We start from the raw sequence: 57671 nt of genomic DNA on the forward strand, positions 1-57671 counted from the left end.
TGTCCGAGATCAGGTGGAAGTGGAGAATGGTTCTCTGGAAGGACGGATCCACATCCCCCTCAACAGTTTAAGACAACGTATGGGCGAACTGCCAAAGGACAAGACTATTTATCTCTACTGCCAGGTGGGTCTAAGAGGATATATCGGTGCAAGAATTCTTCAGCAGAACGGATATAAGGTGAAGAACATCACCGGAGGGTTCAAGCTTTATAAAGCCATGCAGCCTGTAGAAAAAAATCCAGAGCATACGCTTTCTGATGAGCCCGCTGCCTCATTCGCAGCTTCTGAAACAGTAGAACTGGATGCCACAGGACTCTGCTGTCCAGGACCGCTCATGCGAGTGAAAAGCACTGTGGATCAGGTGAATCCAGGGGACACCATCAACATCACAGCATCTGATATGGGCTTTTATGAAGACATCAAAGCCTGGACCAGAAGAACCGGCAATGAGCTTCTTGATGTAAAGAAAGACAAAGGACTCATCAAGGCTTCCATCCGGAAAGGTCTTTCCGCAAAAGAAGACAACCTGACCGTTTCCTGCAACAGCAATAAAACCGGAAACGCCGAGAATATGACCATGGTGGTTTTCTCCGGAGACCTGGACAAAGCCATCGCTTCATTCATCATCGCCAATGGAGCAGCAGCCATGAACAAGAAAGTCACCCTGTTCTTCACTTTCTGGGGGATCAACATTCTTAGAAAGTCTGCCCATGCCCCAGTAGAAAAGAATTTCATCGAAAAGATGTTCGGCTTTATGATGCCCAAAGGATCCAAAAAGCTGGGACTTTCCAAAATGAACATGGGTGGAATCGGACCTAAAATGATCCGCTCCATCATGGAAAAGAAAAATGTGCAGTCCCTGGAAGAGCTGATCAAAGCGGCCATGGACAGTGGTGTGGAGATTGTCGCCTGCCAGATGAGCATGGACCTTCTCGGCATCAAAGAAGAGGAACTTCTGGATGGCGTAAAATTTGGTGGTGTAGGTTATATGCTCGCTGAATCCGACGAATCCAACGCAACACTCTTTATTTAATCTCATGAAAAAGGTTCAGCAGTTTTGCTGAACCTTTTGTTATATTGAAATATTCTTGAATGTTTTGGATCCTTTCCATCAGAAATACTACTTCTTCTGAACTGTCAGCCTTGCTCTAAGAGCAATAGTTACTTATTCTTCTTCCTTCTCTTCTTTTTCTGTATCGAAAGTATCATCATTCATCTTGTTCTTCGACTTCCCATTTTTAGAGCCAAAGATCTCTTTTTTCAGTTTCTTTCCGGTCTTTGTTCCCGCAAGGCCTCCGATTCCTGTCTCTCTTAAAGCTTCCGGCATGACTTTCCCAATGGAGTACATGGCTGCCACGGTGTCATCAAATGGAATTCTGGAGACTACTCCCGCGAGTGTCATATCCGCCGCTGTAATCGCACTGACCGCTCCAGCAGCATTTCTTTTGGCACAGGGCACTTCTACGAGGCCCGCAATGGGATCACAAACCAGGCCTAAGGTGTTTTTGAATACAATGGCACCGGCATTGAGGCACATTTCAGGTGTTCCCCCCATCATTTCCACCACCGCCGCTGCTGCCATGGCCGCCGCAGAACCGCACTCCGCCTGGCATCCGCCTTCTGCTCCTGAAATGGTGGCATTCTGGGCAATGATGGCTCCAACTCCTGCGGAAGCGAAGAGACCCATAATCAGGTCCTTTTCTTCGATCTCATGTTCTTCTTTCATGGTCATGATGACTGCAGGCAGAATCCCGCAGGCACCTGCAGTAGGACAAGCGACAATTTTGCCCATGGATGCATTGACTTCGGAACAGGAAAGCGCATAACTCATGGCTTTCACCATGACTCTTCCCGAAACGCTCTGACCTTTATCCAGATACTTTCCCATGCGGTACGCATCTCCGCCAATGAGTCCAGAGACAGAAATCACTTTCTCTCCTACTCCTTTTGTGGTGGAGAACTCCATGACACGAAGGTTTTCCACCATACGGCCATAAACTTCTTCATAGCTTAAGCCGCTTTCCTCCATTTCCTGCTTCAGGGTGAACTCTCCTATGGTGAGATTCTCCTCGCTGCATCTTTTCAGCAGCTCTTTTCCGTTCTTTATATTCATAACTCTTGCTTCTCTCCTCTTTAGACTACAGGGTAATTGATCACATTGCTCGTCAGCGGAACAAAACGCACATGTTCCACAGACTCCACTTCTGTGAGCTTCTCAAGAACCGTGGGATCGATGTTCTGGTCCAGTTCGAAAATCATCATGGCTTCGCGCCCCTTCTGATCTCTGAACAAAGACATATATGCAATATTCACGCCGCAGTCATAAAGAAGCTTCGAAACATTGGCTACGACACCAGGCACATCTTTTTGTGTGATGAGAAGTGTTGGATAGTTTCCTGAAAACTGAATCTCTTCCCCATCAATATTTGTAATCTCCACAGCACCACCCCCAATGGAGGATCCTGTAACCGACACGGTTTTTCCATTTTTCAGCACCATATCCACGCGTACAGAGTTTGGATGCACATCCCCCAGATCCTTTTCGTTGAAGGAGATTTCCATGCCTTTCGCTTTTGCCAGCTTCAGAGAATCTCTGAGATTATCATCCGCAGGGTCCATGCCAAGCACTCCTGCAACAAGGGCTCTGTCTGTGCCATGTCCTTTATATGTTTTGGAGAAGGAGCCATGAAGATAAAAATGCACTTCCACAGGTTCTTCTCCTGCAATCCCCCGGGCGATCTTCGCCAGTTTTGCCGCTCCTGCCGTGTGAGAACTGGAGGGCCCGATCATAATGGGTCCTATGATATCAAAAACACCATATTTTTTCTTCATATCTATGCTGTCTGCCGAAAAATTCAGCAAAACAGATTTCACCTGCCTTTTATATTTTGTCTTCTGTTAATAATCATAAAACTGGCTTCCGCCAATGAACTCTCTCAGTAAAGAATTGGTAGGCACCAGCTGGTCATCGATATCCTCAAAAAGTCTCAAGATGGTGATAAGTCTCTTGGCCTCCTCATAGGTGCTGCTCTCTTTCGGAATCTTCTCCAGTTCTTTCAGTGTATGCTTTTTCAGCACTGAAAGTTCATAAAAGAGCGTGGAGTTGAACATGGCATCCGCTTCCTCCTGATAAGGGAAGATGTTCTCTTTTTCCCCCGCAGAAACCGAAGGGAAAATGAGCAGTGTTTCCTCAGGACTATATCCTCTGGAAAGAAAATCTCTTGCCATACGTCTCAACTTTCTCACATCCGTTGTCGCAATTCGGCTGTGGTTGTCTAAGTTAAGAACCGTCAGAGCGCTGATGTAGACTTTAAATTTCAATGCATTATCTATCCCTGCAAGAAGTCTCGGGTTCAGTCCATGGATCCCCTCAATGAGGAGTACACCATTCTCCGGCAGTTTCACCTTTGTGGTTGAAAGCCCTCTGGTGCCTGTTTTGAAATCAAACTTCGGCAGAAGGACTTCCTCCCCTTGCAGTATTTTTTTCATATCCGATTCAAAAAGATCCAGTTCTATGGCTTCTAAAGATTCAAAGTCGTAGGTTCCGTCTGCTTTCTTTGGTGTAAGACGCCGTGGCACAAAATAATCATCCATGCTGACAGGAATCGGCATAAGACCATTTACCCGAAGCTGAATGGCCAGCCGGTTCGCAAAAGAAGTTTTTCCCGAAGAGCTTGGACCTGCAATAAGCACAATCTTCACTCCACTTCTCTCCTTGATGTCATCCGCGATATAGGCAATTTTCTTTTCATGAAGAGCTTCTGTGATATTCACTAAAGTTCTGGCTTCTCCGTTGCGGATCTTTTCGTTCAGATTACCCACATAATGGATGCCAAGGAGCCTGTCCCATTTGGCTGTTTCCTTAAAGATCTCAAAGAGCTTATCCTGTGGTGTAAACGGCTGGACCAGTTCTGGCTCTCTCACCGTTGGATAGCTCATGACAAAACCGTCTTTGTAGCAAACCAATGAGAATAATGGCGTATATCCAGTAGATGGCGCCATCTTTCCATAGAAATAGGCATAACGGTCCAAAAGATGATACATCTTCACCTCATGGAATTTCGCGTGGGCAAGCAGCATATATTTATCCATTTCTCCATTCTCTTCGAAGAATTTCAGTGCATCTTCCAGCAGAAAACACTCTTTTTTTATAGGGTGATTCTCTTCAACGATGGTTCTCATTTCTTTTTCCAGACGGTGCAGCATCTCTTCTGTTAGAATTTCATCCCGAACCCAGCAGTAAAGGCCTCTACTGATGGAATGGTCAATGATGAGTTCTTTGCTGGGCCACAGCTTATAGAAAGCAGTGACCAGAATGAATGAAAGGGTTCTTTCATAGGTTTTATGGCCGACATAATCCTCACGGAACACGGGGTACAGATTATTTCTTCCTTTCAGCTCCTCTGTCAGCTCAAAATACTCTCCGTTGATCCTTGCAAGAATTGGCTGCTGGGTGCCCTTTCTCAAACTTTTCAGTTCATCATAGGTATAGCCTTTACTTTTATCCATAAGCTTCTCCTTTTTGCTTCATGAGGTCCTTTGGCACATTCATGTTCTATCCTCTTCATTATAGGGGAAAACACCAAAAATGGCATCATATTCTTCCTTTTCAGATACAGCACCGTAAACCATTTCACTTGAAAATCAATTGTAACCATTCCTTGAATCTGTTTAATGATATGGTTTCATACGTGAAAATGCTATATAATAGAAGGAGAGTTTAGAATGATTTTACCTCAATGAGATGAAAGAATCCCTAAACACAGTATCCAAAAGATAAACTGAAAGGTGGTTGTATTAATGGCATTAGTCACAACAACAGAAATGTTCAAAAAAGCCTATGAGGGCAAATATGCGATTGGCGCATTCAACATCAACAATATGGAGATCATTCAGGGAATCGTTGATGCCTGCAAAGTGAAGAACTCTGCAGTAATTCTTCAGGTTTCCAAGGGTGCAATGAAATATGCCGGACCAAGATATCTGAAGGCCATGGTAGATGCTGCTGTAGCTGAAACCGGTCTTGATATCGCACTTCATCTGGACCACGGCCCAGATCTTGCCACAGTAAAGGAAGCCATCGATGCTGGATTCACTTCTGTGATGATCGACGGATCCCATCTGGAGTTCGAAGAAAACGTAAGAATCACGAAGGAAGTTGTAGAGTACGCACACTCCAAGGGTGTTGTTGTTGAAGCTGAACTCGGTATCCTTGCTGGTGTGGAAGATGATGTACATGCAGAAGAGCATGTGTATACCGATCCTGACCAGGCTGTTGAATTTGTGGAAAGAACAGGTGTGGATTCCCTGGCCATTGCCATCGGTACTTCCCATGGTGCATTCAAGTTTGCTGGAAAGCCTGATCTGAAGTTCCATATTCTGGAAGAAATCCAGAATAGACTTCCAGGATTCCCAATTGTTCTTCACGGTGCATCCGCTGTCAGCCAGGAACACATTGCTATGTGCAATGAGTTTGGTGGAAACATCAAGGGCGCACAGGGTATTCCAGTAGATATGCTGAGAAAGGCATCTGCTATGGCAGTTTGCAAGATCAACATGGACACCGACATCCGTCTTGCCATGACCGCGTCCATCCGTAAGGCATTCGCTGAAAAGCCAGATGGTTTTGATCCAAGAGGATATCTTGGTGCTGCAAGAAAAGAGATTCAAGCTCTTGTTGAAAAGAAAATTGATGAAGTTCTTGGTTCCGCAAACTCCATGAACTAATCACCAACCCGTTTCAGTATGAGAGACAGGACTCCCACAAGAAGGAGTCCTGTTTTTTAGTGGCTTCAACCCATTTTCCATATAACATAATAGAAAATATACCTTCATTCAATTAAGACGAAGAAAATAGAGCTGCAGTTCACCAATCTCTCGATGAACTGCAGCTCCATTTTTTTCCCAGGTACCTTACAACCGTTCGTACAGGGACATCTTCAGTTTCTTCTCCTTCTTACTTAAAAAGAAGGCTTTATCTTTTGTCTGTTTCCACAGATGCTGTGGGCTTTTGTACTTCACCATATGTTTATGGCTTGTCTTTTGTTTGAGGATTCAATCTTTTGTTCCTCTTTTAAAGTCCTATAAACTTCCTGCAGTCAGCTGGATCTTTTCGAGCTTGTGCTTTATATTAAAAAACTCATTTTCTAGAATATTGATTTTTTGTTCAATCAGATTCCTGTTGGTTTCCTTAACTGCAGCACCAAGTTCTTTGGACAGAATGCTCAGCTCATCACTGATGGCATAAATCCTTTTTGTAGCTTCATATGCGTTCATATTCTACACCTCACTTAATGACATTTTCTCTAAGGCCCGTGGGAGATTCTTTTAAAACCCGGTACATACTGTACCTCTTAAAGGAATAAATGTATAATAGCTTCAACAAGGTTTTTTCCTTGTTACAACTGCATTTTAGACTGACTTATGTAAACAGTCAAGGCCGTTTACATAAGTTTATGACAATGGTTTATGAAACTGTTTCAATACTTTGGATTTGCTATGGTAAAGGATATCATTTTACGGCTTTTTTTCAGTTTTTCAAATGAAAAAGCCTTCTGCAGATGTATCCTTATGCATTAGAAAACCCTTGGTAACTAAGATATGTAATGATTTCACAAATATTCATAAAGGAGCCGATTATGGAACTGGAAGTAAAAATACTGGACATCAACATTGAGAAGATCCGCCGCATCATGAAAGAAGCAGGTGCTGTTCTCGTAAAAAATGAGCTGCAGGAGAACTATATTCATGACTTCCCAGACCGAAGACTTTTAAAGCATAACGGATATGCAAGAATTCGCTTCGTAAAGGACCAGGAGTCCGGCGAAGAGAAAGTCTTCATGACCACCAAAAAACTCATTTCAAGAGATGTATACAAGAAGATGGACGAGCATGAAACACTCATCGAAAACAAAGAGGTTGGACTCGGCATCTTCCGTGCACTGGGACTGGAGCTTCTGGAAAACGTGAAAAAAACCAGGGAAAGCTATCAGTATAAAAATACTCTGGTTGAGATTGATGTCAATGAGAAGACCTATGTGCCCTTTCCTTATCTGGAAGTGGAAAGCCCCTCTGAAGCAGAACTGGAGGAAGTGGTTTCGCTTCTTGGCTACACCATGGATGACACCTCCGCTCTGAGCATCCATGAAATTCTAAGGGCAAGGGGAATTACACCTAACTCCCCAGAAGGACTTTGATGGATTCCTACAAAGTGCTCTACACAATCGTTGATTCATTCTGAAAGGTGGGATACCAATGAACCACGAAAAAGTACTGGAGCTTTTTATTGATAAGATCAAAAGAGACTATGCTGAAGATGTGGCTTTTCTTGCCATTATGGGCTCTTACGCTCGTGGAACCCATCACGAGCGTTCAGATCTTGATCTTTTCTTTCTTCCCTCGACGCCAAGAGGAGAATCTTTAGGATTTACCTTTATCCTTGATGGGATAGGTTATGACCTCTGGCCCATTTCTCTCAGCCGTCTTCAGAACATCGCAAATCATAAAGAGCCTTTGGCCAGCATCCTTGCTGAAGCAAAAATCAAATACTGGCATTCAGAAGAAGATCTTGAGATCTTTCAGGCGTTGAAGGAAAAAGCGAAGACATCTGCATCAAAGGAATTTCTTCTGGAAATACTTCCTTTACTGAAATCTAAGCTTCAGGAAACAGGATTTTCTCTTTTTCTCATGAAAGATCTCGCAGCATTTCGGACAAGCGCCATGAAACAGGTAAAATCCATTTTATACGTACTTTCACTGCTCCTTCAGGAAACTATCTGAAAAACAAAGAAAACCTCATTACCATGCCTGGTGTTCCAAAGGACTTCTATGTCCATTTGGATGGACTCTTTGAAGAGGACACCCTAGAAGGTTTGAAGTCCCATATGATCTATGTCACTGAAACTGCAGTGCATCTCATAGAAGACTTTCTGGGCAGCAACAAGGAGAGACGTTCCCCGGCAAAAGAAGTTTTTGACGGATTCTATGAGGAACTGGTCAATCACTACCATAAGATCAGACACGCTGCTGAAAGAAATGATCCTAAAGAATGCCTCCTGGCTGCTGCATCTTTGGAGAATGAAATTTCTGAAACACTCGCTCATGTATCGGGTGATCTTCCTGTTCTGCCGCCTTTGGTGGGGGCTTTTCATCCAAATGATCTCCGGAGCATGGTCGATGCAGCCAAAATCCATGAGGATGCTTTCCTTATGTACCTGAAGAAAGAACAGGTTCCGCTGAGAATATTTAATTCTTTGGAGGAGTTCAGCATATACCTGGATAACCGCTTCTGATCTTTTGGCGTTGACAATTCACCGCTGATTCTTTATAATCTCGTTATATATGCAATGAAAAGGAAGTAGTAGCATAGCAACCATCTTAGAGAGTCCCTGTCCGGTGAAAAGGGATATGGCCAGTATGTGAACTCGTCTTTGGAGCATGGGCAATGGCCCCGGTTGGACGCGTTATAGTTCCTGAAAGTGAAGCTTAGGCTTAATTAGAGTGGTACCACGGATGTTTACTTCGTCTCTTATCGGAAGAGACGGAGTTTTTTTATTTTGGAGGAGGATACAAATGGCAAATTACGGCAAACACACAGATCTGAAATGGCAGAAAAAATGGGAAGACTCTGGAGTCTTCAAGTTTGTGGAAAACCCAGAGAAAGAGAAACTTTACGTACTGGAGATGTTTTCCTACCCATCAGGAAGCAAGCTACATGCAGGGCATTGGTTCAACTATGGTCCTACAGATTCCTGGGCACGAATGAAAAAAATGCAAGGATACAATGTGTTCCAGCCTATGGGATTTGACGCTTTTGGTCTTCCAGCAGAAAATTTTGCCATCAAGACCGGAATCCATCCTATGGATTCCACGCTGAAGAACATCGAAACCATGGAAAAACAGCTGAAGGAAATGGGCGCTATGTTCAACTGGGACCATGAGGTGGTTACCTGCGCTCCAGACTACTACAAATGGACCCAATGGCTGTTCACAGAGCTCTATAAAAATGGTCTGGCCTACAGAAAGAAAGCACCCGTAAACTGGTGTCCCAGCTGCAACACGGTCCTAGCCAATGAACAGGTGGTGGATGGTGCTTGTGAGAGATGTCAGACATTGGTGATAAAGAAAGATCTGACCCAGTGGTTCTTCAAAATCACAAAATATGCGGATGAACTTCTCGAAGATCTGGACAAGCTGGACTGGCCTGAAAAAACAAAATCCATGCAGAAGCACTGGATCGGACGCTCCTATGGCTCCCAGGTAAACTTTAAAGTTCAAGATAAGGATCTGGATTTTTCTGTCTTCACAACCCGTGTGGACACCCTCTTTGGTGTTTCCTATGTAGTCTTCGCACCTGAAAATGACATGGTGAAAGAACTGACTACTCCTGAACATCAGGCTGAAGTGGAAGCATACATCGAGCAGGCTAAAATGCAAAATGAGATTGACAGACAGTCTCTCTCGAGAGAAAAGACTGGTGTCTTCACCGGATCCTATGCCATCAATCCAGTGAACGGAAGAGTCATCCCCATCTGGGTAGGCGACTACGTGCTGAACACCTATGGTACAGGAATCGTCATGGCAGTACCTGCCCATGATGAGAGAGATTATGAGTTCGCAAAGAAGTATGAGCTTCCCATTGAACGTGTTATCGAAGGTGGAGATGCTCTTCCTTATACTGAAATAGGCCCCATGGTGAACTCCGGAGAGTTTGATGGTCTTCAGGGTGACGAAGCCAAAGAGCAGGTGACCAAATGGCTTCAGGACCGTGGTCAGGGCGAACTGAAGGTCAACTACAGATTGCGTGACTGGCTGGTATCAAGACAAAGATACTGGGGCGCTCCCATCCCTGTGGTTTACTGTGACCACTGCGGTGAAGTGGTTGTAGAAGAAAAAGATCTGCCGGTGGAACTTCCATATGATGTGGAGTTTGCACCAGACGGAAAGAGCCCTCTAGCAAAAAGCGAGGCTTTCCTCCATACCACTTGTCCAAAATGCGGTGGACCTGCTACTCGGGAAGCGGACACACTGGATACCTTTGTCTGTTCCTCCTGGTACTATCTGCGCTATGTGGACAACAAGAATGCTGATGCTCCCTTTAATAAGGAGAAAATCAACACCATGCTGCCTGTAGACAAATACGTTGGTGGCCCAGAGCATGCAGTGATGCATCTGCTTTATGCCAGATTCATCACAAAAGCTCTGAGAGATATGGGCTACCTGTCCTTTGACGAACCCTTCAAATCTCTGACCCATCAGGGACTCATTCTTGGGCCAGACGGTCAGAAAATGAGCAAGTCCAAGGGAAATACCATCTCTCCAGATGAATACATCACCCAGTACGGCTCCGATGTATTCCGTATGTATCTGATGTTTGGATTCTCCTATGCAGAAGGAGGCGCCTGGTCCGATGAAGGCATCCGTTCTGTTTCCAGATTTGTGGACAGAGTGGAAAGAAATTTCCACAACATCAAGGATATTCTCCACAGCTCCAGCAACACAGAGGATCTGAGAACTGAGGATAAAGACCTTCTTTACTGGAATGCCAACGCCATCAAGGGAGTGACTGAGGATTCTGAGAAGATGCAGTTCAACACTGCCATCGCCCGTATGATGGAACTGACCAATGCGCTGACCAAGTACATTCCGATGGAAAAACATAATCATGAAGTGCTAAAGAAAGTCACCTTAGACTTTATTAGAATTCTGGCGCCATTTGCTCCACACTTCTCTGAAGAAATCTGGGAAATGTTTGGAAATGAAGGCTCTGTATTTGATGAGTCCTGGCCAGTTTTTGATGAGAAAGCTCTCGTAAAGGATGAGGTGGAAATCGCCATCCAGATCAACGGAAAGATCAAAGAACGTATCATGATTCCATCAGACGCCAACGATGAAGAAATCAAAGCATTGTCTTTGGCAACTGCTGCCATCCAGAAGGAAACCGATGGAAAGACCGTCGTTAAAGTCATTGTCATCAAGGGAAGACTGGTCAATATCGTTGTAAAATAGACTGCGAAAGAAATATTACCCATGTAAAAACAGATGCTGCAGATTTTTTGTCTGCAGCATCTGTTTTTTATATCACCTTTTCATTTGAATTCTCCATCAAAAACCGGATGGCATCTTCTTCCGCCAGAGGCTTGGAAATATAGTACCCTTGAAGCACATCACAGTGGTGTCTCTCCAGATACTCTTTCTGCTCCTGAAGCTCCACCCCTTCTGCGATGACTGTAAGTTTGATCTTATGGGCCATACTGATCACATCTGCAGTAATGATCTCTTCTTCTGCAGATTCTGTGATTCTGTTGATAAAATAACGGTCTACTTTCACGGTATCAATGTTCAGGGATCGAAGCCTCGCAAAGGAGGAGAAACCTGTACCGAAATCATCCAAAGCCACAGAAATACCTAAACGTTTCACTTCTGCAAGCTTCTCGTTGATGAGTTCAAAATTGTCCATCAGAATGGACTCTGTGATTTCAAACTCCAGATTCTTGCCTGAGACCCCTTTCTTCAGGAGCATCCTGTGAACGTCTTTGGTGAAGTCTTCTCTCAACAGCTGAATGAGAGAAATATTGATGGCAATGAGCTGATTATCATATCCTTCCTCTTTCAGCAGATTGACAAAATCACAAGCCTTTGCAAGAATAATTTTTCCCAGGTCATAAATCAGGAGATTTTTCTCTGCAAGATCAATAAACTCCATGGGCGAAACAGCTCCTATCCCTTCCACATGCAGTCTTGCTAATGCTTCAAATCCCATGGTTTCATGAAGTTTCACATTCCACAGCGGTTGAAAATGGAGGGTAAAAGATGTAGTATCGGTGCCTGTAATCACCTGGCGCAGTGTTTCTTCAATGGCTTCTTTCCGGAGAATGTCATCCTGCATGGTATCACTGTATAGAATGATCTGGCGGTTATCGTAGTGTTTCAAATGTGATAAAGCTAAGGAAACATCCTTCAGCACTTTATCTGAAGAGATATGCATCCCAGTTAGCTCAAGCACTGCCACCTGTACATCCAGATACTCATCTTTCGAGCCTCCATCCACTGGTTGCCTGAACACGGCAAGAAGTTTATTCGCCAAGGAAAGGAGCTCATTTCTTGATTTGAAGTCCTCTACTACAATGACAAAACGGTCCGCATTGAACCGGAAGAACATTTTCTCCTCCCGAAGCACAGTTTTCATTTTTTCAGAAATTTGCTGCAGGATCCGGTCCCCATATTTATAACCAAAGGTCATATTGAGTGTTTTGAAATTAGAACAGTTTAACAGAAGGACTGCTCTTCTTCCTTTACTGGGTGTTACCACCAGTTCTTCCAGATATTCTTCCAAGTAGGTTCCATTAGGCAGTCCTGTAAGTTCATCATAATAAGCAATCCTAATGTTGGACTTGTCTTTCCTATATGCATAATAAAGTATTGCACCACCAACACACATCAGAATCAGAAATTCGATAAACCCTTCCATAATAATGCTTCGAATCTCTTCATCCACAAGATCTCCAGGCCAAATGAGAAGGAGTGTGCCTAGATAGTCCTCTTTGCTGAAAACTGGAGCAGATACATGAATGATTTTCTCTCCTTCATAATCACTATGATTCAACACAAGCTTCCGTTCATCGATATATCTCCGTACCGTATCATCCTTTATTTCATTACCTCTGGAATCTGACATACTGGAGGCAAGAACTTTGTACTCATTGCTGATAAAGAGTGCGTGATCCACATCCTGCTTCTCAACAATATCTTCAATGAGATTCTGGAGTTCAAACTGCTGAGTAAACGCATTGAGATTTTCATCTAAAACGCCAATCTGAACAAAGGTGGTATCATCTTTACGTACATATCCGAACTTATAGTACTCTCCACTGACTGAATCTGGTCTGGACTCTTCTATGAAAGACTCCAATCCGCTTTTCAAAAAACGATATACAGGATGGCCTTCATACGTTTGCCAGCCAACGTACTCCTCAATGTTGCTGGAGATAATCTGTCCATTCTCGTTATACAAATTGATCTGATCCACCTGAAGCTCTTGTGCCAGCTTCTGTAAAGATTCTGTCGTACTGTCATTGTCATCAATAAGAAGTACTGCTCTGCTGGCTACAAGAATTTTATCCTCCAGAAGGTTCACCGCAATCCTGTAGGCATCCTGATAATTGAGAAGTGCTGCCGTATAACTGTCCGCTATGTTCAGGGATGATTTCTCCATCATGTTATGTACGTCCTGCACACGTTCCTGAGCTGTATAATAAGTTAAGGTACCTACCCCGAGGGTAAGCACTAAAAACGGTATGATAAAAAAGCTGAGATCTTTTCTGGTCAGTTTGTCTTTTTTCATTTTTTTCTCACAATACCTTTTATTTTATTCAGTCGGTCATATCAGTCCATCGATGTATTGCAGTTCTTAGTGTTGATCTCATGGAAAAAAATCTAAAAAAGCCTCATAAATACCTGACTGCTTTCCACAAGTCACTACTTCAATGTACCATGTTCAGTTATATATCGTCAATATAGATAAATCTCACTTCAGGAGTTTTACATGATTCTTGTAGTGATGATCCCATGAAAAAAACAGGATCTGACTCCTGTCGAAATCGGATCCTGTTTCTTTCATGTTATCTAGACTATTTTCCTTCTTTATACTTCTTCACTTCATCGATGAATGCCGTGGTGTACACATGAAGATCCTTGGGGGATCTGGATGAAATGATATTTTCTGATACTACCACTTCCTTATCCACCCAAGTCATTCCTGCACCCTCCAGATCTGCTTTGATTTTCTTGGTGCTTGTTCCTGTTTTTCCTCTAAGAATGTCTGCCGTCACAGGAACCCAGCCTGCATGACAGATCATGCCTATGGGTTTCCCCTGTTCATTGAACTCTTTTGTAAGCCTGATGCAGTCTTCCTCAACTCTCAAAATATCAGGAGCGTACCCGCCTGGAATGAGAAGACCATCATAGTCTTCTGATTTCACTTCATCATACGTTTTATTGGCTTCTGCTTTTAAACCATATTTCCCGGTGTAAATTTTCTTCTTGTCAAGGGCTACCACATCCACTTCCCATCCTTCTTCTTTGAGACGGATTAAAGGATACCACAGTTCCAGATCTTCAAAGATATCAGCAACAAACGATAAAATTCTCATGGTTTTTCCTCCTAGTACTTATCATTGTTTACATTGTACCGTAAATCTAAGCTTCCGCCGTACACTTTCAAAAGAATTAATGAAGTTTTTACACCTTTGTGTTCTGTTCTCTTCTGTTTACATCAAAATTTCTGCTGTTGCGCTTTAAAGATAAACTCCATGACTCTCAGTTCATACCAGATTTCTTTACCATAGGAAGCCAAAAGCAGCGCCTTGCAGTTGTTCTCAAGGTATTCTGATAAGTGATTTGTTTCAGCACTCTTTCGTATGGTCAGGACCTGGATTTCATTTCTTCTTAAGAAAAATGAAATCCGAAGCAGGATCTCCTGGATCTCCTGGTCCAGCAGTTCCACCTCCCATAGAGTCACCGCCATTCTTTTTGCTGTACACTTGAGCTCAATTTTCCCACCAGGCGTAAGAAATATCACGAAAAGAAAACCTTCTTTCTCTTTGACTTCCACCATGGTGGAGCCAACACAAATCGACAGTCTGTCCCGAATGGGCATAAACAGGACCTTCAGCAATGCATCCTTCTCATAGAATTTTTCATTTCCCATTGCAGTCCTCCTTATTCACAAAATGTTTTCAACAATTAATTGAGAATCACTTTCAATTTTGTGCAATCTATGTTACTATAAGTACATAACACACACACAACATATTTCGAAATACGAAAGACCGTAATAGTATTTCATATTTCCCCCTTTTATACGAATATGTATACTGAATGAAAGCCTCTGAGTTTCCCCGACTCGGAGGTTTTTCATTGATACTCCTTCTTCTTTCATTGTACCTGAAAAAAAGAAGAGGAGTACCTAGAAGAAAAAATTCTCCTGAGATCTTTCTAGCGAACCAGAAAAAAGAAATAATTCAGGACTTTTTAATGCTTTTTTGTTAGAATAAGTTCATGTTCTGAAGAATCCTTATTCATCAGTGCTTTCTCTGGATTTGCTTCAGACCAAATTGATTTGAAGAATCTTTCAGATTGTTATATAATGGAGTGGTAAATCAGAGTAAATTTATAAGAATTAAAAGGGAGTTGTTTTAATTGATTAACACAATGACAAATATGATAGAGATTTCTGATGCTGGATATCAGGAATTCAACGACTTACTGGAAGCCAATGATATCGAACCTAAGGTTGTAAGACTCGCACTGGCTGGTTTCGGCTGCAGCGGTCCAAGATTTGGACTCATGGTGGATGAAGCTTCTGACAGTGATGTGGTTGAAGTCATCAAAGACATCACATTCATCGTAGCTAAGGATCTTTATGAGGAGTATCAGGGATTCGTGATTCTTTCTGATGAAGAGAACTATGGTGGCGGAATGTCACTAAGACCAAAGAAAATTGATGAAAACATCGGCTGCTCCACCTGCGCAACAGGTTGTGCTGTATAATTAAATCAAAAAGGGGAGATTTTAGAATGGAAACTCTAAAAAAGGAACTTCTTGTGATGAGCGATGCTGCTTATGAGGAGTTTGTCCAGTTCCTGAGAAGCAATCAGGTGGAAAAAAACAATATCCGTATCACCTTGGCAGGCTATGCCTGCAGTGGTCCTAGATTTGGACTCATGGTGGATGATAAGAAAGATGGAGATATGGAGACTGTCATTAAGGATCTGACCTTCTATATCGAGTCCAATCTCTATGACGAATTTGAAGGTTTCCAGATTCTCTCCACAGATGAAAACCTGGGACAGGGTATGGTCCTAAGACCCAATAAGGTCGTTGAATCTGACTGTGGAACCTGCAGCAGCTGCGGCTAAAATCTATTTGATATGTACTGAAGAGCCCCATGAAGGATGATGTCCATCATGGGGCTCTTTTTCATTGCTTAATTTTCATATATTTTATTCTTCTGCTTTATCTTGCCCAGTCATGAAGAAGCGCACGCATCACCTGGAGTCCATAGACAGCATCGCCTTCTTCTTTATGGCTTTTAATTTTCACCACTTCACCATAAGGCTCCGTTAAAGACAGTTTGTCTCCTTTGACCACCCAAATGGTTTTATGGTGGTAAGGTCTCAGTTCAAGCTTTGATTCACCTAATCCATCGGTGAAATAAATAAGAAGTGTATTTCTCAGATTTTCTTCTTTCAGATAGGAAAACACCGGCGAGAACTTCGTTCCGCCTCTTCTTTTCAGTAGTGGTTTCATATCCTTGAGATTTCTTATGACATAGTCTCTTCTCACTTCATTGTCACACTCAATGATTCTGATGGTCTCACTGTATGCTCTGGAAAGTGCCAGGATTTCTTTTAAGAAATCTGTCATGGACTTATCATCAATGCTTCCAGAGATGTCAATGGCCACGGTAATATCCGGCACATGGTTTCGAAGTTCACCACGAAGATCCATCCGTTCCGGTTGTCTCCGATTGACCCTTGTCACTGTTTTTTTCTTTCCTTTCGGTAGCGTCCTGATGGCTTTTCTGATGATCTGGGTCCAGGGAACTTCTCCTTTCAGCTGGTCTTTTACAATCCTTAAAATTTCATCCGGGACACCATTTCTGCTGGCTAAAAGCAGCGTTGATTTCAGCTTGTCTTTTACTTCATCACTGTCCTCATCCTCTGATTCTACCCATCGGTCATGGACTTCCTCATAGTTCACCTGGTCTTTTTCAAGAAGTTCTTTCACTGCTTTTGGATGCTCCGCGATGGCTTTGTGAATCTCCTCAGTATAATACTCCAATGTTTCATTGGTCTTCAGATTCAGGTCAAATCTCATATTCACAGAATTGATGCGTTCCACAAACGCCGGCAGATGATTGATGTACTGATTCACGGAAATGTCCATGGCCAGGTTGATGGCAAGTTTTCTGAACTTATTCTTCAGTGCTTTCTCTCTGCCGTGATGCTTGAGAAGAATATGAAGAATCTCATGTTTGATCATCGCCACGGCTTCCCGCTCCTCCAGCTGCAGAAAAATCTGCGGATTGAAAAGGAACTGTATTTTACTGCCTCTCAGCACACTGGCGGTGGGAAAGGGCAGATTAAAATCAATTTCTCTATAGGTGTCCCCCATGAAAAGAGCATAGTAGTCTTCTCCGCCATTGAGCATCCGAAAGGACAGCTCATTGAGATAAGAAAAAAAGTCTTTGCTGAAGCCCTTTCTTAAAGTTCCCTCTTCCATATAGACTTTCAAGTCCAAAAGAAGCACTCTTCTCTTTTCCATGAGCTCATCTTTCTCTTGGAACTCTTTGTTGAAATTAAGATCTACCATAGCAATCAAAGAACCCTTCAATAAATAAATCTGAGTTTAGGAGAATAGGGTACACATCCGGATAATCGCTCTTCAGCTCTTTCATCACAGAGATGCGAAGATCCTTGGGCATGAGATTCAGCACTTCAGAGAATCTGTCTGCATGCTTTGGGGTCATATGATCCCGAAGCTTTAGAATCATGTTCTTGGATAGAATATACAGCCTGGAGTGACTTGCCTGACCGATCTCATCCCGGACAAACTGGGACAGCACTTCCATCTCATAGAGATCCTCCGTGGAAATGAGAGGGTTCTTATTGTCTTCCAGGAAGGCCATAAACTCCTGAGCGAGTTTTGTGCCCACATTTCCCTTCACCAGATGGTATAAGGTCTTATTGTCGTAATTTCTTTTTTCAAACACCTTCAACGCATTGGAAACTCTCTCCCAGCTTCTCGGTGTCGCCTTGATATATTCTTCTTCACTGCTGTAGCTGAGATATTCCCGGAAATTGGAAATAAACTGCAGCACTTGCTCGTGTATATCTCCATCTTCCATTCCCCATCGGATCCACTCTTTCGGGTCTGAGTCCATATGGAACCAGATGAAGCGGTCTTCCTGGGCAGGGTCCATATCCACCACCTGATAGTCGGTGTCCCGGTAGTCGTCCATTTTGTTTGTAGGGTTCATGGCTGCTGCAACCAGCACCCTGTCTGAGAGTTTATATCCGTTGATCTCACGGTTCAGGATGAGGTTCATAAGCTCCTGCTGGACACTATGGTCACAGCGGTTGATTTCATCTATGAAAAGCATGACTTTCCCAGGATTGTTCTGCAGCCAGGTATCAATCTCCATGAGTTTATGGTGGGTGGCATAATAAGTCTTCCCTGCCACCACCATGGGCAGTCCGCCGATTTCTCCTTCTTTCAAGAGATTCGCATCGATATTCACAAGATACAGGTCATGCTTCTTGGAAAAATCCTTGAGAAGAGAGGTCTTTCCGATTCCGCTTTCTCCAATGATCAGAGGAACGGACCTGCTCAGCAGAGCCAGTTCCACTGCTTCTAATGTTTCTTTATAATTCATTCTTACTACTCTCCTATCTGCTCAGCACATAATCCATGAGTTTTTGTTTTGTCACTCGGGATCCGTGATCTCTGATGAAGTTGACCTTATTGATGTCCAGGATCTGAAGCTCCATGAAGTCTCTGATATAAGACTCAGACACATCCTCTGACATGAACTTCTCCTCAAGAACCTCATAAAGCATCGCAACATCCAGAGAATCATAAATGTACTTCACGATTTTCACATTGGCAGACAAGTAAAGACGAAGCTCTTCCTCTGTATAGTCACTGACATAGGTGATGGCCTGCTCACTCTTTCCTACGGCCAGAACCTTAGCATCCAGACACGGCTTTTTCACATATTTGATGGCGCTCCAAAAGCTCTTCACCGCTTCTACCTGAACATCGCAGGATGGCTCTTTTATGTACTGTATGGCATCAAAGTCCCTTCTTACGGCTTCCAGCTGAAGCTCAAGATTCTGATCCTTCACATACTGGATGGCCCAGCCTTTATTCCTCACCGCAGCAAGCTGCACTTCATAAGGCGCATCCTTTATAAACCTCAGGCTGTTCCATCCGCCAAGAACGGCCGTGACCATAACCGCCACAGGAGGATTTTTGATATGCTGTATGGCTGAAGGCGTTTTCTTGACAGCTTCCATCATCACATCAAAGGAAGGATTCACCATGTGTCTGATTTCATTTCCATTTTTCTTAACTAGTTCTAAATCTTTATCCAGTTCCATTCATCTCACATCATTTCTTTATTTTTTCTCTACCGTCCATTATACTATTAAATTTTGTGAAATCAAAGAAGAAGTAGCAATCTATCTCAGAATGTGTGCTTTAGTCTAAAATCATCTGATTCATCGAATCATTCATTACAGCGCTACCGCAAATGAAGATCCTCAGTTCATCTCTATATAGTGACAAACATGAAAAAAAGAGCCTCTCAGCTCTTCTTCCCTCTATGCGTGATTAGTTACTTGAAAAATGTAAGTTTCTCCAGATTTTCGAATCCCATTCCACCACCATGAAAATTTACGTGGGGTGAAAAAGCATCATAGATCTCCTTAGAGGATGCAACAAAGGTACCGTCTTGTCCAACGAATGAGAACTCTTCCATCGTCTCATCTGCCAAGACAAAGATCCATTCAGTCCTCATTTCTGGATTGAAACTCGTGCTTTGCACCGTATATATGTTTTTATGAAAAACAGAGGAATAGATTCGCGATTCACTTTCCATGGTAATCCCTAAAGCAGGGATTTCTAATTCCCCTTCGAATCTGTCCTCTTTCTGAAACAGATATCGACTTTTCCTTCCTTCTATTTTCACATAAGTCTCTTTGATATTTACGTTTTCTTTATAGACCTGTGCAGGAACTTCTATGGTGACATTTTTCCAGAAAGGCAACTGGTTCAGTACCCAGAAAGCTACTGCAGCAAAAATCATCAAATAGATTCCGATTTTTACCTGCTTACCCATTCGCTGCCTCCTTTTGTATGTTAATAGTAAATACATTGTATATTTAAATTATTTAAAAGTCAATACTTAATTATATGATATTTAATCTATTGTTTTTTCGGTTTATTTCTCTCATTTGTCTTTGTATCTTATGTTTTCGGTAATAATATCCTCCAACAAAGATGAGGATCATGACGAGCAGCGCAGCACCTTGCATCACCATTGCAGTCACTGAGGTCACCTGATGAGAAGTTGCTTCAAACAAAAAACCCACTCTACCAGTAAAAAAGCTAAACGGTGCACTAATGAGTGGTGAAAACATGAACCTCATGGCGAGCTTTCTGCCCATTCCAAAGGGCATATGCTGTGAGCAGAACAGTGCAAGTGAAAGCACTCCAAGGAGATTCGCACCAACAATGCTTTTGACTTCATCCAAATTTTCCTCTGCAAAAACTCCTCCTGCATAAAACCAGAATGCCATCAGAATCAGGGGCGCTGGATAGCCAAGAGATGGTATGTATTGCACCAGTATATTAAACAGAAACCCGATCATGACCGGTGATAGAATCAGTATACTCAGTTTTACTTTTCTCATCTCTTACTTCCTTCCTTAGATCCTTTTCCTTAGATCCTTTTCCTTTGTATCCTTTTTGGACACATCAGGGTAACTCCTTTTCAGACATCCGCTTACTCCTCTTTTTTTCGGAAAACCAGACTTTTTGCCATCTTCATGATCTCTTCTTCACTGATAAAGCCTCTGATTAAAAATTCCATTTCATTGTTGTGCCATAGAAGCATGCTTCTTCTCCCTTTTAGAACAAGAAACCCTTTGTTTTCTCCAATGTCCACTTCCTTCACTATGGCATTCTCAGTATCAAGATTGTAATCCCCAGCAGTACTTGCTTGAAGCATTGAGATCTCTTCTTCTCCATTGGTGTATTTGAAGAGCGCCATATCTGTGTACTGCGTGAACTTCTGAAATACGTATCCTTCCGGCAGCTCCTTTGGAAAGTAATATCCTGAGGGAGCTTTTAAGTCCTCCCTCTTGCCTCCGCTGATGTCCACTCTCTGAAATCTTGTATATCTTTCCTGAACCTCTGTGACAAATTCATAGACCTTATTCCTTACTCCATCTACACTCAAAGTCATCATAGACATGGAGCCTAATATAAGTACAAAGAACATGGCTGCTTTTCTTGTTCGAAACATATAGGGTCTCATTCTTTGCTTCTTCTTGCGGCTCCTCTTCTTCTGATCAAACCAAAGATGGAAATCAGTGGGATGTTCCATCTTTAGAATCCGGTCCTGAGACTGCTCCAGAAGTTCCAGGAGATTAGAAAGATGAGCTTCTCCAAGCAGTCTGAAGATTTCTTCAGGCTCTCTCTTTTCAAAAGATTTCATCCTCATCCTCTCCCCATTTTATTTGTACAACCTTAGTAGCTGATCGGATTGCTTGCTTTTTCATCCTGTTCTAGCAGTAAGCCATTTCTATATAGATACACTGATGATTTATACCGATACGTCCCTGGCCCCACCATCAATGTGTTCGTAATCTTTGCTTCTGTGCCATTCACTTTCCTGCTCCAGCTCCCTATGGAGATCCATTGTCCACTGATCTCCTTTTGAAGAGAACCGTAGACATGAACAGCATCCACATTGTCTCCTGAAGCAATGGTCGTGCAGGATGCTGCACCGGTGCTTGAAATTTCAAAATGATTCCGGTATGTTTCAATATAGAGATACTGAACGCCGATGACATTCTCATCCAAGACCATGTCTATCTCCGTTCCAACAACAGTTAGACTTTTGCTTTGTACGCTCCAAAGAATGATCATAAAAACCATCATCCACCTAAGGATTCTCTTCATAAAAACACCCCCTTCACTATATAAACGGTGAAGGGGGGTGTTTTGTTACACTTTTTTGTATTATTTTTAGAATTATTTTATAAACATTGATCTTTTGTCAGTTTCGTTTCTCTGTTCTTTTCAAGCTCTCTGCAAATCTCATAATCTCTTTCTCAGTAATGGTGCCTCTGACTGTATATTCTTTCTCATCATTCTGCCAGTAAAGTTGGTTCTTCTTGCCGTTGGTGATAAGAAAACCAGAGTATTCTCCCACCATCACCTCTTTCACCACAGCGCCTTCTGTATTGAAGGTGAAGTCCCCTGCGGTGTCAAACTGATAGAAAATGATTCTTTCCTCGCCCTTTGTAAAAATCATATTCACGATATCGTAGTCTTTAGAGTACTCCTTCAGCGTGTATCCTTTGGGCAGAAGCGTTGGATAATCATAGTTGTCAAACTCAAATAGAGGATCTTGGAACTGAGTCATCTCATCGGTCCTGTAGACTCTCATAGCCGTCTCTTTCATTTCCACCACATACTCAAAGAGTTTATATCTCTGTGCTTCCACTGACAAGGTGGTGATGGCAAATCCTCCTAAAAGGACCAGGAGAAAGATGGCTGCTTTACTGGAAGTGAATCTGTTCCTTTTCTTTTTTCTTTTAGAACTGGTCTCAAGCTTCACAGCCCAGTCCTTCATGGCCTGACTGATTTCAATGGCTTCAATCTGATCTTTCTTTCTGTCCAAGTCTTCTGTGAGGTTCATAAGATGCGCTTCCGCTATGGCTTTAAAAGTAGCATCCTGCAAAGTGTCCAGCGCTTTGGGTCCTTGATTCTTTTTACTCTTCACTGTCATCACCTCCAATGATTTTCTGACAGGCTTTTCTTGCACGAGAGAGCTTTGTCCTAACATTTCCCTCTGTCATATTGAGAAGCTCTCCAATCTCTTTATCTGAGTATTCATAGATATATTTCAGCGTCAGAATGTCCATGTAGCTTTCATTGATTTTCGCCATGAGATCTGCCACATACCTTCTGTCTTCCATTTTCAGGATGTTCAGTTCTGGACTTGCCGTATGCACATCACCAAGGGTATCCCTGAAATCATCCACATTGCTTTCATTTCTCCGTCTTCTCTGATTATACACATCATAAGAAAGCCTTCTGACGATGATCACAAGAAGACCTCTGATGCTTTTAGATTCAGCATCTGTTGTTTCGTCGATATAGTCCGATACTTTAATCATAGCCGTCTGCACAATATCTTCCGCCTCATGATAATCCTGAAGGATTCCGTGTGAAACAAAGATCAGTTCTTTGGCATACCGTATATAGATACTTTCCAACTGATTGCGTACCGCTTGATTTTCGATGACAGATAAAAATAGCAAAATATAAACACCTCATTGCCGCTTCTCGTGTTTGTCAGAAGTTCATAAGAAAATATAGGAATATCACCTTCTCATTATATGCCAATGTGGTGTTTACATCAATGAATCTATAATTTTCCATCTGTTTCATCTTGGATTTTTGTACTCACTCTATTGAAACTTATTACATACACCTATAGAAGTCCTCTCTTAGACTATTCACTTGGAATTTCATTTTTCTTGTACGGTTCTGGTTTCGTATCGCCTTTTTCATTTTGCCTGAAGTATTTCTTCTGAATCAAATTGCCAGCCGTGGCAAACAGTGCAACAACAATGAACAAGAACAGATTCGGATTTTCAATGGAAAACACCCAGATCTCTGTTTCCCAGTATCCATCTTTCCCAGCAAGAGCCATGCCTTCCATCCAATAGAGAATGGCCCAGATCTGATAGACTTTTACAAGTAAAAAGCCTGCCACACTCCCCAAAAACAATCCCAGCACTTCAAATTTGTCATACATCGAAATCACCCCTATACTATATAAACGGAAACAGGGGTCCTTTTGTTACACTAATTTCGAAGAAATCTCTTCAAATCCAGATTATTACTGATTCATATAAAACATACAGAAAAACCAGCAATTTCATATTTTACATCTCTAGTCCATCTATAACAAAAAAGTGCAGGCTGAGATTTCCTGCACTTTTCTTACATCTTATTTAAACCGGTTGATCTCTTTCTTCACCATCTGATGGAGCTGATTGAGGTCTGACACATCTCCATACTCAATGAGCTTATTCAGCTGACTCTGGAATCTGGACGCTTCCTGAATCTTACCCATGGACATGAGAAAGAGAATATCATTCATGATTCTGGATACTAAAGCGGACTTCACTTCAAAGAGCTTCTGAGCATCCTTGATTTCGTCTTTAATGTCCAGCATGGTCTCATCCAGCTGATAGGCAGATTCTGCTGCCGCTTTCAGTTTGATCTTGATATGCTCCGGAATGCTCTGCTTATACTTATAGTTCAGGCTATGTTCTGTCACCGCCCAGAAATTCATGGCAAGGGTTCTGATCTGGATTTCTCCGATGACATTCACCACTCCCGAAGCCATGTTGACGGGATACTCGATGATCATATGATAACTCCGGTATCCACTGGGCTTTACATTGGTAATGTAGTCCTTCTCATAAAGAATCCGCATATCGCTTCTGCCCCGAAGCAGCTGCACAACCGTTTCAATGTCATCCACAAACTGCACCATGATACGGATTCCTGCGATGTCTTCCAGCTCCTCCGCAAGGCGGTCATGGGGAATCCCAAACTTGTTGGCTTTTTCCAGCATGGAGGAAACTTCCTTCACACGGCCTGTAATAAACTCAATGGGAGAATAATCATTTTTTCTGCGGTATTCTGTACGAATGGCTCGAAGCTTCACTTTAAGCTCCTCCACTGCCTGTTCATAGGGAATCAAAAATGTTTTCCAATCTTTACTGGCCATGAAACACACCTCTCACATATCTCCAAAATCCAGAATCCTGGGTTTTTTCAGTATCTCTTTCCATTATAGCAAATTAACGGCAAAGAATTACTCTTTTTGTGAAAGAAAGGACGCTTTGCGGATGAGAGACCTTGGCAAGAGCTTCACAAGAACCGGAACTGCTTTTTCAAAGGTGCCAGGCACCACCACAGCTTTTCCTCTCCACATGCCCAGATACCCCACATCCGCCACCTTTTTGGCTTCCATCAGAAATGCCATGGCCGCATCGGTCTTTTTCATTTGAGCTCTTTCCTGAAAGCCTGTCTTTACAGGTCCTGGGCAGAGGGCACTGACTTTCACGCCGTAAGGCTTCAGCTCTTCATGCATGGCTTCAGAGAGGCTGAGCACATAGGCCTTGGATGCATAGTAATTGGCCATGACCGGGCCTGGCATGAAGGCTGCAAGAGATGCCACATTCATCACATAGCCAAATCCTCTTTCTGCCATGGCAGGCACAAAGCGCTTGTTCATCTCCAGAAGAGAAAGCACATTCAGCTTCACCAGATCCTTCTCTGTCTCAAGGTCTGTGTCTTTCAGCCGACCAAAGGTGCCAAAGCCAGCGTTGTTCACCAGATAATCCACCTGGATTCCTTCTTTCTCCAGCTCTTCATAAATTTCCAGCGGAGCTTTTTCATGGGTGAGATCTTTTGACAGTATCATAACTTTTACGTCATACTCCCTTTCGATGCGTGTCTTGATTTCCTCCAGCTTTTCCTTGGTCCTTGCCACCAGCACCAGATGAATGCCGTCTCTTGCAAAGTTCAGCGCAAGCTCCAGCCCAATCCCCGATGTGGCTCCTGTGATCAGTGCATATCCTTCCATAATAAACTCCTCCTATGACATTTTCCTTCATTATACTTCTCAAACCTTACAAAATACACAAAAATACTGCCTGGAAAATAATCTTCCAGGCAGCTGTTGTTTTTCTTATTTCAGGAGGTCCTTTACCATGGATACCACATTTGGCACATTGAATCCAAACTTCTCCATGACCAGTTCTCCAGGTGCGGAAGCACCAAAGGTGTCAATACCAAGTATCTTTCCTTCGTCTCCCACATATCTTTCCCATCCTAATGGATTGGAAAGTTCCATGGCCAGTCTCTTCTTCACAGAAGGATTCAGCACCTTTTCTTTGTAGGCCTTGTCCTGCTTCTCAAAGAGATCCCAAGATGGCATGGAAACTACAGCAGCATCAATACCTTCTTTCTTCAGTTCCTGCTGTGCTTCGTAAGCCAGGGGCACTTCAGATCCTGTGGCAATAAGAAGTACGTCGCTGATTTCCTTCTCGGATGGAGACGCGATATACGCACCTCTCTTCACGCCTTCCACCACTTCTTCCATAGGAAGTGGCATGGTGGTGAGGTTCTGTCTGGACAGTGCCAGGATTGTTGGTGTACTTTCTGATTCCAGCGCTACTTTCCAGGCTGCATAGGTTTCATTTCCATCTGCAGGTCTTAGTACGGTAAGGTTCGGCATAGCTCTGAAAGATGGCAGATGCTCGATAGGCTCGTGGGTAGGTCCGTCTTCTCCAACAGCAACACTGTCGTGAGTGAACACATAGACTACTGGCAGTCCCATCAGCGCAGAAAGTCTTACTGCAGGTCTCACATAATCTGAGAACACGAAGAAGGTTCCACCGAAGACGCGAAGTCCTCCATGCAGATGCATACCGTTCATCATGGTTCCCATGGCAAACTCTCTGACACCAAACCAGATGTTTCTTCCGCTTCTGTTCTCAGCAGAGAAATCTCCTGCTCCACTGATGGTGGTCTTATTGGATCCAGCAAGGTCCGCTGATCCGCCAAAGAGGCTTGGCAGCTTCTTTGCAAAGTAGTTGATGGCTTCACCAGAAGCATTTCTTGTAGCTACACCCTTGCCGGCCGCATAGGATGGAAGATCTGTTGTAAAGTCCTCTGGAAGCTTTCCGGAAATGGCATCTTCCAGTTCTTTTGCAAGTTCTGGATAAGCCTTCTTATATCCTTCAAACAGTTCATCCCAAACCTTGTTTCCAGCTACGCCATACTCTTCGATGTGTCCCTGGAAAGTGTCATAGGCTTCCTGTGGCACAGTGAAGTCCTCATGATTGTACTGGAAGAATTCCTTGGTAATCTTGACGCCTTCTTTTCCAAGAGGTGCGCCATGAACTTTGGAAGTACCCTGATTTGGGGCACCCATACCAATGATGGATTTGATTTCAATGATGGTAGGCTTGTCTTCTACTTTCTTTGCTTCCTTGATGGCTTCATCCACAGCCTCCAGATTGTTGGCATCGTCCACTCTCAGATAATGCCATCCGTATGCTTCATACCTTTCTTTGACACTTTCAGAGAATGACTTATGAAGGTCTCCATCCAAAGAGATGTCATTGGAATCATAAAGAAGAATCAGTCTGCCAAGCTTCAGATGAGCTGCCAGAGAAGAAGCTTCATGGGAAACCCCTTCCATCAGATCTCCATCTCCACAAAGAGCGTAGGTATAGTGATTTACGACATCATAGCCGTCTCTGTTGTACTTTGCGGCCAGATGGCTTTCTGCCATGGCCATACCTACAGCCATGCCGATTCCCTGACCCAGTGGCCCTGTGGTGGCTTCTACGCCTACGGTGTGACCATATTCAGGATGTCCTGGTGTCTTGGATCCCCATTGTCTGAAATTCTTCAGTTCGTCCATGGGAAGGCCATATCCAGCCATATGAAGCATGGAATACAGGAGTGCGGACCCGTGTCCTGCAGAGAGCACAAAACGGTCTCTGTTGAACCAGGTAGGGTTTTTAGGATTGTGCATCATGTTCTTTGCCCAGAGCACATAGGCAAATGGTGCAGCTCCCAGCGGAAGTCCCGGATGTCCGGAGTTTGCTTTCTCGATGGCGTCAATAGACAGCGCACGGATGGCATTGATGGTTAAGGCATCATTATTGTTGTACATGTCAACCTCCATATATTTATTGGTGCGTTTCAAATGGTCATCGCACCATGTTCTTGTATTACGGTTTAATAAGCACCGGATCAAAACCGATGTAATCGCAGGATGTGAGGATGTATTCTACACCATTTCTTTCTCCTGTCATGACCCTCTGAAGAGACTTTCCATGAAGATGTCCATAGATGACTGTCTCCACACCGTACTCCTCAAAAATATCGGTGAACTCCGAGTCTTTGAAAGTTTCATTCACCGGAGGATAGTGGATCATAACGATGAACTTCTGGAAGCCCCTTTTCTTTGCGGCATCCAGAGACATCTTCAGGCGCAGGACCTCTCTTCTAAATATTTTCTCATCTTCTTCTTTGAACAGACTGCTCCCTGGAATCACCCATCCGCGTGTACCACAGATGGCATAGTCTTCATAGGAAAAGAAGTTGTTCTGGATGAAATCCATATTGTCATACATACTGTTGAGCTTCGTGATGCTGCCCCACCAGTAGTCATGATTTCCCTTGATGATGATCTTTCTGCCAGGAAGACCTGCCACAAAATCCAGTTCTTCCTTACCACCCTGAAGTTTCATGGACCAGGAGAGATCTCCTGCAAGAAGGACTGTATCCTCTTCTTTGACTTTCTTCAGCCAGTTTTCCCGGATTCTCATATCATGATTTTTCCATTCCTCTGAAAAGACATCCATTGGCTTGTCTCCACTTAAGGAAAGGTGCAGGTCGGAGATGGCATATAGGGCCATTAGCCTACCAGGAGGACTCTGTAGATTTTCTTTTTGCCCTTTTTGACCAGGACATAATCTTCCTTGAAATCCTCTTCCTTCAGTTTATGCTGAAGATCTGTGATCTTCTCTTCATCGATGGACACGCCACCTTGTTCCATGTTCCGTCTTCCTTCTGCTTTGGATGGGAATACTCCACCTGCAAGGAGAATTTCCAGAAGGGTTTTCTCAAGATCTGATTTGGTAATTTCAATGGTAGGCACATTGGAAAGGTCTGTTCCACCACCAAAAAGTGCTTCTGCAGCGCTCTTTGCCTTGTCTGCTTCCTCTTCTCCATGAACGAGCTTGGTCACTTCGTAGGCAAGAAGCTTCTTGGCTTCATTGATGTCCTGTCCTTCCAGTGCTTCGATACGCTCGATCTCATTGATGTCCACAAAGGTGAGAAGCTTCAGGCACTTCACCACATCCCGGTCATCCACATTTCTCCAGTACTGATAGAAATCATAGACTGGTGTTTTCTCCGGATTCAGCCATAATGCACCATTTACGGTTTTACCCATCTTCTGGCCTTCAGAGTTTGTCAGAAGAGTACAGGTCATGGCATAGGCGGTTTTTCTTTCTTTTCTTCTCACAAGATCAATACCTGCCAGCATATTGGACCACTGGTCGTCTCCACCCAGCTGCATGGTGCAGCCATGGTTCTGATTAAGATACAGGAAATCATATCCTTGCATCAGCATATAGTTGAACTCCAGAAAAGACAGTCCCTTTTCCAGTCTCTGCTTGATGCTTTCTGCACGAAGCATATTGTTTACGGAGAAATGTACGCCGATGTCTCTCAGAAAATCAACATAATTGAGGTTCATGAGCCAGTCTGCGTTGTTTAGAAGCAGAGCTTTGTCATCACTGAAATCAATGAATTTCTCCATCTGCTTCTTGATGCCCACGATGTTCTTCTCAATATCTTCTCTGGACAGCATGGATCTCATGTCTGTTTTACCGGATGGATCCCCAATCATGGCAGTTCCACCACCTACGAGAGCAATGGGCTTATGTCCAGCTCTTTGCATATGGGCCATAAACATCATCGCAATGAAGTGTCCTACATGAAGACTGTCTGCTGTAGGGTCAAAGCCAATATAGAAGGTGACTTTCTCTTCCGTGAGGGCCTTCTTGATCTCATCCTCATGGGTCAGCTGCTTGATATATCCTCTTCTTTGCAATTCATCAAATACACTCATTTTTACAACTCCTGACGATTTATACTACACTTTAGTATAGTGCCTATTTGCTCAATTTTCAAGGTTCCCATAATTAGTGGACTCATGAGAAAATGAGCACTGTTTCGATATCCTCGCACCAATGAACACCTTAAATATTTACCGAAAAATCCAATAATCACTGATACGAGAAGATATGTATCCTTTCGCGTCTACTCAGCTGCTCTGGATCCTACAATGCAACTGGCGCTGTATGCTCTAGGCCATAGATATGCGCAAATTCAGATATTCTCTACGAAGCTTAAACATTCATGCTGTATTTCCCGTCAGGCTGAACTGTACCACGGGATACACGAACTTACTTTCCTAGTATGCTAAGCCTACTGTTTCATTCTTGAACTCGTCATTTTCGATGACACTTAATAGAAAATGGGCGAGATCCTGTCTTGAGATCTCCTTTCCTCCACGGGGAACTCCTTGAGGCGTCTTCCTGTACACCTCAGTCAATGGTCCTTTTGTCAGCGCCAGCGGTCTTGCGATGGTATATACTAATCCACTGGATATAATCGCCTCTGCTGCTAATCTATGGTCATGGATTGCATGTTTGAGGAAGGACTTTACAATGAAGTTCATGACAAACGAGAACTCATCATGTATGCCTGATGTAGATATCGTGACAATTCGACTGATGTGGTTTTCTTTCATACTTTTGATGATGATTTCAGTCATTTTTGTAATGACCGTCTCTTTATCATTGTTATTTCCGCCCAAACAAGAGACCACCACATCATGACTCGCCATAGCTTTCGCCATATCCACCAGCGAAAAAACCTCTCCTTTTACAATGGTCAGATTCTCATTGTAAAGGAGCACCTTCTCCGGGGACCTTACGTAGGCAGTTACCTTATGATCTTTTTCTAATGCCATTTTCATCAATATGGACCAGTTTGTCCTATGGCACCTAATAAAAATATTTTCATTTTACCCTCCTTAATTCATATGTGTCATTAAGGTTTGCCATAAGTTTCTTCGTATGCACTTTAATCGCTGGTGGTTTTCCGCATCGAACTGTAACGATTTTAAGTTTTCTAACTCGTGTACCTGATTCAGTAGATGATCCCTATACGCAGCTGGAAAAAACAAGGAGGAAGCCCAAAAGGCTCCCCCCCATGATAAGTCAGCTAAGAAGAATGCACAAAAAGCTCCAACAAAAATTGGAGCTTTCAAAAAAGGCTAACTTAACACCTTATATTTTTCAAGTTCAGAAACCGCCAGATCCCCTTCATCATGCATTGCAATATAAAGATCAATTTCATGTGCTTCAGAGAATTCCTGGAGTTTTTCAAAGATTTTATCGGAGCTTTCACTTTTCTTGTCCATACCATTCAGAAGCCCATCCACAAAAATCGTGGTGACATCATAATTGGTGGCGATGATTCCACAGAGGAATCCATAGATTGACCTGTAATCTGTGAGTGCGTATTCGTCGGCGTTGATGAAACGGATGTCCCTGTCCAGTTCATGGATGGCACGGGAATCGTCATCCACAAAAACAACATTGCCTTTGGCTGTTTTGGCTTGTTCATTGGCAAGAGACACCATCTTTTTGCTTTTTCCGGATCCTCTCTTGCCATAAATTACCTGTATCATGTCAATCACTCCCTTTGAATATTAGGTTTACTTGAAAACCTTTAACTATGAATCCATTATATAATTATCCGAAAATTTAGTCAAACAGAAAACTCCCATTCCATTGATGGTTTTACGCTTATTTTCCTCTTCTGCCATCGATGTTATGATAAGAAATCGAATACTGCCTAAAATATGGCAATGATATTTTATCATTCGGCATATTTTTCACTTTATCCCGTTCACATTGTGGGAATTATCTGATATAATAAACTTGCCGTAAGGTAAAAATATTTTAGACACAGTACTTTTCTTAGTATTCCAGGCCTTAGCCTCAGAAGTTCCAAGAAATACTGTTGCTAAGGAGGAAAAAAACATGGAAGACAAGAAGATCATTTGCAGAGACTGCGGAAACGAGTTCACATTCACCGTTGGTGAGCAGGAATTCTACAAGGAAAAGGGATTCGAAAACGAACCAGTTAGATGTCCTGACTGCAGAAGAGCAAGAAAAAACGAAAAGATGAACAGAAGATAGTTCTTCAAAGGAAAGGTAGTTACAATGTAACTACCTTTTTTTGCGCAAAAAAGATATAATAGATGGAAGAATGCCAAGGAAGCTCATTTTTTTATGAGTATCACAGCTTGGCAAATACAGTGGAGAAGTTTTGGAGGACGACATATGGAAGAGAAAAAGAAAATTGTTTTCAGTGCAATCAAACCTTCAGGGGAAATCACCCTTGGGAACTATTTGGGTGCCATTAAAAACTGGATTGGATTTCAGGACGATTATGAGTGTTATTACTGCATTGCAGACCTTCATGCCATCACAGTAAAGCAGGAGCCGAAACTCCTTCGTAAAAGAGTTCTGGAGATTCTGGCCATCTATATCGCCTCTGGACTGGATTACGAAAAAAGCACCCTCTTTGTGCAGTCTCATGTGCCAGCACATTCCGAGGCTTCCTGGCTTTTGACCTGTACAGCAAATATGGGAGAGCTGTCCCGTATGACCCAGTACAAAGACAAAACAGCAAAAATGAAAGAAAACACATCCATCTCTGCTGGACTTTTTAATTATCCAGTACTTATGGCTGCAGATATCCTGATTTACAACACGGATTTTGTGCCCGTAGGCATTGATCAGAAACAGCACGTGGAGCTTTCTAGAGATATCGCCCAGAGATTCAACTCGAATTACAGCGATACTTTTGTACTGCCCGAAGCTAAGATTTCAGAAAGTGCTGCGAAGATCATGGATCTTCAGGATCCGGAAAAGAAGATGTCCAAATCAGATGACAACGAAAACTCCTATATTCTTGTCTTGGACAAACCGGAAGTCATCAGAAGGAAGATTGCACGAGCTGTCACAGACTCTGTGGGTGTTGTCAATTACACCGATGAGCAGCCTGGCGTTAAGAATCTGATCAACATTGTCTCTGCGATAAAAGGAATCAAGCCAGATGAAGTGGTGAAACTTTTCGAAGGAAAAGGATACAAAGAGTTCAAAGAGTACGTGGCTGATACCATCATTGAAGAACTGAAGCCTGTACAGGAGAAAGCCAATGAACTCCTGACCGAGAAAGAGAAGCTGGAGAAGATTTATGGTGAAGGGGCTATGAAAGCGAACTACCATGCCATGAAGACCTTACGGAAGATGCAGAAGAAAGTAGGTCTCCTTCCCCCAGTGAGACTATAGACCATAAGGAGTCACCCTATGATCACCTATGAAAAGTACAAGAGAATTTATGACCTTCCGGATGGATTTTTTGAAGGATGGCCCAATCCGCCGAGTAAAGAAAAACATAGAGAGCTTCTTGAAAAAAGCTACCTTTCTCTGGTAGCCTTGGATGGAACTGCCATTGTCGGATTTGTGAATGTCATCAGCGATGGAGTGCTCAGCTGTTATATTCCCCTGCTAGAAGTGCTTCCCCCATACAGAAATCAAGGAATCGGAAAGGAACTTATGAAAAGAACTCTCCGTGCGCTCTCTGAGTTTTATATGATTGATCTCTCCTGTGATGAGGATCTTCGTCCATTCTATGAAAGCATGGGTATGAAGAAAACTTTAGGGATGATGCACCGAAACTACGAGAAACAAAGCGGAAAATAAGTCAAAATCAAATAAGGCATCAGAGCTTTTTGGGCTCTGATGCCTTTTCCATTCCTTATTATGGATCTACAGCAGCTGTTTCAGCTCCTCCAGAATAAAATGCACTTCAGGACCAATGATCACCTGCACATGGCCCTCCTGCTTCAGAACCGCCATGGCGCCCATACTTCTCAGGCGCTTGTCGCTGACTTTTTTCTCGTCCTGCACATCCAGGCGAAGCCTGGTGATGCATGCGTCCACCTGAAGAATATTCTCCTGTCCACCGCTGGCCTTTAATATGGTTTTGGCCAGTTTTTTATAGTTTCTGGAATAAAGAGTGCTCTCCTCTTCTTTTTTCATTTTCTTCGGTTCCCTTCCTGGTGTTAAAAGCTGAAACCTTTCAATGGCAAAAGAAAAAGAAAAATAGTAGAGAAAAAACATAATAATCCCAAGAATCAGAAGCATCCCCATATCCTTTGACATAGGCATCCTTAGGCTGAGAAGAAAATCTGTGAGGCCTGCACTGAAGCTGAATCCGGCTATCCACTGAAACTGTGCAGCAAGAAAGAGGGATACCCCTGTAAGAAAAGCATGAAGCACATAAAGAGGTGGAGCAACAAACATGAACGAAAACTCCAACGGTTCCGTGATTCCTGTAAGAAAAGAGGCCACAGCCGCAGTACCCATGAAGGAGCGGGTTTTACGCTTCTGCCCTTTCATGGCTTTTTTCCCCATGGCAAGGGCTGCCCCGGGAAGTCCAAACATCATGATGGGGAAAAAACCTGCCAGATACTGCCCGGTCTTTCCATATTCACCAATCCCCTGCCAGAAGTTTCCAATATCATTGATGCCGATGACATCAAACCAGAAGACTGAGTTTAAAGGGTGATGGAGTCCCAGCGGTATGAGGAGTCTGTTGAGAAATCCATAGATCCCAGCCCCCAACGGTCCCAGCGCACTGATTCTAGTTCCGAATACAATAAGTCCTTCATAAAGAAGTGGCCAGATATAATACAGCGGAAGACTCACTAAAACCATGGAGAGAGCACTGATAATAGGCACAAAACGCTTTCCGCCAAAGAAGTTCAGACCAGAAGGCAACTGAAGGGTGCTGAAGCGATTGAACATATATGCGCCAACAAGTCCCGAGAGAATCCCAGTAAACTGGTTGCCGATCTTTGAGAAGGCCTCGCTGACTTCTAAAACAGGAATCTGCTGATACTGCGCCACAGACTCTATGGAAAGAACTCTTGTGAGCACCAGATAGCTCAGGAGTCCAGAAAGTGCCGCCGACCCATCTCTCTCCTTGGCCATGCCAAGAGAAACACCCACTGCAAAGAGGATGGGCACATGGTCTAGAATAATGACACCTACCTGAACCAGTATTCTCGAGAATAGAAATCCATCTCCAAACCCCAGTGGATCCATCCAGTATCCGATACCAATTAAAATGGCCGCCGCAGGAAGAACAGATACTGGGAGCATCAGTGCTTTCCCGAGTCTTTGGAAAAGCAGAAGCATTCTTTTTCTAAGCGCACGAAAACGCATCATCTTGAACTGATGGCCTTATTGATGTGCACCATGAGGTAGACCATCTCCTGCAAGGTCACCTCATGATGAAAGTTCTTATAGACAAAAGTCTTGATTTTCTTCTCCACAGACTTATACCGCTTATCTTTTTTCATGAACATCTCATAGAAATCTTCTACCTGATCCTCTGTACTGGGCTGCTTTAGAAGAATTCTTTTCGCTAGAAACTTCAGATGAGAGTTGAGCCTTGCCAGTGAAATCTCATCCTCGTCAAAATCAATATCAAAGACATCTTCTATAATGTCCACGATGCCGCTGGTGAAGAGAAATATCTTGGAGATGCTCTCCTTGTTCTCTCCGAGGGAAGCATTCACCATATGCATGGTCACATAGCCAGCCTCATGTTCCGACAGAAGCACTCCTGTGGCATCCTGAATAAACTGAAGCCCTAAAAGTCCCACCTGGAACTCTTCAGGATAAAGGCTCTTGATCTCGTGCAGCATAAGATTTGGTATCTCCAGACCGTTTTTTTTACGTTCTACAGCATAGGTGATATGATCAATCATTCCTACCAATGCCTGCATCGTCATCTGGATCCCCAGCTCATCTTTTGCTCTGTCCCGAATCTTCTGTGCAGCATCAATAAGCTCCATGGGTGTATCCCCAAAAAGCCTGTAAAGTCTATCCTTCCCATCCTCCCGGACCTCATACACTTTTTCGATACGGTCTTTTGAAACAAGATCCCCCAGCTTCTTCTGGAATCCGATGCCCGCACCTGTGAGGATCATCTCCTCTCCGTTCTCAAACCGGGTTGCAACGATATTGTTATTGAATATCTTGATTATCCTCATCCACAACCTCCCATGGAACACTCTACTCTCTATTATAGTTGTTCTTCTTGATTTTTCCTAGTGGAAAGGCTCTGTGCATTTTATCAGACAACAGCAAAAAGTTTGTGCATTTTGTCAATGGAATCCTTTCCAGGAAACACGTAAGATGAGAGTATGTTGAAAGGAGCTGAAGCAATTGGCTAGTTTAGAATTAAAAAATGTTTGGAAGAAATATCCCGGTGATGTGGTTGCAGTTAAGGATTTTAACCTTACAATAGAAGATAAAGAGTTCATCATCTTTGTCGGTCCTTCAGGCTGCGGTAAGTCCACTACACTTCGAATGATCGCTGGACTGGAAGAAATCTCAGAAGGTACCGTTATGATCGGGGACCGTGTCATCAATGATGTGGACCCCAAGGACAGAGACATCGCCATGGTGTTCCAGAACTATGCCCTCTATCCTCATATGAGTGTTTATGACAACATGGCCTTCGGACTGAAGCTGAGAAAAATGTCTAAGAAGGACATTGACGAAAAAGTAAGAGAAGCGGCAAAGATTCTTGATATTGAGCATCTTCTTGCAAGAAAGCCCAAGGCACTCTCTGGCGGACAGAGACAAAGAGTTGCTCTGGGTCGTGCCATCGTAAGAGATCCGAATGTGTTTCTTATGGATGAACCGCTGTCAAACCTCGATGCTAAGCTCAGAGTCCAGATGAGAACAGAAATTTCCAAGCTTCAACAGAAGCTGCAGACTACATTTATCTATGTAACGCATGACCAGACAGAGGCCATGACCATGGGTACCAGAATTGTTGTCATGAAAGATGGACTCATTCAGCAGGTGGATACACCTCAGAACATCTATGACAATCCTGCCAATATGTTTGTTGCAGGTTTCATCGGTTCCCCACAGATCAACTTCCTTCCCGCCACAGTAGTTTCTGAAGGTGGAGAAACACTTCTTGCTTATGATACGGTGAGAATCCCTGTCTCCAAAGATCAGGCAAAGAAACTCAGTGAAAGAAAGATGGAAGGCAAAGAAGTGGTCATCGGTGTTCGTCCTGAAAATATCAGCTACGAACAGGAACAGATTGAAAAATGGGGTACTCCAGCATTTGAAGCCAAGGCTGAAGTCACAGAAATCATGGGCGCAGAGTCCTATGTATACCTGACCAACAAAGTGGACAACATCACCATCCGCGTCAATGGAAACAGTAGTGTGAAGCCAAACCAGGTAGTGAAACTTGCCTTCAACGGAGAAAAGATCCACGTGTTTGATAAAGAAACGGAAGAAACCATATTCTAACAATGGGGAGCGCTGCCATGACCACTTACTCACTTTCCTCCACTTCGGAGAAAATGAAGCTCAATAACAAAATAGAGGACCTGCAGAAGGAAGCGCCAAAAACTTCCTTCTGCCCCATCCTTTCATCCGCTGAAAACCTCGCAGAACTTTATGAGTTTCTCACGGCTTATCTGGGCTCAGATAAACATCTCCTCGTGGTGGATGATCATGTGATTGTTATGGCGCCGCTTAAAGACGCTTTTAAAATTGCCAGTGGACTGTCCACTGCTCTGACAGAGAACTTCTATAAAAACCATACAGTGCTTTACTACAGGAACCCCTGTACTGGATCCCTCTTAGAGAGAATTTCAGAGCTTAAAGACACCTCCAGAAGCATTGTCCGGTTGGATCTTAAGAGTTCCCTTTATGCAGTGGAGGATCTCTTTCTCGTAAGAATTCTGGAACAGATTTCGAAAGAGGAGCTTTCTAAGTTTCTGGAAACGAAAAGATCTTCCTATGAAAAACTCTCCTATGAGCTTCGCCTTACGGTGAAGACCTTCATCGAAGAAAGTCTTTCCATGAGCAGGACTTCAAAAGTGCTCTTTATCCACCGGAACACCCTGACCTATCGGATTCAGAAAATCCATCAGATCACAGGTCTGGATATCCGGAACTTTCAGGAAGCTCTGCAGCTTCTGACCCTATCCTACTTCGTATAATCTTAGTATATTGAATCATACAGAAAAGCATCGGATTTTTCCCCTCCAGGAAATCCGATGCTTTTCCTTTTTCCTTCATAGTAGAAGCTTAAATAAGATGTCCAAAACTTAGAAGCATTCAAACCGTAATAAAACGGCTGCCTTTTACAGCAGCCGTCTTTATACTTAGTAACGAACTTAAATCAGTTTCTTGAACTCATCTGCCACAAACTGAACCTGTGGTCCGATGACAACCTGAACGTTGGTCTTGGATGGTCTTACTACACCAGCCACACCAGCCTTCTTGATCTTTGCCTCATTCACAAGAAGATTGTCCTTCACTTCAAGTCTCAGTCTTGTGATGCAGTAATCAAGAGATGCGATGTTCTCTTTTCCGCCAAGTCCTTCCAGGATTTCAGCCGCAAGAGCTTTAAAGTTGGTGTCTTTGGAAAGAACCTTGCCTTCGCCTTCTACGACTTCATCATCTTCTCTTCCAGGTGTTTTAAGATCCAGCTTTACGATGAGGAATCTGAACAGGAAGTAGTAGACCACTGCCATAACAAGGCCAAGTGGGATCAGCATCCAGATATTTACAGCCAGTGGCATTTTAAGACTTAAGAAGAAGTCTACAAAGCCTGCGCTGAATCCAAATCCAGCAATCCATTGGAACTGAGCTGCAAGGAATACAGAGATACCAGTCAGAACTGCATGTACCAGGTAAAGTCCAGGAGCAAGGAATACGAAAGCGAATTCCATTGGTTCTGTAACTCCAGTGAAGAAAGAAGATACTGCTGCTGCCAGAAGAAGTCCTCCTGCAACCTTTTTCTTCTTGTCCTTCGCAGTGTGGTACATGGCAAGAGCTGCAGCTGGAAGACCGAACATCATCACTGGGAAGAAACCAGCCTGATATCTGCCTGTGATTCCAGGAGTACCGGTGCTTGCCCAGAAGTTTCCGATGTCGTTGATATCAATGGCATCAAACCAGAATACAGAGTTCAGTGCATGGTGAAGTCCAGTTGGGATCAGAAGTCTGTTGAAGAATCCGTAGATACCAGCACCTACTGCACCAAGTTCTGAAATAGAGGTACCAAATGCTACAAGACCGGAGTATACTACTGGCCATACAAAGAACAGCACTGCAGATACTAGGATCATGGCAAAGGATGTCATGATTGGCACCAGTCTCTTTCCGCTGAAGAAGGAAAGTGCTGGAGTCAGCTGTACATGGGAGAATCTGTTGTACATGCCTGCAGCCACAAGACCGGAGATGATTCCGATGAACTGATTGCTGATTTTACCAAAAGCAGCATTTACTGCTTCTGCGTCCACCTGAGTCAGCTGAGCAACGGTTCCTGTAGAAAGCAGCTTTGTGACAACAAGGAAGGCTACGAGACCTGCAAGAGCTGCAGAACCGTCTTTATCCTTGGACATGCCAAGAGCAACACCCACTGCAAAAAGAATGGACATATTATCAATAATTGCGCCACCGGCACTGATGAGGAATGCGGCGATTGGGCTTCCACCACCCCAGCCTGAAGGGTCAATCCAGTACCCGATACCCATAAGAATGGATGCCACAGGAAGTACTGCAACAGGGAGCATGAGCGATCTACCAAGTTTCTGTAGATACTTCATCATAATGTTTTTCCTCCTTAAAATAAATGAAATAAGTTCAATGCATAGCCTGTACCGGTCCTCAAGCACTGTGGCCACAGCATAAATAAAAAAGACCGAAGAAACAAAGCAACAACGTTGCATGTATCTCGGTCTTGCCTGCTTACCAGTAACAATCCATGTATTTGATATCATCTTAGCCGATAAAAAAAAATCTGTCAACAACTTATCAATGAGAAATCGTAAACAAATAGTAAACAGATGAAAGAATGGCCTTCCAGAAGAGTATTCTTCCAGAAGACCTTTTCACTTAGAACTTCACAGTAGGCACTGCTCTGTCTGCTTCAGAAGCTTCAAAGAGAGGCTCTTCCCTGAAGTTGAACATGCCGGCAAAGATATTCTTTGGGAATACCTGGATGGCAGTGTTGTACTTCATGGTGGTGTCATTGTAGAACTGTCTTGCATAACGAATTTTTTCTTCCGCATCTTTCAGTTCGCTCTGAAGGGAGAGGAAATTCTGATCTGCCTTCAGCTGAGGATAAGCTTCGACAGTAACAAGAAGTCTTGATATTGCAGAGGACAGCTCAGCATCCGCTTTCGCTGTGGCTTCCACACCTTTGGCATTGAGCACCTGGCTTCTTGCTTTGGTGACATTCTCAAACACTTCCTTCTCATGGGAAGCATAGCCCTTTACAGTCTCCACAAGGTTTGGAATGAGATCTGCTCTGTTCTTGAGCTGAACTTCGATCTGTGCCCATGCATTCTTCACGCGGTTCTTCAGAACAACAAGACTGTTGTATACAGAGACGCCATAGAGTGCCAGAAGTACAATAAGGCCAATGACAACAAGTAGAATAATGGTTCCTGTTTTCATATACATCTTCCTTTCTCTTTACATTTTTTATCGTTAAAGCAGCTGTTAGAAGGCGCCACCGCCTCCACCGCCTCCGCCTCCACCTGAGCTTCCGCCGGAGAATCCTCCGCCAAAGCCGGATCCCGATGACTTCTGGGATGCAGCTATCTGAGCTGTACTCACCGCAGAGTTCACGCGGGTCATGGTATTGGAGAATGCCTGATTCATGATATAGAAATTACTGAAGCTTCTGTATCCTCCCATGTAAGTGAGGTCCGGATTTGTAAGCTCCTGCTCTGAGAAGACCTTAGGCAGCTGATCAATGACTTCATCCGCTACACCTAGGGACGTGGCATACACCAGATAGTGCTCCCAAATGACAAGGGACGGAATCTCAGCCTCCTGCATATTGGAAAAATGCTGGAGAAACTGTTTGAATGCCATCCACATGGCTTTATGGTCGATGCCCTTCTGGGAATACTTTCTGACAAATCGCATGGCCAGCAGGCCAAACAAAAGAAACATACCTATGGCTGCCAAACCAATGGCAATGATGCTTCCTAGTGTAAACAATCCAAGGATACCTGAAAGGATCAACACAAGTCCTATGATGACAAAAATCTTCGACCCAGGCAGTTCGTTGCCTTGGAAGAATCTCTGCTTTTCTCCCACCTCTTTGACCTTATGTTTGAAGTAGGTGTAATCTTTCTGGAACTGGAGTGCCGCCTTATTGCTCTTTAAAATCTTCTCCAGATCTTCCAGAACCAGACCATTTCCATTTCCGATTTCATCAATAAACCAGGTGGCCAGGAATTTTTCATGAGGCAAAAGCATATCCAGTTTTGTTTTATCCATCCAGGTCATTTCAAAGGACTCTTCCTCCTTCTTGAAGATCATTCCTTTCTCAATAGCCACTGGCCGGAGCTTTATGACCTTCTTTCTGGCAAGATCCAAAATGGTGGCCATGATATCCACATCTTTGGACTGCCCTTTTGTAAGCAGATACGTCATCACCGCTGGAGAATAATCCTCCGGCAGTTCTCTATAGTAATCCCCTTCAAAAGTGGGTTTCAGTTCTTTGCCATACTTTCTGAACATGAAGAAAATGGAACCAAGACCAGCCAGAATACCTGCACCAAAAATAGGTCTGGATGCTTTTTCTCTCTCCCTTTGCTTGGCTTCTCTTTCCAGTTCTTTGATGGCTTCTTCTCTTTCTTTGTTTGCTTCATCTGCAAGGCGCTGCTCATTCTCCAGAATGGTCTCCAGCTCATTTCTGTCAAAGGTATTGGTGGAAGCTGGAATCAGGTCTCTTGGGAAAATGGCCAGAGTTTCCACAAATCTGCCGCTCACAGAGGGCACTGTGAAGTAGAAAGTCCTGCCATCCACAATTTCGCTGGAACCTGTTAAAGGTCCATGAGCAAAAACTCTAAGGTCTTCCTTTTGGGCTCCTTCCGGAATGGTGATGGTAATGGTGATATTATTCAGAGGAATATCCCATCCTGAATCAATAATTTTACGATTGAAGATGGAAATATCATTATACTTCTCCGCCACATTCTGCAGAGTGTATCCGATGACCAGGGTCTTTTCTTCATTTCTGGACTTCTCATATATTTTAAGTTTCCTTATACTTCCAGTGTCCTCCACCTCATAGGTATTGGCATCTCCAGAATATGCCTCTGTAAAACTGCGGACACTTCCCCCTTCTAAAACGCCCACCGTAAGATCAGACAATCCGCTGGTTCTTGAATAGTCGATGTTTCGAAAGACGCCATTGAACTCTCCATCAAAATTGTACGTGATCTCCTCCAGCACCCTAGCATCTCCATTTTCCTGTATATCTACTGTCAGGTTGAATCTGGACACTTCGTAGTATCTGCTGGAAGCGGATGCATCTTTCCATGGAAGAAGAATAACCAGCATCATCAGAAGAAACAGAGACAGTACTTTTAATTTTTTCATGGCTTCACCACCTTTACTTAAAATCGTTCATCCCCAGCTGCAGAAAATGGTTGAGTGCATACGCTACCCCATGCTCCTCATGATCTTTTGTCACAAAATCAGCGGCTTCTTTCACTTTATCCTCCGCATTGCCCATGGCAACGCCGATGCCTGCTTCTTTGATGATCTCATAATCATTCATGGCATCTCCAATGGCCAGAATCTCTTCTCTTTGGATGCCCAGCTCCTTAGCTACCGCCATAATGCCTACATATTTGTTCACATGTTTTCGCATGATCTCCAGATAAATGGGCATGGTCTGCACCACATGGAACTCTTCGCCCAATGCTTCATAAAGTCTTGGCGCATATCCGTCCAGAATCTCTGGATCATCGAGAACCAGAACTTTTGTCACCACTTCCTCATCTGAAAGTCCTTCCGGATTTTCGATGAAGAGTTCTACTCCATTGAGTTCTGTTTCTCTTCTGGAGTGCACATTGTCTCGAGGTGTAAATGCTCTTCTGAAAGTATGCACCGTATAATTGGCTCCAAGGTCATCACAGATTTTCGTGATGGCTTTGGTCTCTTTTCCGGTTAGACAGTTTTCGTAAATAAACTCTCCACTGGCAGATTTCACTGCCCCTGCTCCATTATAGCCCACCACATAGTCTTCTTCTCCATAAAGATCAAGTTCTTTAGTGAAACTGAGAAGATTCTCGATGGTTCTGCCGCTGCAGAGCACTACTTTAATTCCCTTTTCTTTGGCCAGGGCTATGGCCTTCTGGTTGATTTCACTGACGGTATGCTCTCTGGAAAGCAAGGTTCCGTCCATGTCTATGGCTACTAATCTGATCATTCTGTCCCTCCACTGCTAATTGTATTCATTATACCCCACAATATATATAAATACGTTATACTTACCATTAAATTTCCATTAATTATTGCACAGAGGCTGATTTTCCACTTTTTCTTCTGGAAATTTAGTAGTATAATCCTTGAAAATCAACTATAATATATAATTGGTCTGAAAAAGACATGAAGTATGAAATGGAAGCTCCTGCATGTTCGGCAGGATTTGCATAGATCGTAAATTTGGAGGAAAACCGTGGAAGATTTAAGAAAAGAAATTGAGAGACGTAGAACCTTTGCCATCATCTCTCACCCGGATGCCGGTAAAACAACCCTGACTGAAAAACTGCTTCTTTACGGAGGCGCCATCCGTTTGGCTGGTTCTGTAAAATCTAGAAAATCTAAAAATTATGCTGTGTCCGACTGGATGGAGATTGAAAAGCAGAGAGGAATCTCTGTAACCTCCTCCGTGATGCAGTTCAACTATGACGGCTACTGCATCAACATCCTGGATACCCCAGGACATCAGGACTTCTCGGAAGACACTTACCGTACCCTCATGGCAGCAGACTCCGCTGTGATGGTGGTGGATGCGGCAAAGGGTGTGGAGGATCAGACGAGAAAACTCTTCAATGTCTGCTCATTGAGAAACATTCCAATCTTCACCATCGTCAATAAGATGGACCGTGAAGCAAGGGATCCTTTTGAACTCATGGAAGAGATTGAGCGGGAGCTTGGCATCAAAACCTATCCCATGAACTGGCCCATTGGATCTGGAAAAGACTTCAAAGGAGTATATGAGAGAAGCTCCAACAGCATTCAGGTGTTCTCTTCTGGAAATCATGGACAGACAACAGTAAACTCCGTGAAGGGATCTGTTGAGGACCAAGTGTTTGTAGACCTCATCGGAGAAGATTTCCACAAACAGCTGAAAGATGATATCGAGCTTCTTGATATAGCTGGAGATGAGTTTGATATGGGAGCGGTTCTTCGTGGAGAGCTCAGCCCTGTATTCTTTGCTTCTGCTCTGACAAACTTTGGTGTGGAGCCATTCCTGAAGTCCTTCCTGGAACTCACTTCTTCTCCACTGCCTAGAAAAACCAGTGAGGGTGAGGAGATTGATGTGATGAGCGATGACTTCTCTGCCTTTGTCTTCAAGATTCAGGCGAATATGAACCCTCAGCACAGAGACCGGATTGCCTTCATCAGAATCTGCTCCGGTAAGTTTGTGAAGGGTATGGAAGTGAACCACTATCAGGGTAAAGGAAAGGTGAAGCTTTCTCAGCCGCAGCAGTTCCTGGCTCAGGACAGAGAAATGGTGGAAGAAGCCTATGCTGGAGACATCATCGGTGTTTTCGACCCAGGCATCTACTCCATTGGAGATACCCTCACCTCCACAAACAACAAATTCCGTTTTGAAGGTATTCCAGCCTTTGCACCAGAGCATTTTGCCAGGGTGCGGCCTATGGATACCATGAAGAGAAAGCAGTTTGTCAAGGGAATCACTCAGGTGGCTCAAGAAGGAGCCATCCAGGTCTATAAAGAACTCCATATCGGCATGGAAGAGATCATTGTCGGTGTAGTGGGTACACTGCAGATGGACGTTCTGGAGTTCAGACTGAAGAATGAATATGGTGTGGATCTGAAAGTTGAAAGACTTCCTTTCCGCTTTGTGCGCTGGATGGATCAGGAAGACATCAACCTGGATGATCTCGACATCACCTCTGACACGCGCCTGGTAAAGGATCTGAGAGACAGAAATATCCTTCTGTTCCAGAATGAATGGGGCATCAGCTGGGCACTCAGCCACAATAAGGGCCTTACATTGACGGATGTGGGTAAAGTGGATTAGCAGTTTGGCAGATCGGAGTTCATCTCAGGTCTATCAAGCAGCAAAAGCAGTTGAAGAGAAACTTCAGCTGCTTTTCTATTTTAAACTATCTATTTTACAAATTTTACAGTATGCTTAAACTATATTCCGTATCATCAGTATAGAATCAGAGTGCAAATTCTAAGAATAGGACATATATGATATCCTCATGATTCTTCACGAGACTGCTTACTTTGAAATCACCTGGTGAGAGCCCTTTATGAAGAATTACTGTAAACTCCCGCTCTGATATATACAAGGTTTTTACCCTGAACATCAAAAGGACAATTGGCAGTAAGGCTACTATCGCAATATACCTGAATCGAAAGGATGGATGTTTTTGAAGAAACAAGAGGAACATATGAAAAAAGTCTTCGTAGGAGCAGCATTTTACGCTTTGGGGATACTTGCAAATTATTTCTTTGGCGCAGAGCGATACAGACCAGGGATTGGAATGGAACTATTTGGTTCTATCACTTTTATGGATGGGTTCATCCGCGGAGTACTCCCCAAAATCATGAAAAGAAACCATCAAAAAACAGAGAGCTAAAAGTGGTTGAAATTCTCCTTATCGCTTAAAAAGACTGGTATCCCAGTCTTTTTTTCGGCTCTGTATATAAACAGTATTGTCATGGTTGCAGCTTCAATTTATCATAGATTTTTATATCATTCTTTCGGAGATACAAATTGATGGATTCATAGTCCTTGTTCTCATACGCTTCTCTGTTGTCTTTGATCACTTTATCCATTATTTCAGGTCTGATTGCAATTCTTTCACCAGCAAAGAGGGCCTTCATCTCTTTTTCAATTGTTGTAACTCGATAATAATTTTTTCTTACAATCAGGTATCCATTTTCTTTGACTTTTTTTATCATGTCTTGCATTTCCTGATGAGAAGGTGATTTCTCAGCAAGAAACTCCTGTGTCAGATCTTCACCATTATGATTTACAATGATATACTCTTCGGTTCCAGGCAGATTTGCAATGGTGTCATTCCATATTGAAGAAAGCTTGCTTCTCATCTGCCCTTCATCTTCTGCATTATAAGTCAACGAGCTCTCATAGAATGGTAACACAATGCCATCCACCACTATGTTTCGGTTATAAAGTGTTTGTTCTTCTTTTTTACATCCGGAAATGACCATTATGCTTAGCATAATTACTAGTAGTGTGGCGTATTTTTTATTTTTCAAATCTGTCCTCCTCAACGTTTACTCTCATTTTAATTTGCTGCTCATTTCACTTTAGATGAATACCGGGCTCCTTATACAGAGCTTTGTTTTTGATGATCTATGGAATTGGGGTGAATGAGTGTGCAGAAGGCACCTTGAGTTCAATGACGATAGGCTTATCGAACACCACTTTTCTTCCTGAGTCCCTGGCTCTTCTTAAGACTACTTCATCCGACAAATTTTCATCTATCACATAGCTCCACTTGGTCCTGTTCTCTCCGATTGTTTGAATTCCAGGATGAGGCAATCTTTTCTCCTCCGCTGATGCTGAGGTTTTATAGGTGTCAAAGGGATGTATATTACTTTCAGTGATGAAAGTAAGCGCAGAGCGTTTTCCAGCTGACGCCATTTCTAGGCTTATTCCCGGAATAGGATGGATCATCTCTTTCTTCTGCATGTCAATTGTAATATACTGCTGATCTTTCGGTAGAAGTATCGCCTCTTCAAGAACAATTTCCACTTCTCCCCCCTCAGGAATTTCTTCTCCATTCAGATATAATGCATGTATTTCCCCTGTTTTGGTGGAGTAAGACACCGTTATGTCTTCATCGATGATTTTTTTCGTCTTCCCGTCTCTCATATACCCTGAAATTTCGGTGATGATGTCTTTGTTGTTTTTTGGTTGACTAACCACGATATCCAACGTCTTCAACCCTCTTTCCAGCTGATCAATGACTAGAGTATTCCCGTCAATCAGCACCTTTTTTCCCACACGTTCCAGAATCCTCTTCTCCATCTTCTGCAGCTCCACATCAAATCTGTACTCTCCCAGTGGCTCATCCTCTGCACTTCTTGTGCCCCAATGATCGTAACTGACATTTCTGGCCACATTGGCCCGAAATGCAATGTGCAGCTTTTCTGGGAAAGATAAGTCCATCCCTGCGGGTATGAACCCTTGAATCACAATATAACCATTGTTTGATGGAGGCATACCGGGATTTAAGTTTTTCATGAATGTCATCGAGTAGTCCTTTTTAGTCACCTGATCGTATACATCTAACAGTTCTATATCAAGATGATCATTCTCCCGAAGCACTACTTCTTCAGGAAACTGAAAATAAAGAAATACTCTTTTGTCTTCTGATAGTGCATACTGAAGCCGAACATCATATTTCCCGCTCTCAGAAAGAATTCCAAGCTCTTCAAGGCTTTTCTCTTCAGCTGGACTGATGTCCATGGCGGTTAAAAATTCTTTTAGGATGGGAACGCTTCGGAGTTTATCTGCAAAAACGGATTCAGCATTTGCCGTATAGAACAGAAGACCGGAAAAAAGGAGAGACAGCATCAAAAACAGTTGGGCCGCTTTTTTTCTTCTCGTTCCTCTATATCGGGCTAAAACCCGCTCTTCCAGTGTATGCAGCGTATCAGGTTCCATAATTTCATCACCTAGACATCTTCTGACTTTCTCATCAAACGGATTCATGTTCTGCACCTCCTTCCCAGAAAATCAGCTTTTCTTTTAACATCTCCAATGCTTTCCTTGTTCTTGTAGCCACGGTCCCTTGGGGGATATTCAGTTCTTGTGCCGTGTCTTTCACCGTCAGATCCCCAAAATAACGTAGTATGATGACCTCCTGAAGATCCTCTGGCAGCTCGCCGATGGCTTCTCTCATGGTAAGAGAGACCCTCGATGTCACTTCCTCGGTTTCAGGCAGCTGCTCTGTAGGAATATCCTTTTTCCGAAGCCTGAGCAGACGATGGCATTCATGGATGAGGATTTTTGTCATCCATGGTTTCAGCTTATCCTCTTCTCTCAGCTGGTGAAGTTTTGACAGCCCTATGTATACCGTCTCATCCACAGCTTCCATGGCATCACTCTCTGCCTTTAAATATCCTAGCGCAATCCGGTACATGGTTCCTTTGTACTCATGCACAAAAACAAGATACCTTTCTTTTCGTAGATTCTTCTTTCCAAACAACCCCACAGTCACCCCCCTTTACTTATATGAGTACTCAGCAGCCTATTTTTATTTTCAATCAAGATATTTTTTTATAATTTTATAAATCATCTGTTTGATGTGGGTTTTATACTTCCCTTCAACTCCATTATATAGCATGACCCTATTGAGAACTAGACAGCATACTTTACCGATAATAATCGGAAACTCCTTATGCAGACTGCTTATGTTTCCTTTCGATTCACCATGTCAAAATTTATCAATTTAAGTTGCATGCTATGGCAATTTACAAAATTTAATTTATACGGTATACTCAGTTCAGGAAAAATTGAACGGAGAAATGAATTATGAATGAGAAAAATTACCGCGTCCTGCTTTACTATCAGTTCGTCCATATAGAAAATCCTGAGGCGTATACAAAAGAGCATAAAGCCCTTTGTGAGTCCCTGAACCTGAAGGGCAGAATCCTTGTGGCACAGGAAGGCATCAATGGAACTCTATCGGGCACTGTGGAAGATACTGACGCTTATATGGACCATATGAAAAAAGATCCCAGATTCGCCACCATGGTTTTTAAAATCCATGAAGAGGACCATAACGCTTTCCGGAAGCTCTATGTAAAACTAAGAGACAGCATCATCACTCTTCTCCCGGAGGACGATGTGAACCCGAAGGATCTTGTGGGCACTTATCTGAAACCAGAAGAGTGGCACGAAATGATGCAAAAGGAAGATGTGATCATCCTCGACGGCAGAAACGGTTATGAGTATGACCTGGGACACTTTAGAGGAGCCATCCGCCCTGATATCACAAACTTCAAAGAATTCCCCAAGTGGATCGAGGAAAACCTCAGCGAGCACAAAGACAAGAAGGTCCTTGCGTACTGCACTGGAGGCATCCGTTGTGAAAAACTTACAGGTGTGCTCCTCAATCAAGGGTTTAAAGATGTCTATCACTTGGAAGGAGGCATTGTCACCTATGGCCAGAACGAGAACACCAAAGGCCGCTTATGGGACGGAAAATGCTATGTCTTTGATGACCGCATCTCTGTAAAGATCAATCAGGAGGAAGATGTCATCGTCTCAAAGTGCGTGCACTGCAAAGCCCCAACGGACAGGTACATCAACTGCACCAATGATGACTGTCATCTCCAGCACTTTTCCTGTGAGAACTGTGAGGAAAAAGAAGAAGGTTTCTGCAGCACAGCATGCAGGGACTATATACTTAAGAACCCCCATAGAGATGCCCGCGTAAGGCTGAAAGAAAAAGCGAAGCTTTACTCCCTCTATAGACAGGATCATAGAAAAGCAAAAGAAACCTTGGAAAAAGCCAAAGAAACAGGTCTATTCTAGAAACCAAAAGAACCTGAATCAGTGAAAAAATTCATCTACTGATTCAGGTTCTTCTTATTGGGCTTATTTACGTTTCACTTCTGCCACAATGGTTTCTGCTTTGAAGGAAAGTTCCCCTTCATTCTCCACCATCTGTTTTCCATAAAAGTCCAAGGTTTTCCCCCCTGTAAAGGTGATGGAAATCTTATACAGGTCTTTGATGAACTCGTAAGGACGGTAATTGAGAAGTCCATGGGTGATTCTGGTGCTTTCATAAATCATCTGGTCTTCCACTTTGTCATATTCTCCAGGCACTTCTGAAAGATCCACTTCCACGAAAAGCGCATTGCCCTTTGCTGAAAGGTTTTTCAGTCCCTTTCCTTCTTCATAGAAACTCTCTATAAGAGGCTTCACTTCTTCTGCATAAGCGACCACTTCTTCTTTGTCTTGAGCATTCTCCTGGGCAGGATCCAGATATACCGATGGATCTTCAGCCTTTGGAACGGATGCGCATCCGGATAATAGAGCCATCATGGTTACGCCCATGAGAAGACCCGCTACAATATTTCGCTTCTTCACTATACCAACTCCACATATTTACTAGAATCATTGTACATAAATTCCTGATGAAAGAAAAGACAAAAAAATGTCAGTTACATCAGATTGAAATATACCGCCAGGGCTTTTGTCAGATACAGATGATCCTTGACGCCTCCCAGCTCTCTCACAGAATGCATCCCCAGTAGAGGATTCCCAATATCTATGGTTCTGATGGGCAGATGTGTGGATCCGATGGGTCCAATGGTGCTTCCGCCTGGAAGATCGCTTCTGTTCACGAAGCTCTGGCATGGAACTCCAGCCGTCTCACATAGATTTCTGAACACCGCCAGAGAATCTCCATCAGAAGTATATCTCTGGTTCGCCGAAATCTTCATCACAGGACCTTCGTTGATCAGCGGACGATTGGTTGGATCATGCATTTCACTGTAATTTGGATGCACACTGTGGGCGAGATCTGCTGAGATCATGAAGGAAGACTCCAGACTCTTCAGGAAGTCTTCTCTTGTGCCTCCCAGAGCATAGAACACCCTTTCCATCAGATCTCTCAGGAGAGTGGAATCTGCTCCCTGCTTCGATGCGCTGCCACATTCCTCATTGTCAAAGAAGGCTCCCACATTGATGCCAGAGAATTCCTTAGCTTCCAGCATGGCCTTATAGATGGCGTGAACACTGGAAAGATTGTCCTGTCTCTTGGATGAGATGAATTCTTCCTGAAGCCCCACAAGACTTCCTTTGTCCGCTTCATAGACAAACAGATCAAAATCGAGGATTTCCTCTGCACTCACTCCGAGCTTCTCTGCCACAAGTCCTTTCAGGAATCCTTTCTTATTGAATCCTTCTTGAACCATGGTCACCACAGGCAGCACATGTTTCTGCTTATGGATTTCAACACCTTCATTGACCTTACGGTTCATGTGGATGGCAAGGGATGGGATATAAAGAAGAGGTTTTTCAAAATCCACCAGCATGGTCTTTGGCTTCAGCGCGCTTTCTCCTTTGAGAAGAACTCGTCCTGCCACAGACAGTGGTCTGTCAAACCAGGTGGAAAGAATAGGCCCACCATAAGTTTCCACATTCAGTTTCAAGTATCCGTCCTGAACCATCTCTGCATCCGGTTTGATTCTGAAGGCAGGAGAATCGGTATGGGCTCCCGCCATTTTGAAGCCGCCTTCCAGCGGGTTTTTTCCGATCTGTATCATAAATAGTGCCGAACCATTTTTTGTATAGAACGCACGGTCTCCCTCTTGAAGGGACCAGGAATCTTCTCCCAGAAGCTCTTTATACCCCTTGGACAAAAGTTCCTTTCTCATCACATCCACTGCCTGAAATGCAGTAGAGGATGCGTGCAGAAAATCAATCAGTTCATATGCAAGCTTTTTCTCTTCCATGACTAACCTCCGTAAATTATAAACTCAGGTCTATTCTATCATGTTTTCCCCTGCACTGCCCACATTTTCACTCTGTTGATATCTATACACCACTTATGTATCTCGGATGATATGTTATGTGTCAAGTTGGAGTAACCACTCTTCCTCATAAATTATTCAGGAAATCTGTGTGGATGATATGGTATAATGAATTCTAAAATTCAAATGAAAAGCATCAGTTATGAAATGAGGAGACGTTATTATGATCAGCAAATTAGTGGACAGAATCATCGATGGCAGAGACTACCAAAATGGAAAAGAACGGGAACGGGTGGGCACCATCTCCGGTGTATTAGGGATCGTCCTGAATTTCCTCCTATTTTCCATCAAGGGACTGCTGGGTCTTTTTACAGGTAGCATCTCCATCATCGCCGATGCCTTCAATAACCTCACAGATACCGCCTCCTCCATCATCACCATCTTCGGATTCAAGCTCGCAGGAAAAGAGCCGGATAAAGAGCATCCTTACGGTCATGGCAGAATCGAATACCTCACGGGTCTCACCATTGCGGTCCTTGTCATTGTGGTAGGGTATCAGTTTGTGGTCTCCTCTTTCAAAAAAATCATCAATCCCGGTGTCGTTGAAACCTCTCCTTTGATTCTTACCATTCTTTTTCTCTCCATGAGCGTGAAGCTCTTTATTTATGTCTTCAATAAAAATCTTGGAAAGAAAGTGCAGTCTGGAACGCTTCTTGCCACTGCGCAGGATGCCATTGGTGATGTTCTTACGACCTTTGTGGTGTTTCTGGGGCTGCTCTTATCTCCACTCACCTCTCTTCCGGTGGATGGCATTGTAGGCGTCCTCATTGCGCTCTATATTATCTACTCAGGCATCAACCTGTCTCTAGAGACCATCAATCCCATTCTTGGTCAGAAACCAGATAGAGACCTTGCAGAAAGGATTAAAAAGAAGATCCTCTCCTACGAAAATATTTATGGAGTCCATGATCTGGAGATCCATAATTACGGCCCATCCAAAACCATGGCAACCATCCATGTAGAGGTGCCACACAACATGGATCTTGTAGAACTTCATAATCTCATCGATAAAATAGAACGCCATATACGGGAAGAATTCCATATCTCTCTTGTGATTCATATGGATCCTGTGAATTATCAGGATGAGAAATATCTGTCGGTGAAAGAAACTGTAGGTAAAATCGTCCACTCTGTAGTAGGGGTGGTCTCTTACCATGATTTTCGGTATACAGGTCTCAGTGAACACGAGCTTCTTATTTTGGAAGTGGTGGTTGACAGTAAAAACACCACAGAAGAAAGCCGTGAGAAGATCCGAAAGGAACTGGAAGAAAAACTCCATGAAGAGTTTAAGACCGCCAGGATCATGATCACCATAGAGCTGGATGTGACGGTATTCTAAGAAGAAGCAGGTTACATTTTGCTTTAATTATATTTCCCATAATAGAACGAACCCTACTATTTCTGCTCTTCTATCTTCAAGTACATCGGACATAATATACTGTTCAAATAGATGCTCTTATTCAAGAATCAAAAGAAAACCAAACTAAAACCATCCAGTTCAAAAAAGCGGTATGCTTTGAGCTGGATGGTTTTTTTATTTTGAACTGGTGAACTCTTCCATGATTGAAATTATGTCTATATCTGTCGTATACTCTATGATCCCAGAAACAAATCTGTTCTTACCCTTTGTTGTGATGTCTCTTGTTCTTCCATTGTCTTCGAAAAAAATCATATACCGATATCCGCTTGTCCAAAGATGAAATCCGGATATTTTTGGTTCTATTTCTGATAATTTAGCCATGAATTGATCTTTGTTTTCTCCAATAAGGATCGTTTCTTCTCCAGTGGTCCCATTTCTAATGATTATTTTTTGAGGATCCTGTTTCAAAGGATTTCTTATAACAAACAAATATACAACAATCCCCATAATTGCTGCTGCAATCATGCCATATCTTACTTTTTTCGTCATCTTTATCCTCCCTCGGAATCTTCCATCACAAACAACAGCATCATTTCAGTTAAGATCTTACCTTATATCTATGGATGTTAGTACATAGAATGAGATTGCTCTATTTAAGGTGACTTCCTCAAAACTCGACCGCACTGAGTTTTGACAGATATCTTCAGTAGGTCCAATAATCTTCAGATTTAACAATTCATCTTACGGATTACTTTCATCACTTCTGGCTTTCACTATTTTGGAGATAGAGACCTAAAATCTGCAAAATACATAGGATACCAAAAAGACCCATTCCAATGTAGTCTCCTCTGCTGTAAGACCTGATCATAGAACCCACTGACACGAAAAACCCCGTAAGAAAGATTATTTTTCCTATATTCTTGTTTTTCATAATCTCTCCCTTTGCATTCTGTTCATCTGCAATATCCTCTACTCTGCATCATCCACAGCTTCTTCGCTTCTCTCCACAGTTTTTTTGTATGCGATGTTTGCAAGATACACCATCACCAAAGAGTATCCATAGAAGACAACGAACTGATAAAACTCAAAATCCATGAAAAACACCATGATCAGTGTTGGCCATATACTGTAAATGAAGAACTGGTTGATGAACGGCAGAGGGTTTTCCTTCACAGCTGGATCTTTTTGCTGTTTTTTCTTTTGCTGAATCAGAACAAATAGTGCTGCATATAGTGCAAAACTGATGAAAAGTGGTAGTATTACCTGTTCCATCCTGTTACCTCCTCTGTTTCCATAGATATTTCATTGATTTCGTTTGAAACTTCTTTCAGGTGAAATCCAGGTATGACGTACAAACTTCCAAGGAAAAGAACGCCAAGTGCAAGGAGAAGTATCAAACTCAGTATAAAATCTGAAACAAATACCGTAAGAAACTGAGCTGCAATCATCACTGGAAAGCTTATTCTATACCAGAGGCTCTGGTGGATTTCAAGAAGCGTCCCGTCTGAAATGACCTTTTCTTTGCTTCTGATCCCAAGCTGGGTCACTTTCACTGCCGCCTCATTTTTATCCACCGGAAATTCCATGGGAGAGCTTCCATATACTTCTCCTCTTCTCACTCCATCAATCTGAACATGAATCTTTGACCCTGACCCCAGCCATCCCGTCTTACGCACGATATATATCGCCATAGCATTCTCCTTTCGATTGCACACCATTTCGCATGCATACTCCAGTACTAACAAACTATCTCCAGACATTTATTGAGATTATTATACTATATATCAAATGATGTTCCTACTTCTAATTCAGATTTTAGATTTCTATCTTCTTTCACTCAAATGTGCCCAAAATGCTGAAAAAGCTCCAGACACGCCATTGCGTCTGGAGCTTTACTAATTTGTTCTAATAGATCATAGAATCCGCATAAGTCAGTCTTGTGAGTCTATGCAGAGCTCGGGTGGCCATGATATAGCGGATCAACGCCTGACCTTCCTCGTCCTTTTTCTCCACCATGACTACGCCATCAAACTCCAGCCCCTTGGCAAAGTAAGAAGGCATAAGGTAAAGATCTCCTTTTAAAAGGGCATCCTCACTGTCTATGAGTTTTACATTGATTTTGTTTTTCAGAAGCTGATAGAGCTCCCTGGTGGTATTCATGTCCTTTGTCAGGATTCCTATGGTGTCCAGATTGTTTTCCTTGTAGCTGTTCACCGTCTCCACTATCTTTTCCAAGGACTCTTCCAGTGAGAGGTCTCCAAGATCCTTCACCGGTTCACCATTTCGTACCAGTGGTACGATTTTCTCTTCTCCAAGGAAGGAGTTTGCAAAGTCCATGATTTCAAAAGTAGAGCGATAGCTCTTCTTGAGGTCATAATGCCTGATATCCGAGAACACAGAGGAAAGATCTCTCATGGCACTTTCTCCATGGAGAATCATCTGGTTTGTGTCTCCCACAATGGTGAAGGACTGGGTGCCTGTGATGTCACGAAGAGCTTCATAATGAATGAGAGAGTACTCCTGGGCCTCATCCAGCACCACATGAGCAACCTGATAAGGAAGCTTCAGTCCATGCAGCTTATGCTTGAAATATAGAAGCGGTGCAATGTCTGCTTCTGTATAGAACTCGAAAGCCTTGAGCTCCTCGTAGCCCTTCAGATAATTGCCCTGGGACAGATCCCGGAACTCTTCTCTTTTCAGTGCAACCAGTCGGATGAGGTCTCTGATTTCAGATCTTCTCATATTGGCAATGGTATTTCTGTCGTTTCCATCTTTACTCATGGTGGCCTTCATGGCCTCGTACTTCTTATCGATGGCAAACCTCTTCTCATTTCTCACTTCTTTCATTCGGGTGATGAGAATTCTCTTCAGCCTTGTGGCTCTTTTGAAGAAGGGCATATACTTGAAGTCTTTGAGGAGAATTCTCTCCATTTCCTCTTCGGTGACCAGTGTCTTTCCTAAGAACTCATAAGAACGGAATGGGAAATATGTTTTCTCCACTTCCTCGACTTTTTCCAGAAGGACCTTCTTAAAGTCCTCACTTCTCTTCTTCCTGGCATCTTCCACCAGTTCTTCATCCCCGCTTAAGAGCGCTTCCACATAGTCTTCGCCCATAAAGATTGGCTCCTTGAACTCCATGAGCTCCAAAGCCAGATCCTTGAAGGTGTTATGATGGACACCGCTTTCCCCTAAAGAGGGCAGCACTTGAGAGATATAGTCCATAAACATATTATTGGGTCCTAAGATCAGGACCTTGTTTTCCAGCATCTTGCGGTAGTTATAAAGAAGATAGGAAACTCTATGGAGAGCAATGGTGGTTTTACCGCTTCCTGCCACACCATTGACCACAAGAACGCCTTCCCGCTTTTCACGGATGATCTGGTCCTGCTCCTCCTGAATGGTCATGATGATGTCCTTCAGCTTCTTCCCTGCATTGGAGGAAAGCACCTCCAGAAGGATTTCATCCTGCACATTGCTTTGGGTATCAAAGACCCCTTTCAGCAAGCCTTCTCTGATCAGAAACTGTCTTCTAAGAAGAATGTCCACAGGCATTTCTCCCATGGGCGCTTTATAGGAATCCTTTCCCACGGTCCCCTTATAGAAGAGGGACGCAATGGGCGCTCTCCAGTCTATGACCAGAGGCTCATAAGCCTTCTCATCCACCAGACCGAACTTGCCGATATAGATGTCTTCTTCCTCCAAACCTTCTTCTTTGAAGGTGATTTTCCCAAAGTAAGGGGTGCTGTGAAGTTCTGTGAGCTCCAGCAGCCTCTTTTCCACTGCCTTGAAGGTTTCTTCCTGCACATAGCGGTTGTGGTCAAAATAATCGATTTGCTTGTCCTCATCCGAGCGGTACTCATCGATGAGGGTCTTTCGGTATTCTACAATATCGTCATATACCAGCTTTTTCCGCTGGGTATTATATAAGATTTCTTCCAAAATCAGAGCTTCCACACGCTCCAGATAAGCATATTCTTTTTCCAGCTCTTCTTTTGGCAAGTCCAAATTAAATTCTTTCATGGGTCCTCCAAAGGTATAGCCGCAACCAAAAAAGATATGGTTACGGCCATAGGTTATTCGTCCAGTTCTTTACTTTCTTCTGCAGGAACGGTTTCTGAGGGTTCCTCATCCACATGGATGACTTCCATTTCGTCATTGGCTTTTTCTGCCTCTTCCTTTTTGGCTCTTTCTTCCATTTCTGCCTTGGTCAGACCGAAATCACTTCCCATGGTGCGTCGCACCACTTCCATGAACTCCTGACCGGTGATGGTTTCTTTATCCAGAAGCACCTCAGAGAGTTCTCTCATGAGGTCCTTATGCTCTTCCAGAATTTCAATGGCCTTTTTATGGCATGCCTTGATGATGCTGAGTGTTTCTTCGTCGACTTTCGCCGCCGTTCTGTCACTGACATTCATCACGGTTCTTCCATCCAGATACTGGTTTCTTACAGATTCTGAAGCCATCATATCAAAGGTATCGCTCATGCCGTAAAGAGTAACCATTCTTCTCGCCATGTTGGTGGCTCGTTCAATGTCATTGGACGCTCCGGTGGTGATGGACTTAAACTCCACTTCCTCCGCGGCTCTTCCTCCGAACAAGATGGTGATTTCAGTGAGCATCTCTTCTTTACTCATGAGATATTTATCGTCTTCCGGTACCTGCATGGTGTACCCCAGGGCACCCATGGTACGAGGTACGATGGTGATTTTCATGACAGGATCTGTATTTTTCTGCATGGCTGCCACCAGTGCATGTCCAATCTCATGGAACGCCACGATTCTCTTCTCTTTCGGAGACATGATACGGTCTTTCTTCTGCTGTCCGGCGATGACAAGTTCTATGGATTCCTGCAGGTCTTCCTGCATGACATAGGCTCTGCCATTTTTCACCGCTCGAAGTGCCGCTTCGTTGATCATATTGGCCAGGTCCGCACCGACAGCACCCGGTGTTCCTTTGGCGATTTCCAGAAGATTCACATCATCGCCCATTTTCACGTCTTTGGCATGAACTTTGAGGATCGCTTCACGGCCCTTAAGGTCCGGCGCATCTACAATGATTCTTCTGTCAAATCGGCCTGGTCTCAGCAGAGCTTTATCCAGCACTTCAGGACGGTTGGTCGCAGCCAG

At 43.3% G+C, this 57671-nt stretch carries 57 protein-coding genes and 1 other annotated feature (2 of these 58 cut by a window edge); of the genes, 17 read left to right on the top strand and 40 right to left on the bottom strand.

The window, feature by feature from the left end:
• Positions 1-1033, top strand: the final stretch of a protein-coding gene (locus tag DEF30_RS08685; protein ID WP_294098265.1) for an FAD-dependent oxidoreductase. Its footprint begins 1415 nt before the window's first position; only the last 1033 of its 2448 coding nucleotides appear in the window; its start codon lies beyond the left edge, outside the window; its stop codon occupies positions 1031-1033.
• Positions 1034-1165: 132 nt separating this feature from the next.
• Here DEF30_RS08685 and sdaAA read toward each other — a convergent pair whose 3' ends face one another.
• From sdaAA to DEF30_RS08700, 3 genes are all read right to left on the bottom strand, one after another.
• A complete protein-coding gene (gene sdaAA, locus DEF30_RS08690) occupies positions 1166-2113 on the bottom strand; it encodes an L-serine ammonia-lyase, iron-sulfur-dependent, subunit alpha (protein WP_294098266.1) in 948 nt (315 codons plus the stop codon).
• Between the two features lie 20 nt (positions 2114-2133).
• Entirely contained in the window at positions 2134-2832 is a 699-nt protein-coding gene (gene sdaAB / locus DEF30_RS08695) for an L-serine ammonia-lyase, iron-sulfur-dependent subunit beta (RefSeq protein ID WP_294098608.1), read from the bottom strand.
• A 66-nt stretch (positions 2833-2898) separates the two neighbouring features.
• Entirely contained in the window at positions 2899-4509 is a 1611-nt protein-coding gene (locus tag DEF30_RS08700) for a nucleoside kinase (RefSeq protein ID WP_294098268.1), read from the bottom strand.
• Between the two features lie 291 nt (positions 4510-4800).
• On the opposite strand from DEF30_RS08700, the gene fba reads away from it, so the two are divergent.
• On the top strand, positions 4801-5727 hold the full coding sequence (gene fba / locus DEF30_RS08705; RefSeq protein WP_294098270.1) for a class II fructose-1,6-bisphosphate aldolase: 927 nt from the start codon (positions 4801-4803) through the stop codon (positions 5725-5727).
• 354 nt (positions 5728-6081) lie between these two features.
• On the opposite strand, the gene DEF30_RS08710 is transcribed toward fba, so the two are convergent.
• The gene (locus tag DEF30_RS08710) at positions 6082-6276 is read right to left on the bottom strand and encodes a hypothetical protein (protein ID WP_031573638.1); all 195 of its coding nucleotides are present in this window, start codon (positions 6274-6276) and stop codon (positions 6082-6084) included.
• A gap of 359 nt (positions 6277-6635) precedes the next feature.
• Here DEF30_RS08710 and DEF30_RS08715 point away from each other — a divergent pair, with 359 nt between their 5' ends.
• From DEF30_RS08715 to leuS, 4 genes are all read left to right on the top strand, one after another.
• Positions 6636-7196 carry a CYTH domain-containing protein gene (locus DEF30_RS08715; RefSeq protein WP_294098612.1) on the top strand — a complete coding sequence of 187 codons (561 nt, stop codon included), beginning with the start codon at positions 6636-6638 and terminating at the stop codon, positions 7194-7196.
• 58 nt (positions 7197-7254) lie between these two features.
• Positions 7255-7779 carry a nucleotidyltransferase domain-containing protein gene (locus tag DEF30_RS08720; RefSeq protein ID WP_294098277.1) on the top strand — a complete coding sequence of 175 codons (525 nt, stop codon included), beginning with the start codon at positions 7255-7257 and terminating at the stop codon, positions 7777-7779.
• 23 nt (positions 7780-7802) lie between these two features.
• Positions 7803-8291, top strand: coding sequence for a hypothetical protein (locus tag DEF30_RS08725; RefSeq protein WP_294098280.1), 489 nt, complete (start codon positions 7803-7805; stop codon positions 8289-8291).
• Between the two features lie 45 nt (positions 8292-8336).
• Positions 8337-8531: a binding site (T-box leader), on the top strand.
• 40 nt (positions 8532-8571) lie between these two features.
• Positions 8572-11007 carry a leucine--tRNA ligase gene (gene leuS, locus DEF30_RS08730; RefSeq protein WP_294098282.1) on the top strand — a complete coding sequence of 812 codons (2436 nt, stop codon included), beginning with the start codon at positions 8572-8574 and terminating at the stop codon, positions 11005-11007.
• A 67-nt stretch (positions 11008-11074) separates the two neighbouring features.
• On the opposite strand, the gene DEF30_RS08735 is transcribed toward leuS, so the two are convergent.
• From DEF30_RS08735 to DEF30_RS08745, 3 genes are all read right to left on the bottom strand, one after another.
• Positions 11075-13342, bottom strand: coding sequence for a bifunctional diguanylate cyclase/phosphodiesterase (locus DEF30_RS08735; protein WP_294098285.1), 2268 nt, complete (start codon positions 13340-13342; stop codon positions 11075-11077).
• Between the two features lie 286 nt (positions 13343-13628).
• Positions 13629-14150, bottom strand: coding sequence for a type 1 glutamine amidotransferase domain-containing protein (locus tag DEF30_RS08740; RefSeq protein ID WP_294098288.1), 522 nt, complete (start codon positions 14148-14150; stop codon positions 13629-13631).
• A gap of 122 nt (positions 14151-14272) precedes the next feature.
• Positions 14273-14707: a hypothetical protein gene (locus tag DEF30_RS08745; protein ID WP_294098291.1), complete on the bottom strand. Its 435-nt coding sequence runs from the start codon at positions 14705-14707 to the stop codon at positions 14273-14275.
• Positions 14708-15210: 503 nt separating this feature from the next.
• Here DEF30_RS08745 and DEF30_RS08750 point away from each other — a divergent pair.
• The gene (locus DEF30_RS08750) at positions 15211-15549 is read left to right on the top strand and encodes a HesB-like protein (protein WP_294098306.1); all 339 of its coding nucleotides are present in this window, start codon (positions 15211-15213) and stop codon (positions 15547-15549) included.
• A 26-nt stretch (positions 15550-15575) separates the two neighbouring features.
• A complete protein-coding gene (locus DEF30_RS08755) occupies positions 15576-15917 on the top strand; it encodes a HesB-like protein (RefSeq protein WP_294098309.1) in 342 nt (113 codons plus the stop codon).
• A 97-nt stretch (positions 15918-16014) separates the two neighbouring features.
• Here DEF30_RS08755 and DEF30_RS08760 read toward each other — a convergent pair whose 3' ends face one another.
• The 17 genes from DEF30_RS08760 to DEF30_RS08840 all read right to left on the bottom strand — a co-directional run bounded on the left by DEF30_RS08760 (position 16015) and on the right by DEF30_RS08840 (position 31162).
• A complete protein-coding gene (locus DEF30_RS08760; protein ID WP_294098614.1) occupies positions 16015-17373 on the bottom strand; it encodes a VWA-like domain-containing protein in 1359 nt (452 codons plus the stop codon).
• On the bottom strand, positions 17360-18436 hold the full coding sequence (locus DEF30_RS08765) for an AAA family ATPase (protein ID WP_294098312.1): 1077 nt from the start codon (positions 18434-18436) through the stop codon (positions 17360-17362). The genes DEF30_RS08760 and DEF30_RS08765 overlap by 14 nt, the downstream gene beginning before the upstream one ends.
• A gap of 13 nt (positions 18437-18449) precedes the next feature.
• Positions 18450-19163 carry a hypothetical protein gene (locus DEF30_RS08770; protein WP_294098315.1) on the bottom strand — a complete coding sequence of 238 codons (714 nt, stop codon included), beginning with the start codon at positions 19161-19163 and terminating at the stop codon, positions 18450-18452.
• 236 nt (positions 19164-19399) lie between these two features.
• Positions 19400-19903 carry a hypothetical protein gene (locus DEF30_RS08775; RefSeq protein ID WP_294098318.1) on the bottom strand — a complete coding sequence of 168 codons (504 nt, stop codon included), beginning with the start codon at positions 19901-19903 and terminating at the stop codon, positions 19400-19402.
• Between the two features lie 70 nt (positions 19904-19973).
• Positions 19974-20477 (bottom strand): hypothetical protein, encoded by a 504-nt coding sequence (locus DEF30_RS08780; protein ID WP_294098321.1) that lies wholly within the window; start codon positions 20475-20477, stop codon positions 19974-19976.
• Between the two features lie 92 nt (positions 20478-20569).
• A complete protein-coding gene (locus tag DEF30_RS08785; RefSeq protein ID WP_294098324.1) occupies positions 20570-21283 on the bottom strand; it encodes a DUF4367 domain-containing protein in 714 nt (237 codons plus the stop codon).
• A gap of 32 nt (positions 21284-21315) precedes the next feature.
• Positions 21316-21750 (bottom strand): hypothetical protein, encoded by a 435-nt coding sequence (locus tag DEF30_RS08790; RefSeq protein ID WP_294098327.1) that lies wholly within the window; start codon positions 21748-21750, stop codon positions 21316-21318.
• Positions 21751-21847: 97 nt separating this feature from the next.
• Complete coding sequence (locus DEF30_RS08795) at positions 21848-22576, bottom strand: DUF4367 domain-containing protein (protein WP_294098329.1); 729 nt, start codon at positions 22574-22576, stop codon at positions 21848-21850.
• A complete protein-coding gene (locus DEF30_RS08800) occupies positions 22566-23117 on the bottom strand; it encodes a sigma-70 family RNA polymerase sigma factor (RefSeq protein ID WP_294098332.1) in 552 nt (183 codons plus the stop codon). The genes DEF30_RS08795 and DEF30_RS08800 overlap by 11 nt, the downstream gene beginning before the upstream one ends.
• A gap of 194 nt (positions 23118-23311) precedes the next feature.
• Complete coding sequence (locus tag DEF30_RS08805; RefSeq protein WP_294098335.1) at positions 23312-23617, bottom strand: hypothetical protein; 306 nt, start codon at positions 23615-23617, stop codon at positions 23312-23314.
• Between the two features lie 195 nt (positions 23618-23812).
• Complete coding sequence (locus DEF30_RS08810) at positions 23813-24601, bottom strand: GTP pyrophosphokinase family protein (RefSeq protein ID WP_031573682.1); 789 nt, start codon at positions 24599-24601, stop codon at positions 23813-23815.
• A gap of 87 nt (positions 24602-24688) precedes the next feature.
• Positions 24689-25462, bottom strand: coding sequence for an SDR family oxidoreductase (locus DEF30_RS08815; RefSeq protein WP_294098339.1), 774 nt, complete (start codon positions 25460-25462; stop codon positions 24689-24691).
• A gap of 105 nt (positions 25463-25567) precedes the next feature.
• The gene (tkt, locus tag DEF30_RS08820; RefSeq protein WP_294098341.1) at positions 25568-27565 is read right to left on the bottom strand and encodes a transketolase; all 1998 of its coding nucleotides are present in this window, start codon (positions 27563-27565) and stop codon (positions 25568-25570) included.
• A 58-nt stretch (positions 27566-27623) separates the two neighbouring features.
• Positions 27624-28313: a metallophosphoesterase gene (locus tag DEF30_RS08825; protein WP_294098342.1), complete on the bottom strand. Its 690-nt coding sequence runs from the start codon at positions 28311-28313 to the stop codon at positions 27624-27626.
• On the bottom strand, positions 28313-29533 hold the full coding sequence (gene tyrS, locus DEF30_RS08830) for a tyrosine--tRNA ligase (RefSeq protein ID WP_294098343.1): 1221 nt from the start codon (positions 29531-29533) through the stop codon (positions 28313-28315). Before tyrS ends, DEF30_RS08825 begins: the two co-directional genes overlap by 1 nt.
• A gap of 345 nt (positions 29534-29878) precedes the next feature.
• Positions 29879-30439: an NAD(P)-binding oxidoreductase gene (locus DEF30_RS08835; protein WP_294098345.1), complete on the bottom strand. Its 561-nt coding sequence runs from the start codon at positions 30437-30439 to the stop codon at positions 29879-29881.
• A 306-nt stretch (positions 30440-30745) separates the two neighbouring features.
• Positions 30746-31162, bottom strand: a complete 417-nt coding sequence (locus DEF30_RS08840) for a hypothetical protein (protein WP_294098347.1) — start codon at positions 31160-31162, stop codon at positions 30746-30748.
• Between the two features lie 355 nt (positions 31163-31517).
• On the opposite strand from DEF30_RS08840, the gene DEF30_RS08845 reads away from it, so the two are divergent.
• The 3 genes from DEF30_RS08845 to DEF30_RS08855 all read left to right on the top strand — a co-directional run bounded on the left by DEF30_RS08845 (position 31518) and on the right by DEF30_RS08855 (position 33248).
• Positions 31518-31676 carry a zinc-ribbon domain-containing protein gene (locus DEF30_RS08845; RefSeq protein ID WP_294098349.1) on the top strand — a complete coding sequence of 53 codons (159 nt, stop codon included), beginning with the start codon at positions 31518-31520 and terminating at the stop codon, positions 31674-31676.
• 144 nt (positions 31677-31820) lie between these two features.
• Entirely contained in the window at positions 31821-32834 is a 1014-nt protein-coding gene (gene trpS, locus DEF30_RS08850; RefSeq protein ID WP_294098351.1) for a tryptophan--tRNA ligase, read from the top strand.
• A gap of 18 nt (positions 32835-32852) precedes the next feature.
• Positions 32853-33248 (top strand): GNAT family N-acetyltransferase, encoded by a 396-nt coding sequence (locus DEF30_RS08855; protein WP_294098352.1) that lies wholly within the window; start codon positions 32853-32855, stop codon positions 33246-33248.
• A gap of 66 nt (positions 33249-33314) precedes the next feature.
• Here DEF30_RS08855 and nagE (DEF30_RS08860) read toward each other — a convergent pair whose 3' ends face one another.
• Positions 33315-34778: an N-acetylglucosamine-specific PTS transporter subunit IIBC gene (gene nagE / locus DEF30_RS08860; RefSeq protein ID WP_366409634.1), complete on the bottom strand. Its 1464-nt coding sequence runs from the start codon at positions 34776-34778 to the stop codon at positions 33315-33317.
• Complete coding sequence (locus tag DEF30_RS08865) at positions 34775-35608, bottom strand: PRD domain-containing protein (RefSeq protein WP_294098354.1); 834 nt, start codon at positions 35606-35608, stop codon at positions 34775-34777. The genes nagE (DEF30_RS08860) and DEF30_RS08865 overlap by 4 nt, the downstream gene beginning before the upstream one ends.
• A 175-nt stretch (positions 35609-35783) precedes the next feature.
• On the opposite strand from DEF30_RS08865, the gene DEF30_RS08870 reads away from it, so the two are divergent.
• Positions 35784-36893 carry an ABC transporter ATP-binding protein gene (locus tag DEF30_RS08870; RefSeq protein ID WP_294098356.1) on the top strand — a complete coding sequence of 370 codons (1110 nt, stop codon included), beginning with the start codon at positions 35784-35786 and terminating at the stop codon, positions 36891-36893.
• A 17-nt stretch (positions 36894-36910) separates the two neighbouring features.
• Positions 36911-37591: a helix-turn-helix domain-containing protein gene (locus DEF30_RS08875; protein WP_294098358.1), complete on the top strand. Its 681-nt coding sequence runs from the start codon at positions 36911-36913 to the stop codon at positions 37589-37591.
• Between the two features lie 177 nt (positions 37592-37768).
• On the opposite strand, the gene nagE (DEF30_RS08880) is transcribed toward DEF30_RS08875, so the two are convergent.
• From nagE (DEF30_RS08880) to DEF30_RS08895, 4 genes are all read right to left on the bottom strand, one after another.
• A complete protein-coding gene (gene nagE / locus DEF30_RS08880) occupies positions 37769-39208 on the bottom strand; it encodes an N-acetylglucosamine-specific PTS transporter subunit IIBC (protein WP_074912673.1) in 1440 nt (479 codons plus the stop codon).
• A 286-nt stretch (positions 39209-39494) separates the two neighbouring features.
• The gene (locus DEF30_RS08885) at positions 39495-40064 is read right to left on the bottom strand and encodes a LemA family protein (RefSeq protein WP_294098361.1); all 570 of its coding nucleotides are present in this window, start codon (positions 40062-40064) and stop codon (positions 39495-39497) included.
• 39 nt (positions 40065-40103) lie between these two features.
• A complete protein-coding gene (locus DEF30_RS08890) occupies positions 40104-41999 on the bottom strand; it encodes a DUF2207 domain-containing protein (protein ID WP_294098362.1) in 1896 nt (631 codons plus the stop codon).
• A 13-nt stretch (positions 42000-42012) separates the two neighbouring features.
• Positions 42013-42834: a Cof-type HAD-IIB family hydrolase gene (locus DEF30_RS08895; protein ID WP_294098364.1), complete on the bottom strand. Its 822-nt coding sequence runs from the start codon at positions 42832-42834 to the stop codon at positions 42013-42015.
• A gap of 249 nt (positions 42835-43083) precedes the next feature.
• Between DEF30_RS08895 and DEF30_RS08900 the strand changes: the two genes are divergently transcribed.
• Both DEF30_RS08900 and DEF30_RS08905 read left to right on the top strand, forming a co-directional pair.
• Positions 43084-44679, top strand: coding sequence for a peptide chain release factor 3 (locus tag DEF30_RS08900; RefSeq protein ID WP_294098365.1), 1596 nt, complete (start codon positions 43084-43086; stop codon positions 44677-44679).
• A gap of 358 nt (positions 44680-45037) precedes the next feature.
• Entirely contained in the window at positions 45038-45247 is a 210-nt protein-coding gene (locus DEF30_RS08905) for a hypothetical protein (protein WP_294098367.1), read from the top strand.
• Positions 45248-45326: 79 nt separating this feature from the next.
• Here DEF30_RS08905 and DEF30_RS08910 read toward each other — a convergent pair whose 3' ends face one another.
• From DEF30_RS08910 to DEF30_RS08920, 3 genes are all read right to left on the bottom strand, one after another.
• Positions 45327-45890: a hypothetical protein gene (locus DEF30_RS08910; protein WP_294098369.1), complete on the bottom strand. Its 564-nt coding sequence runs from the start codon at positions 45888-45890 to the stop codon at positions 45327-45329.
• A gap of 97 nt (positions 45891-45987) precedes the next feature.
• Positions 45988-47352 (bottom strand): hypothetical protein, encoded by a 1365-nt coding sequence (locus DEF30_RS08915; RefSeq protein WP_294098371.1) that lies wholly within the window; start codon positions 47350-47352, stop codon positions 45988-45990.
• A complete protein-coding gene (locus DEF30_RS08920; RefSeq protein WP_294098373.1) occupies positions 47339-47854 on the bottom strand; it encodes a sigma-70 family RNA polymerase sigma factor in 516 nt (171 codons plus the stop codon). Before DEF30_RS08920 ends, DEF30_RS08915 begins: the two co-directional genes overlap by 14 nt.
• Before the next feature lie 320 nt (positions 47855-48174).
• Between DEF30_RS08920 and DEF30_RS08925 the strand changes: the two genes are divergently transcribed.
• Positions 48175-49179 carry a rhodanese-related sulfurtransferase gene (locus tag DEF30_RS08925; protein ID WP_294098375.1) on the top strand — a complete coding sequence of 335 codons (1005 nt, stop codon included), beginning with the start codon at positions 48175-48177 and terminating at the stop codon, positions 49177-49179.
• A gap of 63 nt (positions 49180-49242) precedes the next feature.
• Here the strand turns inward: DEF30_RS08925 and DEF30_RS08930 are convergent, their stop codons facing one another.
• Both DEF30_RS08930 and DEF30_RS08935 read right to left on the bottom strand, forming a co-directional pair.
• Positions 49243-49737 (bottom strand): hypothetical protein, encoded by a 495-nt coding sequence (locus DEF30_RS08930; RefSeq protein WP_294098377.1) that lies wholly within the window; start codon positions 49735-49737, stop codon positions 49243-49245.
• Positions 49738-49811: 74 nt separating this feature from the next.
• Positions 49812-51107, bottom strand: coding sequence for a M18 family aminopeptidase (locus tag DEF30_RS08935; protein ID WP_294098379.1), 1296 nt, complete (start codon positions 51105-51107; stop codon positions 49812-49814).
• Positions 51108-51348: 241 nt separating this feature from the next.
• Between DEF30_RS08935 and DEF30_RS08940 the strand changes: the two genes are divergently transcribed.
• A complete protein-coding gene (locus DEF30_RS08940; RefSeq protein WP_294098382.1) occupies positions 51349-52524 on the top strand; it encodes a cation diffusion facilitator family transporter in 1176 nt (391 codons plus the stop codon).
• Positions 52525-52719: 195 nt separating this feature from the next.
• Here the strand turns inward: DEF30_RS08940 and DEF30_RS08945 are convergent, their stop codons facing one another.
• The 5 genes from DEF30_RS08945 to ftsH form a co-directional block, all read right to left on the bottom strand.
• On the bottom strand, positions 52720-53094 hold the full coding sequence (locus DEF30_RS08945; protein WP_294098384.1) for a hypothetical protein: 375 nt from the start codon (positions 53092-53094) through the stop codon (positions 52720-52722).
• 420 nt (positions 53095-53514) lie between these two features.
• Positions 53515-53817, bottom strand: coding sequence for a hypothetical protein (locus DEF30_RS08950; RefSeq protein WP_294098386.1), 303 nt, complete (start codon positions 53815-53817; stop codon positions 53515-53517).
• Positions 53805-54236, bottom strand: coding sequence for a hypothetical protein (locus tag DEF30_RS08955; protein WP_294098388.1), 432 nt, complete (start codon positions 54234-54236; stop codon positions 53805-53807). The genes DEF30_RS08950 and DEF30_RS08955 overlap by 13 nt, the downstream gene beginning before the upstream one ends.
• A 214-nt stretch (positions 54237-54450) precedes the next feature.
• On the bottom strand, positions 54451-56565 hold the full coding sequence (locus tag DEF30_RS08960; RefSeq protein WP_294098390.1) for a UvrD-helicase domain-containing protein: 2115 nt from the start codon (positions 56563-56565) through the stop codon (positions 54451-54453).
• 53 nt (positions 56566-56618) lie between these two features.
• Positions 56619-57671: the 3' portion of an ATP-dependent zinc metalloprotease FtsH gene (gene ftsH, locus DEF30_RS08965; protein ID WP_294098391.1), read on the bottom strand. It continues 933 nt past the right edge of the window; the window shows 1053 of its 1986 coding nt (coding positions 934-1986); its start codon lies beyond the right edge, outside the window — the gene reads right to left on this strand; its stop codon occupies positions 56619-56621.

The organism is Proteiniclasticum sp. (assembly GCF_003514505.1).
Taxonomy (GTDB): Bacteria; Bacillota; Clostridia; order Clostridiales; family Clostridiaceae; genus Proteiniclasticum.

Coding starts and splice junctions, on each gene's coding strand:
- DEF30_RS08840 (WP_294098347.1), bottom strand. CDS start 31,162: ATGATACAGGTAATTTATGGCAAGAGAGGATCCGGAAAAAGCAAAAAG.
- DEF30_RS08790 (WP_294098327.1), bottom strand. CDS start 21,750: ATGAAGAGAATCCTTAGGTGGATGATGGTTTTTATGATCATTCTTTGG.
- nagE (WP_366409634.1), bottom strand. CDS start 34,778: ATGATGCGTTTTCGTGCGCTTAGAAAAAGAATGCTTCTGCTTTTCCAA.
- DEF30_RS08770 (WP_294098315.1), bottom strand. CDS start 19,163: ATGGAACTGGATAAAGATTTAGAACTAGTTAAGAAAAATGGAAATGAA.
- DEF30_RS08710 (WP_031573638.1), bottom strand. CDS start 6,276: ATGAACGCATATGAAGCTACAAAAAGGATTTATGCCATCAGTGATGAG.
- nagE (WP_074912673.1), bottom strand. CDS start 39,208: ATGATGAAGTATCTACAGAAACTTGGTAGATCGCTCATGCTCCCTGTT.
- DEF30_RS08825 (WP_294098342.1), bottom strand. CDS start 28,313: ATGGCCCTATATGCCATCTCCGACCTGCACCTTTCCTTAAGTGGAGAC.
- DEF30_RS08785 (WP_294098324.1), bottom strand. CDS start 21,283: ATGAAATCTTTTGAAAAGAGAGAGCCTGAAGAAATCTTCAGACTGCTT.
- DEF30_RS08895 (WP_294098364.1), bottom strand. CDS start 42,834: ATGATCAGATTAGTAGCCATAGACATGGACGGAACCTTGCTTTCCAGA.
- DEF30_RS08700 (WP_294098268.1), bottom strand. CDS start 4,509: ATGGATAAAAGTAAAGGCTATACCTATGATGAACTGAAAAGTTTGAGA.
- DEF30_RS08950 (WP_294098386.1), bottom strand. CDS start 53,817: ATGGAACAGGTAATACTACCACTTTTCATCAGTTTTGCACTATATGCA.
- DEF30_RS08780 (WP_294098321.1), bottom strand. CDS start 20,477: ATGAGAAAAGTAAAACTGAGTATACTGATTCTATCACCGGTCATGATC.
- DEF30_RS08720 (WP_294098277.1), top strand. CDS start 7,255: ATGAACCACGAAAAAGTACTGGAGCTTTTTATTGATAAGATCAAAAGA.
- DEF30_RS08725 (WP_294098280.1), top strand. CDS start 7,803: ATGCCTGGTGTTCCAAAGGACTTCTATGTCCATTTGGATGGACTCTTT.
- DEF30_RS08750 (WP_294098306.1), top strand. CDS start 15,211: ATGACAAATATGATAGAGATTTCTGATGCTGGATATCAGGAATTCAAC.
- fba (WP_294098270.1), top strand. CDS start 4,801: ATGGCATTAGTCACAACAACAGAAATGTTCAAAAAAGCCTATGAGGGC.
- sdaAA (WP_294098266.1), bottom strand. CDS start 2,113: ATGAATATAAAGAACGGAAAAGAGCTGCTGAAAAGATGCAGCGAGGAG.
- leuS (WP_294098282.1), top strand. CDS start 8,572: ATGGCAAATTACGGCAAACACACAGATCTGAAATGGCAGAAAAAATGG.
- sdaAB (WP_294098608.1), bottom strand. CDS start 2,832: ATGAAGAAAAAATATGGTGTTTTTGATATCATAGGACCCATTATGATC.
- DEF30_RS08745 (WP_294098291.1), bottom strand. CDS start 14,707: ATGGGAAATGAAAAATTCTATGAGAAGGATGCATTGCTGAAGGTCCTG.
- DEF30_RS08760 (WP_294098614.1), bottom strand. CDS start 17,373: ATGGTAGATCTTAATTTCAACAAAGAGTTCCAAGAGAAAGATGAGCTC.
- DEF30_RS08890 (WP_294098362.1), bottom strand. CDS start 41,999: ATGAAAAAATTAAAAGTACTGTCTCTGTTTCTTCTGATGATGCTGGTT.
- DEF30_RS08960 (WP_294098390.1), bottom strand. CDS start 56,565: ATGAAAGAATTTAATTTGGACTTGCCAAAAGAAGAGCTGGAAAAAGAA.
- DEF30_RS08735 (WP_294098285.1), bottom strand. CDS start 13,342: ATGAAAAAAGACAAACTGACCAGAAAAGATCTCAGCTTTTTTATCATA.
- DEF30_RS08935 (WP_294098379.1), bottom strand. CDS start 51,107: ATGGAAGAGAAAAAGCTTGCATATGAACTGATTGATTTTCTGCACGCA.
- DEF30_RS08805 (WP_294098335.1), bottom strand. CDS start 23,617: ATGTATGACAAATTTGAAGTGCTGGGATTGTTTTTGGGGAGTGTGGCA.
- trpS (WP_294098351.1), top strand. CDS start 31,821: ATGGAAGAGAAAAAGAAAATTGTTTTCAGTGCAATCAAACCTTCAGGG.
- DEF30_RS08845 (WP_294098349.1), top strand. CDS start 31,518: ATGGAAGACAAGAAGATCATTTGCAGAGACTGCGGAAACGAGTTCACA.
- DEF30_RS08765 (WP_294098312.1), bottom strand. CDS start 18,436: ATGAATTATAAAGAAACATTAGAAGCAGTGGAACTGGCTCTGCTGAGC.
- DEF30_RS08835 (WP_294098345.1), bottom strand. CDS start 30,439: ATGGCATTAGAAAAAGATCATAAGGTAACTGCCTACGTAAGGTCCCCG.
- DEF30_RS08945 (WP_294098384.1), bottom strand. CDS start 53,094: ATGACGAAAAAAGTAAGATATGGCATGATTGCAGCAGCAATTATGGGG.
- DEF30_RS08810 (WP_031573682.1), bottom strand. CDS start 24,601: ATGGCCAGTAAAGATTGGAAAACATTTTTGATTCCCTATGAACAGGCA.
- DEF30_RS08875 (WP_294098358.1), top strand. CDS start 36,911: ATGACCACTTACTCACTTTCCTCCACTTCGGAGAAAATGAAGCTCAAT.
- DEF30_RS08815 (WP_294098339.1), bottom strand. CDS start 25,462: ATGGAAGGATATGCACTGATCACAGGAGCCACATCGGGGATTGGGCTG.
- DEF30_RS08915 (WP_294098371.1), bottom strand. CDS start 47,352: ATGAATCCGTTTGATGAGAAAGTCAGAAGATGTCTAGGTGATGAAATT.
- DEF30_RS08865 (WP_294098354.1), bottom strand. CDS start 35,608: ATGAGGATAATCAAGATATTCAATAACAATATCGTTGCAACCCGGTTT.
- DEF30_RS08940 (WP_294098382.1), top strand. CDS start 51,349: ATGATCAGCAAATTAGTGGACAGAATCATCGATGGCAGAGACTACCAA.
- DEF30_RS08755 (WP_294098309.1), top strand. CDS start 15,576: ATGGAAACTCTAAAAAAGGAACTTCTTGTGATGAGCGATGCTGCTTAT.
- tyrS (WP_294098343.1), bottom strand. CDS start 29,533: ATGAGTGTATTTGATGAATTGCAAAGAAGAGGATATATCAAGCAGCTG.
- tkt (WP_294098341.1), bottom strand. CDS start 27,565: ATGTACAACAATAATGATGCCTTAACCATCAATGCCATCCGTGCGCTG.
- DEF30_RS08740 (WP_294098288.1), bottom strand. CDS start 14,150: ATGAGAATTTTATCGTTTGTTGCTGATATCTTTGAAGATCTGGAACTG.
- DEF30_RS08925 (WP_294098375.1), top strand. CDS start 48,175: ATGAATGAGAAAAATTACCGCGTCCTGCTTTACTATCAGTTCGTCCAT.
- DEF30_RS08885 (WP_294098361.1), bottom strand. CDS start 40,064: ATGTATATGAAAACAGGAACCATTATTCTACTTGTTGTCATTGGCCTT.
- DEF30_RS08775 (WP_294098318.1), bottom strand. CDS start 19,903: ATGGGTAAGCAGGTAAAAATCGGAATCTATTTGATGATTTTTGCTGCA.
- DEF30_RS08855 (WP_294098352.1), top strand. CDS start 32,853: ATGATCACCTATGAAAAGTACAAGAGAATTTATGACCTTCCGGATGGA.
- DEF30_RS08955 (WP_294098388.1), bottom strand. CDS start 54,236: ATGGCGATATATATCGTGCGTAAGACGGGATGGCTGGGGTCAGGGTCA.